At 62.3% G+C, this 57,671-nt stretch carries 50 protein-coding genes (1 of these 50 running past the window's edge); 13 read left to right on the top strand and 37 right to left on the bottom strand.

Annotated elements, in window-relative coordinates; all coding sequences use genetic code 11:
- The first annotated feature begins 113 nt into the window (after positions 1-113).
- On the top strand, positions 114-755 hold the full coding sequence (locus tag QRN52_RS00005) for a plasmid pRiA4b ORF-3 family protein (RefSeq protein WP_284750761.1): 642 nt from the start codon (positions 114-116) through the stop codon (positions 753-755).
- Between the two features lie 1,067 nt (positions 756-1,822).
- Here QRN52_RS00005 and QRN52_RS00010 read toward each other — a convergent pair.
- The 13 genes from QRN52_RS00010 to QRN52_RS00070 all read right to left on the bottom strand — a co-directional run bounded on the left by QRN52_RS00010 (position 1,823) and on the right by QRN52_RS00070 (position 14,291).
- Positions 1,823-2,029 carry a hypothetical protein gene (locus QRN52_RS00010; RefSeq protein ID WP_284750762.1) on the bottom strand — a complete coding sequence of 69 codons (207 nt, stop codon included), beginning with the start codon at positions 2,027-2,029 and terminating at the stop codon, positions 1,823-1,825.
- Between the two features lie 303 nt (positions 2,030-2,332).
- Positions 2,333-2,539: a hypothetical protein gene (locus QRN52_RS00015; RefSeq protein ID WP_284750763.1), complete on the bottom strand. Its 207-nt coding sequence runs from the start codon at positions 2,537-2,539 to the stop codon at positions 2,333-2,335.
- A gap of 324 nt (positions 2,540-2,863) precedes the next feature.
- Complete coding sequence (locus QRN52_RS00020; RefSeq protein WP_284750764.1) at positions 2,864-3,805, bottom strand: ribokinase; 942 nt, start codon at positions 3,803-3,805, stop codon at positions 2,864-2,866.
- Between the two features lie 32 nt (positions 3,806-3,837).
- The gene (locus tag QRN52_RS00025; protein WP_350225113.1) at positions 3,838-4,629 is read right to left on the bottom strand and encodes a GntR family transcriptional regulator; all 792 of its coding nucleotides are present in this window, start codon (positions 4,627-4,629) and stop codon (positions 3,838-3,840) included.
- Between the two features lie 85 nt (positions 4,630-4,714).
- Positions 4,715-5,674, bottom strand: a complete 960-nt coding sequence (locus tag QRN52_RS00030) for an SIS domain-containing protein (protein WP_284750765.1) — start codon at positions 5,672-5,674, stop codon at positions 4,715-4,717.
- The gene (locus tag QRN52_RS00035; RefSeq protein WP_284750766.1) at positions 5,671-6,573 is read right to left on the bottom strand and encodes a PfkB family carbohydrate kinase; all 903 of its coding nucleotides are present in this window, start codon (positions 6,571-6,573) and stop codon (positions 5,671-5,673) included. The genes QRN52_RS00030 and QRN52_RS00035 overlap by 4 nt, the downstream gene beginning before the upstream one ends.
- Positions 6,570-7,013: a secondary thiamine-phosphate synthase enzyme YjbQ gene (locus QRN52_RS00040; RefSeq protein WP_284750767.1), complete on the bottom strand. Its 444-nt coding sequence runs from the start codon at positions 7,011-7,013 to the stop codon at positions 6,570-6,572. Before QRN52_RS00040 ends, QRN52_RS00035 begins: the two co-directional genes overlap by 4 nt.
- Before the next feature lie 41 nt (positions 7,014-7,054).
- Complete coding sequence (locus tag QRN52_RS00045) at positions 7,055-9,151, bottom strand: ADP-ribosylglycohydrolase family protein (protein ID WP_284750768.1); 2,097 nt, start codon at positions 9,149-9,151, stop codon at positions 7,055-7,057.
- Positions 9,148-9,960 (bottom strand): carbohydrate ABC transporter permease, encoded by an 813-nt coding sequence (locus QRN52_RS00050; protein WP_284750769.1) that lies wholly within the window; start codon positions 9,958-9,960, stop codon positions 9,148-9,150. The genes QRN52_RS00045 and QRN52_RS00050 overlap by 4 nt, the downstream gene beginning before the upstream one ends.
- A gap of 11 nt (positions 9,961-9,971) precedes the next feature.
- A complete protein-coding gene (locus tag QRN52_RS00055) occupies positions 9,972-10,886 on the bottom strand; it encodes a carbohydrate ABC transporter permease (protein ID WP_284750770.1) in 915 nt (304 codons plus the stop codon).
- Positions 10,887-10,956: 70 nt separating this feature from the next.
- Positions 10,957-12,315, bottom strand: coding sequence for an ABC transporter substrate-binding protein (locus QRN52_RS00060; RefSeq protein WP_284750771.1), 1,359 nt, complete (start codon positions 12,313-12,315; stop codon positions 10,957-10,959).
- A gap of 119 nt (positions 12,316-12,434) precedes the next feature.
- Positions 12,435-13,304: a nucleoside phosphorylase gene (locus QRN52_RS00065; RefSeq protein WP_284750772.1), complete on the bottom strand. Its 870-nt coding sequence runs from the start codon at positions 13,302-13,304 to the stop codon at positions 12,435-12,437.
- Positions 13,305-13,322: 18 nt separating this feature from the next.
- Positions 13,323-14,291, bottom strand: a complete 969-nt coding sequence (locus tag QRN52_RS00070) for a PfkB family carbohydrate kinase (RefSeq protein WP_284750773.1) — start codon at positions 14,289-14,291, stop codon at positions 13,323-13,325.
- Positions 14,292-14,368: 77 nt separating this feature from the next.
- On the opposite strand from QRN52_RS00070, the gene QRN52_RS00075 reads away from it, so the two are divergent.
- Both QRN52_RS00075 and QRN52_RS00080 read left to right on the top strand, forming a co-directional pair.
- Entirely contained in the window at positions 14,369-15,316 is a 948-nt protein-coding gene (locus tag QRN52_RS00075) for a nucleoside hydrolase (protein ID WP_284750774.1), read from the top strand.
- Complete coding sequence (locus QRN52_RS00080; protein ID WP_284750775.1) at positions 15,313-16,326, top strand: adenosine deaminase; 1,014 nt, start codon at positions 15,313-15,315, stop codon at positions 16,324-16,326. The genes QRN52_RS00075 and QRN52_RS00080 overlap by 4 nt, the downstream gene beginning before the upstream one ends.
- Here QRN52_RS00080 and QRN52_RS00085 read toward each other — a convergent pair.
- The gene (locus QRN52_RS00085) at positions 16,323-16,505 is read right to left on the bottom strand and encodes a hypothetical protein (RefSeq protein ID WP_284750776.1); all 183 of its coding nucleotides are present in this window, start codon (positions 16,503-16,505) and stop codon (positions 16,323-16,325) included. The genes QRN52_RS00080 and QRN52_RS00085 overlap by 4 nt on opposite strands.
- 233 nt (positions 16,506-16,738) lie before the next feature.
- Here QRN52_RS00085 and QRN52_RS00090 point away from each other — a divergent pair, with 233 nt between their 5' ends.
- The gene (locus QRN52_RS00090; RefSeq protein ID WP_284750777.1) at positions 16,739-17,977 is read left to right on the top strand and encodes a multidrug effflux MFS transporter; all 1,239 of its coding nucleotides are present in this window, start codon (positions 16,739-16,741) and stop codon (positions 17,975-17,977) included.
- Between the two features lie 1,328 nt (positions 17,978-19,305).
- Here QRN52_RS00090 and QRN52_RS00095 read toward each other — a convergent pair.
- The 18 genes from QRN52_RS00095 to QRN52_RS00180 form a co-directional block, all read right to left on the bottom strand.
- Positions 19,306-19,899, bottom strand: coding sequence for a nucleoside deaminase (locus QRN52_RS00095; protein WP_284750778.1), 594 nt, complete (start codon positions 19,897-19,899; stop codon positions 19,306-19,308).
- A gap of 281 nt (positions 19,900-20,180) precedes the next feature.
- On the bottom strand, positions 20,181-21,041 hold the full coding sequence (gene xdhC / locus QRN52_RS00100; RefSeq protein ID WP_350225114.1) for a xanthine dehydrogenase accessory protein XdhC: 861 nt from the start codon (positions 21,039-21,041) through the stop codon (positions 20,181-20,183).
- Positions 20,995-23,391, bottom strand: coding sequence for a xanthine dehydrogenase molybdopterin binding subunit (gene xdhB, locus QRN52_RS00105; RefSeq protein ID WP_284750780.1), 2,397 nt, complete (start codon positions 23,389-23,391; stop codon positions 20,995-20,997). Before xdhB ends, xdhC begins: the two co-directional genes overlap by 47 nt.
- Positions 23,388-24,890, bottom strand: coding sequence for a xanthine dehydrogenase small subunit (locus QRN52_RS00110; RefSeq protein WP_284750781.1), 1,503 nt, complete (start codon positions 24,888-24,890; stop codon positions 23,388-23,390). The genes xdhB and QRN52_RS00110 overlap by 4 nt, the downstream gene beginning before the upstream one ends.
- 629 nt (positions 24,891-25,519) lie before the next feature.
- Positions 25,520-25,960 carry a hypothetical protein gene (locus QRN52_RS00115; RefSeq protein ID WP_284750782.1) on the bottom strand — a complete coding sequence of 147 codons (441 nt, stop codon included), beginning with the start codon at positions 25,958-25,960 and terminating at the stop codon, positions 25,520-25,522.
- Between the two features lie 178 nt (positions 25,961-26,138).
- Positions 26,139-27,185 (bottom strand): PDDEXK nuclease domain-containing protein, encoded by a 1,047-nt coding sequence (locus tag QRN52_RS00120; protein WP_284750783.1) that lies wholly within the window; start codon positions 27,183-27,185, stop codon positions 26,139-26,141.
- 462 nt (positions 27,186-27,647) lie between these two features.
- On the bottom strand, positions 27,648-28,772 hold the full coding sequence (locus tag QRN52_RS00125) for a M48 family metalloprotease (protein ID WP_284750784.1): 1,125 nt from the start codon (positions 28,770-28,772) through the stop codon (positions 27,648-27,650).
- Between the two features lie 10 nt (positions 28,773-28,782).
- On the bottom strand, positions 28,783-29,460 hold the full coding sequence (locus QRN52_RS00130; protein WP_284750785.1) for a hypothetical protein: 678 nt from the start codon (positions 29,458-29,460) through the stop codon (positions 28,783-28,785).
- A complete protein-coding gene (locus tag QRN52_RS00135; RefSeq protein WP_284750786.1) occupies positions 29,457-31,148 on the bottom strand; it encodes a type IV secretory system conjugative DNA transfer family protein in 1,692 nt (563 codons plus the stop codon). The genes QRN52_RS00130 and QRN52_RS00135 overlap by 4 nt, the downstream gene beginning before the upstream one ends.
- Positions 31,145-32,827, bottom strand: coding sequence for a putative type IV secretion/conjugal transfer ATPase (locus QRN52_RS00140; protein WP_284750787.1), 1,683 nt, complete (start codon positions 32,825-32,827; stop codon positions 31,145-31,147). The genes QRN52_RS00135 and QRN52_RS00140 overlap by 4 nt, the downstream gene beginning before the upstream one ends.
- Positions 32,824-34,389: a hypothetical protein gene (locus tag QRN52_RS00145; protein WP_284750788.1), complete on the bottom strand. Its 1,566-nt coding sequence runs from the start codon at positions 34,387-34,389 to the stop codon at positions 32,824-32,826. The genes QRN52_RS00140 and QRN52_RS00145 overlap by 4 nt, the downstream gene beginning before the upstream one ends.
- A gap of 45 nt (positions 34,390-34,434) precedes the next feature.
- A complete protein-coding gene (locus QRN52_RS00150) occupies positions 34,435-36,216 on the bottom strand; it encodes a hypothetical protein (RefSeq protein WP_284750789.1) in 1,782 nt (593 codons plus the stop codon).
- Entirely contained in the window at positions 36,203-36,985 is a 783-nt protein-coding gene (locus QRN52_RS00155; RefSeq protein WP_284750790.1) for a hypothetical protein, read from the bottom strand. Before QRN52_RS00155 ends, QRN52_RS00150 begins: the two co-directional genes overlap by 14 nt.
- A gap of 3 nt (positions 36,986-36,988) precedes the next feature.
- Positions 36,989-37,333: a hypothetical protein gene (locus tag QRN52_RS00160; RefSeq protein WP_284750791.1), complete on the bottom strand. Its 345-nt coding sequence runs from the start codon at positions 37,331-37,333 to the stop codon at positions 36,989-36,991.
- Between the two features lie 11 nt (positions 37,334-37,344).
- Positions 37,345-38,535 (bottom strand): MinD/ParA family ATP-binding protein, encoded by a 1,191-nt coding sequence (locus tag QRN52_RS00165; RefSeq protein ID WP_284750792.1) that lies wholly within the window; start codon positions 38,533-38,535, stop codon positions 37,345-37,347.
- 49 nt (positions 38,536-38,584) lie between these two features.
- Complete coding sequence (locus tag QRN52_RS00170) at positions 38,585-39,100, bottom strand: hypothetical protein (RefSeq protein ID WP_284750793.1); 516 nt, start codon at positions 39,098-39,100, stop codon at positions 38,585-38,587.
- A 5-nt stretch (positions 39,101-39,105) separates the two neighbouring features.
- Complete coding sequence (locus QRN52_RS00175) at positions 39,106-40,188, bottom strand: CHAP domain-containing protein (protein ID WP_284750794.1); 1,083 nt, start codon at positions 40,186-40,188, stop codon at positions 39,106-39,108.
- Positions 40,181-40,660 carry a hypothetical protein gene (locus tag QRN52_RS00180; protein WP_284750795.1) on the bottom strand — a complete coding sequence of 160 codons (480 nt, stop codon included), beginning with the start codon at positions 40,658-40,660 and terminating at the stop codon, positions 40,181-40,183. Before QRN52_RS00180 ends, QRN52_RS00175 begins: the two co-directional genes overlap by 8 nt.
- Before the next feature lie 256 nt (positions 40,661-40,916).
- On the opposite strand from QRN52_RS00180, the gene QRN52_RS00185 reads away from it, so the two are divergent.
- From QRN52_RS00185 to QRN52_RS00195, 3 genes are all read left to right on the top strand, one after another.
- Complete coding sequence (locus QRN52_RS00185) at positions 40,917-41,249, top strand: helix-turn-helix domain-containing protein (protein WP_284750796.1); 333 nt, start codon at positions 40,917-40,919, stop codon at positions 41,247-41,249.
- 434 nt (positions 41,250-41,683) lie between these two features.
- Complete coding sequence (locus QRN52_RS00190) at positions 41,684-41,914, top strand: hypothetical protein (protein WP_284750797.1); 231 nt, start codon at positions 41,684-41,686, stop codon at positions 41,912-41,914.
- A gap of 201 nt (positions 41,915-42,115) precedes the next feature.
- A complete protein-coding gene (locus QRN52_RS00195; RefSeq protein WP_502869669.1) occupies positions 42,116-43,957 on the top strand; it encodes a MarR family transcriptional regulator in 1,842 nt (613 codons plus the stop codon).
- Between the two features lie 88 nt (positions 43,958-44,045).
- Here QRN52_RS00195 and QRN52_RS00200 read toward each other — a convergent pair whose 3' ends face one another.
- The 5 genes from QRN52_RS00200 to QRN52_RS00220 all read right to left on the bottom strand — a co-directional run bounded on the left by QRN52_RS00200 (position 44,046) and on the right by QRN52_RS00220 (position 50,070).
- Complete coding sequence (locus tag QRN52_RS00200) at positions 44,046-44,525, bottom strand: hypothetical protein (protein ID WP_284750798.1); 480 nt, start codon at positions 44,523-44,525, stop codon at positions 44,046-44,048.
- The gene (locus tag QRN52_RS00205) at positions 44,522-45,292 is read right to left on the bottom strand and encodes a ParA family protein (RefSeq protein ID WP_284750799.1); all 771 of its coding nucleotides are present in this window, start codon (positions 45,290-45,292) and stop codon (positions 44,522-44,524) included. The genes QRN52_RS00200 and QRN52_RS00205 overlap by 4 nt, the downstream gene beginning before the upstream one ends.
- Positions 45,293-46,648: 1,356 nt before the next feature.
- Positions 46,649-47,866, bottom strand: a complete 1,218-nt coding sequence (locus tag QRN52_RS00210) for an IS1096 element passenger TnpR family protein (protein ID WP_284750800.1) — start codon at positions 47,864-47,866, stop codon at positions 46,649-46,651.
- A gap of 260 nt (positions 47,867-48,126) precedes the next feature.
- On the bottom strand, positions 48,127-49,206 hold the full coding sequence (locus tag QRN52_RS00215) for a YaaC family protein (protein ID WP_284750801.1): 1,080 nt from the start codon (positions 49,204-49,206) through the stop codon (positions 48,127-48,129).
- Positions 49,207-49,353: 147 nt separating this feature from the next.
- Positions 49,354-50,070, bottom strand: coding sequence for a hypothetical protein (locus tag QRN52_RS00220; RefSeq protein ID WP_284750802.1), 717 nt, complete (start codon positions 50,068-50,070; stop codon positions 49,354-49,356).
- Positions 50,071-50,789: 719 nt separating this feature from the next.
- Here QRN52_RS00220 and QRN52_RS00225 point away from each other — a divergent pair.
- The 6 genes from QRN52_RS00225 to cas3 all read left to right on the top strand — a co-directional run.
- On the top strand, positions 50,790-52,325 hold the full coding sequence (locus tag QRN52_RS00225; protein ID WP_284750803.1) for a type I-E CRISPR-associated protein Cse1/CasA: 1,536 nt from the start codon (positions 50,790-50,792) through the stop codon (positions 52,323-52,325).
- A gap of 4 nt (positions 52,326-52,329) precedes the next feature.
- Entirely contained in the window at positions 52,330-52,941 is a 612-nt protein-coding gene (casB, locus tag QRN52_RS00230) for a type I-E CRISPR-associated protein Cse2/CasB (RefSeq protein ID WP_284750804.1), read from the top strand.
- A 1-nt stretch (position 52,942) separates the two neighbouring features.
- Positions 52,943-54,076 (top strand): type I-E CRISPR-associated protein Cas7/Cse4/CasC, encoded by a 1,134-nt coding sequence (cas7e, locus tag QRN52_RS00235; RefSeq protein ID WP_284750805.1) that lies wholly within the window; start codon positions 52,943-52,945, stop codon positions 54,074-54,076.
- Positions 54,073-54,750 carry a type I-E CRISPR-associated protein Cas5/CasD gene (gene cas5e, locus QRN52_RS00240; protein WP_284750806.1) on the top strand — a complete coding sequence of 226 codons (678 nt, stop codon included), beginning with the start codon at positions 54,073-54,075 and terminating at the stop codon, positions 54,748-54,750. Before cas7e ends, cas5e begins: the two co-directional genes overlap by 4 nt.
- A gap of 77 nt (positions 54,751-54,827) precedes the next feature.
- Positions 54,828-55,451: a type I-E CRISPR-associated protein Cas6/Cse3/CasE gene (locus QRN52_RS00245; RefSeq protein ID WP_284750807.1), complete on the top strand. Its 624-nt coding sequence runs from the start codon at positions 54,828-54,830 to the stop codon at positions 55,449-55,451.
- 2 nt (positions 55,452-55,453) lie between these two features.
- Positions 55,454-57,671, top strand: partial view of a CRISPR-associated helicase Cas3' gene (cas3, locus tag QRN52_RS00250; protein WP_284750808.1) — the 5' portion only. Its footprint extends 338 nt past the window's final position; only the first 2,218 of its 2,556 coding nucleotides appear in the window; the start codon lies at positions 55,454-55,456; its stop codon lies off the right edge, out of view.

The following is a 57,671-nucleotide window of genomic DNA, read 5'->3' on the forward strand; positions in this document are numbered from 1 at the left end:
TGACCTGACCGCGTATTTCCGGGGCGACGTGGTTCAACTTATTTGAGACAGGACACCTGTCTCAGGGGTTGAACTTAGATGAGACGCGACAGCTGCTTGAGAGTATGGACTCCATGGATAAGTTTGCAGCCAGGAACATAGGTGGATCGGACGCTGTCCTGGAGGTTCGTGTGGAGCTCGTCGGCGGCGTGCCTACAATTTGGCGTCAGTTTGAGATCCTGGGCTCCATGGCTCTGAAACAGGTACACAAGGTCTTGCAGGCAGTCTTTGGCTGGGAGGACGCGCACCTGCACAGGTTCACAACACATGATCCCTTCGCCCCGCTGCGGCCGGTAAACGGCGAGATTCCGGAAGTCCTGCAGTGGCTACCAAGGCAGGAATGCGAAGAACCGGGAGATATGCCTGAAGAGGAGTGCACCCTGGACCAGCTACTCGACCTGAGTTCAGGCGCAGCCTTCTACGAATACGACTTCGGCGACAGCTGGCTGCACCGGATCGAACTGAAGTCCCGTTGGCCAGCAAATGACGACACTCCACCGGCTCTGCTGATTGACGGCGGCCGGCGCGGCCCGCTGGAAGACTCCGGAGGATTTCCCGGCTACGAGGAGATCATGGACGCCCTCGCCGACCCGTCCCATCCTGGCCACGCCGAACGTTCCGCCTGGGTGGCCGGCATGACCGGTTCCGATAAGCCTTTCGACCCTGCATTCCTGGACATCGCGGCAGTGAACCTGGCGCTGGCCGAGGAGTTCTAACCCCCGGATTTTGGGGTGAAAAGGCCCAATCCTTAACGCCAGGCACAGCGCCTTCCATGCACGCCCCCACCCGGTCCTAGCCGCCGCATAATGGACGTTATGTACAGTAATTTAGTTGAAGCTTCAACTAAATTACTGTGATCTGTGTCCTGTCTCAATTTGATTGGCCAGTTTCACAACTTACTTGGCCGCCTAGGGGTTTCTGGGGTTTGTCTCAGTTGACGGGGCCGCGATGGGTGCTGCCCGCGCGATGAGGTCGGCGCCGTAGGCATGAAGGGGACCCGCGCGCTGGCGCGCCTGGACGGGTGAACGCGAATTTCGGCTCTTGAATCGCTCGCCCTTGGTTAGGGGCTTCAGCGCAGGACTTCTCCTCGCGGCAAGCCGCATCGTACGGAATGGCCACTTAAATTGAGACGGTTCCTGCCCGTCCTGTCTCATCCGTGCGCTCTTCAGCTTGCGGAAGGCCCAAGGCCGCCAGAATCCGCTGAACCCGACAACTCGGCTCAGCAGATCCAAGCCACCTCGGGTCCGCGAAAGATTAGAAGTGGTCCCAATGATCCCCACCATGCGAGTCGGGGGGGCGACGGCGAAGGGTGGTGCGCAGTCGGCACACCGCCCTCCGGCCGTCCGAGATCCGTCTGCTCCCGCAATCGGTCCGGCGGGTGCGTTGCAGGCCATGGGACGTCGGGTCGGCGCGGTATTTCGCGGACTGCGCGTCAGCGTTCGCAGCGGCACCCCGACTCGGCCGCGATGCGCGTCCAGGGGTGTCGCCATGCTTTTGGTCAAGCGGCTTGGGAGGGTTTTTCATCGTAGCCTCCGAAATGCTCCGCTGGGTCATCAGGATCACCGCCTTTGGGCAGACCTGGCGTCTTTGCCCGGGCGTCCTTCGCGATCGCGACTCGGAACTGGCCTCCTCGCTTTTGGAGCTCTTCGGAAGCTGGGTTCAGGAGGACATATTTGTCGTTACATACTGTAAAAATTACATAATTTGCAGGAGAGGAGTTGCATTGGATGCAAAAACTCCCACCTGTGTGGCTGAATTGACCGCAGGGCTGCTCGCCGCTTCGTCAAGCGTTGTTAAGTTGCTCAAGCACTGAGCCAAGCACGAGCGCGTCGTTATCTGAAAGTGCGTGCTGGCCATGGAGAACGGCATCCAGATCTGCTCTACCGGCACCGCCGCCCTTTGCTCGAAACATGACCCACAGATATGGCAGGGCGAAATCGCCGTTATCCAAGCCGTCTCGGACCTTCCGTAATACGTCCTCAATATCCACCAGAGCTCCAATCCTCGATTTTGTTTATGCATCGCGCTCAGCCATCGGAGTAATGAGTACGTTCCGGCTACGCGGTGCCTGCACAGCGGCCGGCATTCATCGACCCGAAAATACGGCCGGCAAGCGGTGGCCAGCCCTGTCCCGCGAGGACACTCAGGGTCTGCTACGCCAATGGGCTTCGCAGGGTGACATGACCGCTGGATCGGGAGGACTTCGTCCGAAATCCCCATGTGAGTGAGTACGGACGGTTCGGCGCCGTCCTGGTCCATTGGGCGAAGAGCGCGGGTCAGACCTGCTACAGGGTCAATCGATTATCTGATAGGTGAGTCCCCTGGGAACGGATGTACTGACCTCGATGGTGTAGCGGCCGGCTCCTTTTCTGGTGATCAAGATCCCGTTGCCGGACCCTTGTGCCAGCGGAATAAGCTTGGCTTCAGCGCGGCTGAGGCTCGTGTCCAGCATCCCGGGATCATCGATGGTGATGTGGAGGTTTGAGGATGGCTGCTGCATGATACTCCCTCTTTCGGTGGTGGGGGATCCGCGTGTGCTCTCGGCTGTCGTAAACGGATGAGTTGAGGACTTGTCCGGGCTCCGTGGGAAACGTCCGTGGATAGGAGGATCGAAATTCGAACGCCGATTCGACTCCCGGATGCAGGGGCTCTAGTCATCGCCCACGGAGGACGCAATCGGGAATCGGTCCCGTTCGATCAATGAGTCCGGAGTCTTGTCGATCATGTCAACGACGGAGGAGCCAGGGCGGACCACCCGAGACTGGCGTGGCAGACGGGCGGCCGCGCTCCCCCTTACCAGGCTTGGCTGGCGATCAGCGTTGTCTTAGCCAGCTACTCCATCCATCCAATGCGAGAGTTCGGCTTTATCCGCATATGAGGACTGCGCGCCGCGATGTTCGGCGGCAAATCCTCCCGCCGCGTTGGCCAGGCGCACCGCCAGATTCAGATCGTCACCCAGGGCAAGCCCGTAGGCCAAGGCCCCCGTGAACGCATCTCCACAGCCAGTGGTGTCTACAGCATTGGCTGGGAGGGCGGGAATTTGTTCAACCTTGAACTCCGGGGTACCCGCCTGGACCCGCTGGACGGTCGTGGCTCCGGACGCGCCCAGAGTGACGACCGCGTTGGCCACTCCGCAAGCAATCAGACGATCAGTCAGGGCTGAGAAATCACCGTTACTGAATGGATTCGGTTGGTTGACGAAAAGAGCGGCCTCGCGCTCGTTCATGACCACCACATCGACGAGGCTCAATAGCTCGTCCGGCAAGTCTTTGAACGGGGACAGGTTCAAGATGACCCGAGCTCCAATTCGTCTGGCGGTGAGCGCAGCCTCAAATACGGTTTCCACCGGAGTCTCCAGCGCAAGACAGATCAAATGGCTGCCGGAGATGCCTGCTTCGCCGACGTCGGCTGGCCGCAGCTCGTCGTTGGCCCCGGCGATCACGGTGATCATGTTCTCCCCGTCCGCATCCACGTGGATGATCGCCCGGCCTGTTGGGAAACCGGCAAGCCGTTTGGTAAATCGTGTATCTATCCCGAGGTCCCGGGCGTGCCCCAGGAGGTACTCGGCCCCCGGATCGTCCCCGACAGCCCCAATGAGCCGGACAGCGCCGCCGAGGCGGGCTGCCGCGGCTGCCTGATTGAAGCTCTTCCCACCCGCTGTTTCATCCAGGCCGTAGCCCATCAGCGTCTCGCCTGGTTGCGTAAAACGCTCCACGCGGACATTGGTGTCCAAGTTCAAAGATCCCACCATCGTGATGAGTGTCATTTTGACCTTCCGGGATTTACATATTCGATAACTTACGGATGCGGCGCATCGAGGTCGGACGTGTAGTGGAACCGGACCCGGGTTCCGAGCCAGATGGTCCTCGACGTTTCCACCAACGAGCCGTCCTCCCGCCGGTTGGTGGACCAGTCGATGAAAAGGGGTGCGTCGACGTCGGTCTCCAGCAATTCCGCCTGGACAACACTGGCAAGACCAACTTCAAGAAAGTGGTCCATCCGGAATGAAGCTACGCCCAGGCGCTCCAGAGTCCTCGACAGGGACCCGTCAATCAGGTCGTCACCTTGTTTCAGGGCCGAGATTCCCTCAACGAGCCAAGAGTCCGTCAGGCCAATGGGCCTGTCGTCCACCCGGTGTAGTCTCTTGAAATGCAACCGGTTGGCTGCTTGTTCTTCCTCGGTAAGTCCGCGGGTCAGTTCGTATGGCTCCATTTCGACGGAAGTCTCTTTGACCTGGATCGATTCCGCCCGATGCCCGGCGGCTTGAAAGCGATCACGCCACGGCGCCGTGAGCCCGAGATCGTGCTGCACTAGCTGCGGCCGGTCAGCAACAAACGTGCCTGTCCCCTGCCGTCGTTCCACAAATCCGTGATCCGACAGGCTGGAAAGGGCCTGCCGAACCGTGATCCTACTGACGCCGTATATAGCAGCCAATTCATTCTCCGGCGGGATTTGGGAACCCACTTGTAGGCCCTGGTCGATCAGGGACCTGATGTCTCTTTCAACCTGGGCCCATGCTGGCAACGGAGCCTTTCGGTCGACCATTTTCGCAGCTCGTGCCAGTTGGCTTGTTCCGCTCTCGTTTGCCATTCGTTGCCCCTACTCATCCGGTATCAATGATTTATACATCATAACAATATGACAATCGATATTGGGGCAGGGGGCAACGAGACTTTTAGCCGATCGGCTGCTCATCCAATTTGATGTGACGGGCATCCATGTTCACAGCACCCCCGCGGAATGGCGGGCGGCCCCAGCGGGCTGCGGCACCTTCTGCCGTGAATGTTCCGATGGCTGCGGCGGCAAGATCTGCCAGGACTTCTGAACGGATGTCACCGGATGGGGACAGCACCGCCACCTGTTGCGTTCTCTGGCCAGTGGACGCCAACGCCTCGGCAAGCCGGGAATGCCTGGCCATGCCCTGCCGGCCAACCAGGCTCAGGGCGAGGTATGGCTGCGGTCCAATGAAATAGTCCACGTGACCGCTTTCTTCCAGGGCTACGCTGCGCACCGGCAACCCGCACGCTTCTATCAGCTTGAGCATCCAGAAATCACCGGCGGATCGCATGTCCGGCAGGGTCAGCACGGAGATGCCGCTTGGCGCTTCGGACGGCAGCGCCTCAACAGCGCCAGCAATGATCTGCATGCTCATTTCGAGTATCCGGGCGAGGTCTCTGGTGGCACCTTCTGTGTGGACGCCTGACAACGAGGCCACTCCGAGACCCAGCATCAAGTGCCCTGCACACGGGATGACCTCCGCCAGCTGCAGGCTGGGCACCGGCTGAACTTCATCCGCTGCTTCTGCAAGAGGCGAATCCGGGTTGGAGGTGATGGCTATGGTGCGCATGCCGCTTCGTTGTGCCAAGTGCAGGGCCCGGACAGTTGCGCCCGACGTGCCGGAGTGCGAGATGCCGACCAGGGTATCGCAGGAAGCCGGCAGCGCGTCCGCCCAAGTGATGTCTCCGGATGACATGGCGCGGTGTCCGAAACGGGTCGCGATCATGGCCGATGACAGAGAATCTCCGGATCCGACAAAAACGGCGTTTCCCAAAGGTTTGGTGCCCGGGACGAGCACGACGTCAGCGGCTGCGTTCAGGGCGTCAACGAGAGTGAGAAGGGATTGGTGTTCTGTCATGCCGAATGCTCCTTGATTGCTGTGATTTGGTTGAATGGTGAAGTGATGGGATCCGCCCGGGCAAGTGTTGTCGATCCCCAGCCGGCCACAGCGATGCGTGCCACGCTGACTCCTAACATGGCAGCGGTTACTGCGTCGGCGCCTTTGGCCAAGGCCGCCACGATGGCAGCCGCCGAGGCATCCCCGGCCCCGGTGGTTTCGTGCACCATGGGCGCGGAATCCGACACGCTCCACCGTCCGGAATCGGTGACGACGTACATTCCTTCACGGTCCAGGCGGGCAATGACCGGCGCCGCGAGTGCCTCGGCGATTTTCCGTGCTGCGGTGCGGGGATCCCTGTCAATCAGTGAAAGCTGCACGCGGCTGGGCAGTAAGGCGCAGTTAGGAGGACTGACATCGCGCAAATAGTCCAGGCCCTGCTGCTGGACCAAGACCTGGTCCGGGTCTATTCCGACGATTGTGCCCGAGTTTGCGGGAGGGCGGCTGTGCGGTGCCGAATCCAGGAGTCCTGCCAGGCCCGAGTAGAAGCCCGCTGGGGCGTCACCGTCGCCCGGCGGCAGATCGCCCACGGGGGCGGCAGTTTCCAGCTCGACCGTCCCTTGGGGCGAGGTCGATACGATCCGCCGGCCCTGGCCGGAGTTGAGGATCCAGACACGGGGTATCGACGCGATCCGGCTGCAAAAATCCAAATTAACATCTACCTGGGCAAAAAGAGCCTCGAATCGGTCGTCATCGGCGGGAAGGCCCGCGCAAAGCCGAACGGATGTCCCTTCAATCAGCCTCGCACCGAGAGCCGCATAAAGCCCTGGCCCCCCAAGCTGGTCGAATTGGCCGCCCTGCGGCGCCGTGACCAGATGATCAGTCGAAAGCCCGCCGCGTATGCCTACGTTCACCGTCATGAGAATGACTGGACAGCGTACTGAACCGTGCGGTCCCGCGCACCGTCCAGTTCCAGCAAGTAGATGCCCTGGCTGTGGCCGATGGCGAGCTTGCCTTGAGAAACCGGAAGCTGCAGGGACTGGACTCCGAAAACACATCGGACGTGAGCTGCAGCATCCTGCGGCCCGTCATGCAAGTGAACGAACGGGCGGGTGACCGGGATCTGTTCTTCGATGAAGAGCCTGATGTCCTGGAGCGTCGTCCCGTCGACGCCGGAGTTGAAGATCAGCGTGCAGGTGGTATGCGGAAGAAAGACGTGCAGGAGGCCTTCGCCACTGTCTGTCGGCACGGCGGCCCGGAGCTGTTCCGTCACATCGACGTACGTCACGGGGTTGGCAAAGCCTTGGTCGGGTTTCGTGTTGACCGCAAAGCTATTCCATTTTGCGCTGGTGGTTGACATGGGTTTCCCTTTCGAGAGTTGGTTGGTTTCTTGCGCCATTTCTATAGCGCGCGCACGCTGAAGCCGTCGGCCGTGAGAGTTCCTCTTTCAACGAGGAAACCCGCCCCTCCCCCGTGGCGGCAATCGGTTCTGGCTTCAAGTTCCGTTGCTCCGTTAACGGTGACGCTGAGCTGGTCGCCGACACAGCGGAAGGCCACGTCGTATGTTTCATCCAGGACGTAGCCGAAATCCGTTTCGGCAAGGACTTGCCGCGTTTCATCGAGCTGCCTGATGATCTGCAGTCGCCGGGATCCGGTGAACAAAGCTGCAATGAATCTTCGGTGCCCACGTGCCCGCAAGACCAGCCCGCCGCTGTGGTGAAGGGAGTATTTCAGGTTCGACCGAACTTCATAGTCAATCCATTCCCTCGTTCCGGTGGTGACAACGCCCAGCGTCTCCGGGTGGGACACGGAATAGGTGCTGGCGAAGTCGGCCTCGAAGTTTTTGGCCGAACTCACCCAGGGCGCCAAGCCGCTGGGTTTCGTGTCCCAGATTGAATTGAGGAGGACCCCTCGCTGCTCAAATTGGCGGGGCGCCCCGCGCCAGTCGATCTCGTGGATTCGGATATCGGCCGGTTCCCCGCCGGCCGGCGAGACCTCGATGCCCAAACGGAATGGAACAAGGTTGCCGCACGCGGGTATCTCCCACTCGACCACAGAACCGGCGGTGCCGACTTCGAAGAAGCCACTGTGCTGCGTCTGCAGCCCCTCGTGGTCCGAATACAGCGCGAACAGCCGCACGCTCGCGGACGTGGATGCACTGATTCTGGCGGTCACTTGATCTGTCGGATAGAGACTGGGGCTGGCCACCGTCGAGAAGTTTGTCATCTCATCCAGAGGGTCCAGGAAGGTCGGAGTGGAAAAGCTGGCTACCCCGTTGCCCGTTGCAGGTACGTGAAGTGTCAGTGCATTGACCTGGTCTTCGCTGTTCAGGTTGCGCGCCCACGCGCCGGACCCGCCTTCGAGGTGGGGGCAGACGGTAAATCCGTGCACTGCCCCGGGCATGCGGAAATCAAACCGTGGAATTCTGGGCCCCGTTCCCACCCCCTGCAGTCGACGGGCTGACCGAACAATCCGGTAGGCCTCCAGGGCCGCGTCGGTAATGCTCTCGCCACCGTCCGCGCTGACAACAATCGCCCGGTCGGCGACCGGCTCCCGCAAGTCAGGCACATCCCTGATGGCCTCGATGCCGAGACGGACAGCATTGAGACATCCGATGGTCCCTGCGTTGCTGTCGGTGTCGAATCCCACCGAGGCTGCGATCATGACTGCCTTACGAAAGCTGTCACCCCCCACTCGCAGCGCGGCCAGCGACATTGCCGTGTTCGAGAGTGAGTGGCATGGCCCCGGGTACCGCGCATATCCGTACTTCCGGTCAACCCACTCTCTGACTTCCCGCCAATCGCTTGCTGGCCCCGTGTTCGTATTCACATCGTCAATGAGGATGGAAAGCCTTGAGTCACGTACGAACGGGGCTGCACCGTCGATGAGTGTGTCAAGATCACTCTCGCCAAAGGCGCTGGCGCGCATTGCCGCGAAAAACGCTGCGCAATCGAGGGCAACGCCGTCGTGGCTGACGCTCGAAGCGGCCTTGGTCAGGGCGACCGCACGTTCGGGATCGCCAGGACACATCAGGGCATAGGCATCGGAGAATATTTGTGCCCCGATTTGTTCGGCGAGTGTCTTTCCGTTTCTGCGGACCGACCCGCTTTGCGGGGCACCGACACCGTTTTTCAAGTTGAGAAAGGCTGTATGCTCCGTCGATCGACCGTAGCCTCCCCACCACAAAATGGTGCGGTCCTCAATAATGTAATTCAGCCACGTGTCTCCCACGTCGGCCGGCCGAATGCCCGTGGGTACTTTCGCGTCCTCGACAACGCGGGCAAACGTGAGGGTGCCGGAAATGTCATCGTCGGCAACGATCAGGGGGATTCCGATCAACTTGTTCACGTAGGTGTCCAGTTGACCGAATTGCGCCCGGATGGACGCATAAGGCCATCCTTCAACCGGCCTGCCCAGGTACACACCGATGAGCTTGCCGAGTATGCCGGCGTACACCTTGGATTCATAGGTCGGTGAATGAATGTCGAAGTGTTTCATCCCTTCACCGCCCCGCTGGCCATGCCATCCACAACGTAGCGCTGCAGGGCAATAAATACCGCCAGGATCGGCACGATCAGGATGAGCGCACCGGCCATCATGGTGCCAAGTTGCGTGCTGAACGTTCCATTCATCGTGAGGAAGCCCAGAGTCAAGGTCTGGTGTGCAGGGTTCTGCAGGAACGTCGAGGAGATGAGGAATTCATTCCACGCGTTCAGGCCGACTATCACCCCAACAGTGATGAGTCCGGGACGGACAATTGGCAATAGAACACGTGTCACTAGTTGGAAGGTGTCGACACCGTCCATCAGGGCGGCTTCTTCGAGATCAGCTGGCACGTTGAGGAAAAAAGTTCGCATCAAGAATGTTGCGAACGGAATGTTGATGGCGGCAAGAATGACTCCAACAACAAATACGTTGTCGGTGAGGTTCAGCCAGGCCACTGCAGAGTACAGGGGGAAGATGAACAACTGAATCGGAACAGTCATGGCCATGGTCAGGTACACCATAATAATTGGCCAGGTTCGGACCTTCTTCCCTGCTAGGACGTACCCGGCCAGCGAGGAACATACGAGAACGACAACAATAGTCGTGCCGCTCAGAAGGATGCTGTTGATGAACCCCCTGCCGAATTGGCCGTAGGTCCACGCGGTGACGAAGTTCTCAGAACTGAAGGTACCGGGCAGCGAGAATGGGCTCTTCAGGATTTCATCATTGGTTTTGAAGCTGTTGACCAGCACCAGCAAGAGCGGAATCAGAGCGACCGCCGCGAAGAACGCCAGCACTATGTGCCCGAGTGCTCCCCTCATGAAACGCGTTATCATTTCAGGTCCCTTCGGCTGATCCAGGTGTAAAGACAGGAGGCAAGAAGCCCGAAGAAGCTCATGATGAGACCCACCGCGGCGGCCTTGCCAAATTCAAAGGAGGAAAATGCGAATGCGTAGGCGTAGGTGCCCATGACCTCACTGGAGTGCGCCGGCCCGCCCTGAGTCAGCAGGAAAACGTAGTCAAAGGCCAGGAATGAGAAGATCACGGTCATGACACCCATCAACAGAAGCGTTGGACGGATGCTGGGCAGATAAACATGGCGGAACACTTTCCAGCCGTTGGCGCCGTCCACGATTGCCGCTTCGACCTGGTCGATTGGCGTCTGCCGCATGGCGCCCAGGTATACGACGGTCAGGAATCCCCAAAAGTGCCACATGTCCACACCGGCTGCCGCGTACAAAGACCCGCTCGTGCTGGCCGTAGGCGCTGGCAGTCCCAAGGCACCCACGACTCCGCCGTTCGGATTGTAGATAATGCTCATCCAGATCAGGGCGTTCACTACGGGTGCGAGAACGTATGGCATCAGGTAGATCACCTGATATAAAGTCCGCATCCTCTTCCTCTTGAGCAGAAGAGTGGCCGTTATCAGGCCGATGATTGCCGGGATGGTCAGGAACAGGACGAGCCATTTGAGGTTGTTCATCAGCGAAGTGGCGAACACCGGGTCGGCCAGGATGTCCTGGAAATTCTGCAAACCGACCAGCTTGATGTTCAGGCCGATGCCACTCCAATTAGTGAACGCCAGCAGGAGCGTCAGAATGCCCGGGATGACGACAATCACTATTGAGAGCACTAGCGCAGGCGCGATCAGCAGGTAGCTGATGGCGTTGCGTCGGCGAAACAGGCTCCCCCGAGGGGGCGCGACACTATCGGTCCTCACTCTCTGGCCCTCAGCGATGGTCAGCATTTTTTCTCCTCATTGTGTTGGGTGTGGTGCTGGCCGTTGGCGGCCCGCACCACACCCGTCGGTTTAGCTGCTAGTGCTTCGGTTCCGGAACCGGCGGAACCAGCCCCTGCGCCTTCTCGGTCTTGAAAGTAGAGTCAATGGTGCTGAGGAACTGCGTTGCGCTCGTTTGCCCCAGCCACACCGAGTCGACGTCGCTGAATGCTGTCGCAGTTGCCGGCGGGAAGAATGTGCCGGCGAAGAACCCGTAGTTCCCGTCGTTGACGCCCTGGATCGTATTCTTCATCGCGGTCACAAAAGGCTTGGACAATCCCGTGTAATCATCGGCGTTCAAATCAAAGTTCTTCAACGGCACCGCCCAGTAGCCGGGCCAGGACTTGTTCATGTCCTTGGCAAATGAATCACTCATCATGTAGTCGATGACCTCCGCGGCACCGTCCTTGTTCTTGGAGGCGGCATTGATGGACAGTGAAGCCGTCGTGCCGAGGGTGAAATAGGGTGATGGGAGATCCGGGTTGACCGTCGGAAACGGCATGTACCCAAGATCGTCGGTGTTGCCTTTAGCATCGTTGAAGTAATTGGAGGCGAACTGGAAGGCCAGAGTCGGGCCGATGAAGAACGGTGACTTCTCCTGGCTCAAAAGCTGTACGGACTGGTCGAAGTTCAAGGTCGCATAGTCCTTGCCGCCCAGGTAGCCCTTTTGGTAGAAAGCCGCCGAGTCTTCAACGGACTTCACGATGCTCGGGTCGGTCCACGGAATTTTCCCCTGGAGAGCGTTGTACATCGTCTTTCCGCCGGCAATCTGGGACATGAAGAGGGAAACGTAGTTCTGGTTGACTGGTTTCCAACCCTGATCGCCGGTCACGGAGGAGTACATGCCGGCCGCAGCGGCTTTGTCCATGGCACCAACAAAGTCGGCATAGGTTTTCGGTACCGCCAAGCCCAGCTTGGCCAGAACCTTCTTGTTGTAGAAAACCCCTATGTCTTCAATTGAGTTCGGCAACGAGTAAAGCTTGCCGTTGACAGTCCCCGACTCGTACATCGGGGCCAGGATCCGGTCGGCCCAGCCATATTTTTTCGCATACGGAGTCATGTCTTCAAGCTTGCCCTGGGCCGCGTACGCCGAAGCGAACGCCGGACCCGAACCGTACACGACGTCCGGCCCCTTATCGGCGCTCAGCGCAACCTGAATGTTCTTGTCGACGGCGTTGTTATACGTAACCTCGAGCGTGTACTTGCTCTGCGAATTGTTGAAACCGTCGACCAATACTTTCTGCATGGTCTGCTGCTGCTGCGGCGGAGCGCCCCAGAACCACAGCTGCAGCGTTTGCCGGTCGGCGCCTGCGCTCGGGCTGGCGCCACAGCCGCTCATCGCCAAGGCAGCTGACGCACAAACTGCTGCAACAACCAGCCGCATCCTTCTTCGATTCATGACTAATTTCCTTGTCTTTTGTCTATCGGTCGACTAGCAATCCCCCGGAAATGGTTTGGTTGTATTGACACTATAACCTTAGGACTTATGTGTCAACGGTCACTCCAATGCGGTGCGCGTCACTCCGCCGTCTTGATCTCATCCATGCGTGCGAGCTCGTAAAGTCCCTCGAGCGCGATCTCAATCCCAAATCCATGCCCGGCGCCGGCCGCAAAAGTCCGGTCGGCGATAACATTGTCGGCAACTGAACAGACCGAGCCGCCCCGCTTTCCGAACAGCTGTGCAAGGGTGACAATCGCGGCCGATTCGCGGTCGCCATTGAGAACCCCGGCTCGGGCCCAGGTTTCCAGAATGTCCATGTGCCACGGCTGGAAATACCCGCCCACTGACGGGCGCCCAACACCACAGAAATCGCTGTCACTCGAACGCGTGATTCCCAGATGGTGGGGATGCCCAAGCCGCTTCGCGGATTTGGCCATTGCGGCAACAACGTCATAGGAAGCAACAGCAGGATAGGAAGCGGGGATGTAGGCGCGGGTCATGCCCTCATCCCTGACGACGCCGGTCGAAATGACGACATCGCCCGGTTCAACCCGGGGGTGGATTCCCCCGGAACCGCCAACGCGCACAAAAGTGTCAGCAGGGGTGAATTCCAGGAGTTCATGCATGATCAACTCCGCTTCGGGCGATCCGCTCCCCCCGGAGACGACGGTCACCCCGACGCCCTTGTAGAAGCCGGTCCATGTACTGAACATCCCGGATGTCCCGACCGGTTCAGCGTCATCGAGCTGGCGTGCAATTTGCGCGGCAGGGTCGTCGTCGTATGCGCACAGCGGATCACGGACGGTAAGCAACACATACCGGGCAACTTTTCCCACGTCGATCTGGGAAAGAGCGGGCCTGCCATTGACCAGCAGACCGCGTCGGGGAACGTTGGCGGAATACTTGTATGTGTCATACAGGGCGGACGATTCCCAGTCTTTTGTCATTGCAACTACCTCTTCACTTCATTGATTGATAACTGATACTTGCTTTGCAACCGCAGCAACCCGCTGTCGCAGAACTGCGTCGACCCGGGGCGCCCCGTATTGCGAGACAACCGCGCTGGCAGCGGCAGTTGCGACGCGGGCTGCCGCGACACCGTCCCCCGACCGCGCATAGGCTGCCAGGTATGCGCCTGAATAGCTGTTTCCACCTCCGGTTGGGTCTACTGCGACCGTTGGTGCGACACCAATGTTCCGTGCGCTGGAGCCTTCGATCAGGATCGAACCTTTCGCTCCGCACCGAAGAACAACCGGAACCCCGGCTCCCCCGAGTGCGCGGACTGCCGTTTGCAGGTCAGAGGCACCCAGGAGTTCGGCGGCCTCCATCCGGTTGATTGAGAACACGTCAACAAGCCCCAGGCGCTCCCTGACCACCGGCCACAACCTGGGGAGGCAGGCATCCCGGGAAATCTCCCACATGATGGGCCCACTGAATGTGCCGCGGAATGATTCCACGGCGCGCCAATAGCTGCCCTCGAGATCGTGGAATAGGTAGACGCCAGCCAGCTCGGATGCCGGGTATGGAATATTGGCCGGCAGCGGAGTGTGTGCGTTGAAGTGTTCCAGGCCAAACAGGGAGGTCTCGATTCGGTCCCCGTTGGCCAAGTACTCGATGCGGGTGTGCGGCCCGTATTCGCCGACGGAGAAGAGTCCCGCGGTATCGATCTCACGGTTGGCAAACCAATCCGACAGAACCGGCCGGTCGACGGCACCGCTTCCGGAGACGATCAAAGAAGAGCCAGCGACCCCGGCGATGCTCGCACCCACGGCCGCGAACGCACCCGCGCCACCGATCTCGACCACAATATCGGAGGAATCGGGGTCGACAATCTCGTCCATGACGACGTGTGAAAGAACTGCAATCTTGCCACCCACTTGGACTCCCAAAGCCAGCGTGGTTGCCTTCGGGGTGAAGGCTTCCCACCTAGTCATCTTGTTGTTATGCTCACCATACAGCTTCGATGATCGCTAGTCACTCATCGCTTGAAAGCTAGGAAAGGAATTACTTCATGACCAACATCCTCATTGACACCGACCCAGGCATGGACGACGCCTTGGCCCTAGCCTTGGCTCTTAAATCGGATGCGTTGGAGGTGCGGGCCATCACGGCCGTCACCGGCAACCTCCCTTCCGACCGCTCCTTGGCGAACGTGCTGAAGGTCCTTGATCTCCTAGGCAGCGGTCCGATTCCGGTGGCTCAGGGCCCACTGGTCCCTCGTGGCGGGAACTACCCGTCCGATCCCTTCTCGCACGGCTCCGACGGCCTGGCGGAGTCCCACTTCCCGGATTCAGGGCGGGCCGTGGATCCACGATCCGCTGCACAGCTAATCGTCGACACCGTCAACGCCCACGCCGGCGACATCTCCCTTTGCTGCCTCGGACCGCTGACCAACATTGCGGCTGCTTTGGAGATTGACTCCGAACTACCCAAAAAGGTCAGCAAGATTGTGGTGACCGGCGGTTCTTTCGGCGTCACCCCATACGCCTGGTCCCAAGCCACCGGGGACAACCCGGTCAGTGAATGGAACATCTTCGTCGACCCGGAATCAGCCCAGTTGGTATTCCGTGCCGGGTTCGACTTGTTGGCTGTAGGACTTGATGTGTCCACACATCCCGCAATCAACTTCCGCCCCCACGACATGGCCGTGTTGAGGGCTTCACCCCGCTCGGAGGCCCAGCTCGCAGCCCGCATCGTCGATTTCGTTGAATCACGCGGTTACCAGTCGTATTGCTCTTTGATTGACAGCGCCGTCGTGGCCACGCTTATCGATCCCACGCTAGTCGAACCCGAAACGGTGAAATGCGATGTGGAAACTCTTGGGGAACTGACCCGCGGGATGACCGTCGTTGATCGGCGCATGCACCACCAGTTGACGTCGCTGCCGACCATCGACATCGCCGCTTCCTTTGACTACGAGCGCTTTTTGGACATCGTCACGAAGGGACTGTGCAAGTGACGTCCTCGGCAACCCGGGTCGGGGGCGCCTCTCTCAGCTTCGGCTTGCCGTTTTGTGAACTTCACGTCCATCTCGAGGGGACGCTCGAACCGGAGATGATCTTCAGTCTCGCGACTCGGAACGAATTTGAGATGCCCTACTCCGGAATTTCGGATCTGCGGCGCCGCTACGAATTCGCAGACCTGCAGTCTTTTTTGGACCTGTATTACGACAACATGACGGTTCTGCAAACCGAACGGGACTTTTTTGACCTGGCGCTCGGCTTCCTGGCCCGCGCGCACGAAGGCGGGGTGCGCCACGTAGAAATGTTCTTGGATCCGCAGGCGCACTCTGCCAGGGGAATTCCCGTGGAAAGGGTTCTAGCCGGGGCACACAAGGCCAAGCTAGAGGCTCAACGCGAATTTGGGATTACGGCGGAAATCATCGTGTGCGTCCTGCGGGACCAACCGGTCCGTTCCGCTCACGAGATGCTCGAGTCGGTGTTGCTGAGCGGCGTTCCTGTTGCTGGAATAGGCCTGGACTCGGCCGAAATCGGCTATCCTCCCCGGCTGTTTAGGGACGTGTTCAGCGCGGCCCGGGATGCCGGACTGCGCTGCGTGGCCCACGCCGGTGAAGAAGGTCCGCCCGATTACATCTGGCAGGCGCTTGATGTTCTAGGGGCGGAGAGAATTGATCACGGTGTCCGATGCCTGGAGGACGTCTCTCTTGTGGCAAGGCTGGCTGCCGACCAGATTCCGTTGACCGTCTGCCCGATGTCCAACGAACGTCTCCGGGTGGTGGACTCGGTGGCTGACATTCCGTTGCGCCAAATGCTTGAGCACGGCCTGCTGGTGACGCTGAACTCCGATGACCCTGCCTACTTTGGCGGCTACCTCGAGGATAACCTTCAGGCATGCATTGCTGCCTTTGGATTCAACCGTAGGGATCTGAACGTTTTTGCCGGTAATTCGATCAAAGCTTCTTTTGCATCGAATGAGCGCAAAGCACAGCTGCTAGAAGAACTGGACTAGCGGGGGTCGCACGGCAGGTCTTCGCTGGGCGGGGTGCGCTGCGCTGATAATTTCCCTGCGCAACCGAGCATGACCCGCCTTCGTGTATCGAACTTGGTTGCCTCTCCTGGGTTGACCGCGTACATCGCGGCAATCCAAGCCTGGCCGATGGTGGACATGAACGCAGTCGTCTCACTCATTGATACCTCGTTCATTGTCAAAATCGCGAGAACTCGCCCGCAGCGCCACGCCGCCACGGTCGAGCAGGCCCCGCCCACACTGCCGGGCCTCCGGTGAAGGATCTGACGGGCTGACCAGCCGATGTCCTATCTTGGCGATCACTTCTCCAGCAACGAAAGCCGCCCGGTGAACTTTTGGACGCATGGCGGAACTGATTGATCAACCCAACTCGAATTGCGCCTTGAGGAGATTGATGGCAACGGCTATTCATCCAGGAGATGCACTCTCCCGCCGTCAACGGATGGTCTATGTCTTGGTCCTGGGGGCCTTGACCGCGCTTGGCCCCTTTACGATCGACCTGTACCTGCCAGCCTTCCCAGCCCTTGCGCGGGACTTTGAAGTCTCAGTGTCGGCCATTCAGCTCACGTTGACCGGAACGACAGTGGGCTTTGCTGCCGGGCAACTCCTTGTGGGGCCGTGGAGCGACCACGTCGGTCGCCGTCTACCGCTGGCAGGTGCAACGCTCCTGCACATCCTCGCAAGCGTGGGCGCAGCGATATCGCCAACCATTTTCTGGCTGGCTACGGCCCGGGTCGTGCAAGGTGTGGGAGCAGCAGCAGGTGTTGTGGTGGCGCTAGCCATGGTCCGTGACCTGTTCGGCGGGCAGCCTATGGTGCGGATGCTCTCCCGCCTCGCTCTGGTCAGCGGCCTGGCACCCATTGCTGCTCCCGTTCTCGGATCACAACTACTGCGGTTCGTCGATTGGCGCGGAATCTTCTGGTTCCTTGCCGCGTATGGAGTCGCCGTACTCATCGCGGTTTCCCTATGGATTGTTGAAACTCTGCCACCACAGCGCCGCCACCTCGCCGGCTGGGACGCAGCCTGGAATCGATGCCGCTTGGTCCTTGGGGATCGCGCATTTCTTGGGCTCGCCGTCATTGGTGGAATGAACTTCACGGCACTGTTCGCGTATCTGGCCTCCAGCCCGTTCCTCTTTCAGAACGTATACGGATTCACCGCGCAACAGTACGGTTTTTTATTCGCCGTCAATTCAGTGGGGGTCGTGATTGGAATACAGTCGGCAGCGTTTCTAATCAGGAGCATCGGTCCCCAATGGATTCTGGCGTTCGCCATCCCGGCAATGATCACTTCTGCCGTTCTAATAACCTTACTGTCCGGCCTCGGAACAGGCCCGTGGGGCACACTCGTACCGCTGTTCGCGTTTATCGTCTCCGGAGGCTTCTGCGTCCCTTGTATCCAAGTGCTCGCCCTCACAAACCACGCGGGACAAAGCGGCACGGCCGCATCTGTGCTCGGCGTAATTAATTTCGGACTCGCCGGCGTGATCTCCCCCGTGGTCGGAGCCTTCGGGACCAGCAACGCCATTGCCATGGGCGTTGTCATGGCAATGGCGGCAATGGTGGCGTTAGCGACACTTTGGGCCGTGGTACGGCCCGGCAAAATATTGTCGCTGAGCGTCCAAAGCCCGTGATTTGGCCCTGAGTCTTCATGGGACCGTCGTCCTCGGGGTCTGTTTAGGAGCTGGAGGGGGCTCTGAGCTTTAAGAGACGGTTCTTCCGCCGAGCTAAGGAGCAGCATCAGCCCCTCAGCGCTTCCGACCGGAACCCGGTTGGTGCGGTTAACGCGGAGCGTTCGATCTCGAAGAAAGCAGGTCGACGTTGTAGCGTCGGCGCCGACGTCGAAGTGCACCTGGGGGCTGACGATGACGAAGGAAGAGCTGGGCCCGAGTTCGGGGCGGGTTTCGGTGACGCGGCTGGCCAGAGCGTTTCCAGTTCCTGTTCGGCGACACCGGAGAAGCTGAGGAACTCGAAGTTGTATGGGTCCTTTGCGATCTGGCTTGGCGAGCTCCGAGTCCTGCGCAACAAGCTGTTGCGCAAAGCTCGACGGGGCTGCGCCGGTCGCCTCCAGGGTCTTTCATGATTATGTTCATACGCACACTCCGCGACCATCCGCACTTCACGGTTGCGGCAGCGTACCTATCACGTTTTTCCTGGCTGGAAAGTTTGTCCAGTAAGGCTGTGACGTGGCCCCACGACAATTGCTCAACGGCTTGCTCAATTGGAGCGGCGACCTAGGCACAGCAAATGTGGTCATGTACTGAAGGCGCCGCGCGGAAAATCCCTTCATGTCCGAAATTCGGCACGCAGGTCCCCGCCAGTCGCCGCACGACACTGCTCCCCCACACGTTCTGATCTTGCCGGGTGAGGAGGTCGCGGTCGATGGACCGGTAAAGTTCTTAAGCGCCTTCACTTTGTCAATAAGCGACCGATAGGTGTGACAGATTCCTGGTTGGCCGGAAAGGCGGCCTAGGCACTGCGGGGCGGCCAGCTCGTGGACGGCTCCGTCTCGAAGAGCCTCGAGGCGGCAGGTATCGTTCCAGATCAGGTCGATCATTTCCGGGAAGTACGGTCCGTGAATAGCAGCGAAATCGTCCTTCTGGACACGGGCATCGCTTCGCAGGTGTTTGTCGTTTGGTCTATCAGCCGGACGGCAGCCCAGTGAGCATCATCGTTGTCGTCGGGCCGCCGGGTTAGCGCCCGCCGGTCATTTCAGGCCAACCACAGGTCTGTAACGCTTCTCAGAACCGGTCGTTGTCGGTACCTGGTCAAAGTATTGAAGTATTCAGCTCTGTCGCGTTGCTGCCGACGTAAGGAATGCTTGCTGCTGGCGGCTTCGCAGGCCCGGCTACCGGGGCAGCTTCCTGTTCGCGTTAGTTCTAGTGGAATGCGAATTCGCCGGTCCCCTCATCCCCAGCCTCCCTGCCGTTCTGGCCGGTTGCCAGGGCTTAGTGTCAGCTCCCTACCTCCAGAACCCCTCATGAGCCGCGGCGGCCTCGTCTTCGAGGAGCGGTCCAACGACGGCGATCATTCGCTGGCCACGGGAGACAACATCGCGGCAGGGCAAGCTCAAGGTGGGGTTGTCAGGATCGTTACCGGTCAGCGACAGCAGCCGACGCTCCGAAAGGGCATAGACGATGCGTCCCACTCCGGTCCAGTAGGCCGCTCCGCTGCACATAGCGCACGGTTCCGCGCTTGTGTATAGGGTTGCCGCCGCCATGCCTTCCACGCCGAGGACACCGAAGGCGGCAGCTGCGGCGCGCAGCTCGGCATGCTGAGTAGGGTCCCCCGCCGGTGGCATCGAGTTGTTGCCCGCGCGTGCGACCACGTTTCCGGAGGCATCGACCACAATGGAACCAAACGGGTGGCGGCCTCGCTCCTTTGCCTTCCCGGCCTCTGCGATGGCCGCGCGAAGGAAGGACAGCTCATCCTCCGTCAATGTTTCGTGCCCGAGTCCCGTCAGTTCGTCGGCTTCAAGGCTCGGGGCTGCGGAATGCGGGCCTTCCCATTCGGTGTCGGGTCCTTCGCGGGGGCTTCTCGGGAGGGGAGGGCACATGTTTCCTGATCCTTTGCTACTAGCGTTGAATGGTTGCACCTTTGGCGTCCGGTTACTTCCATCATGGAAGGAATTTCTTAACCCCAGGATCTCGAAGCGATCGTCGTGGACAAGGGGTTCGCTCCCTGCTGTTGGTACCCTTCACTGACCATCCGCGGATTGACCATAGCGACCATAGCTGGGGCGCGGATCTGGTTGACGGACCCGGCTGCGGGGCCGCACGTTGTGAAGTCATGCCGTGCTTGCGTCTTTCCTCGGACTGGGGCCGATAGAAACCTGCTCTAATAGGAGCAGGACATGTCTGTTGCTATTCGCTGGAGTAGGCTGGCCGCGGCGCTGATAGCGATGATGGCAGGGCTTTTACCCCCGATATCAGGAAGGCCAATCGGGCAAGTGATTGCGTCGATTTGGGCGTCATCATGGCCCTCGGCCTTTAGCTTGTGACGAAACCTGGTCCATTTGGCTCGTGAGCCGATCAAGCCGACCGATCCGAGGTCGCCCCGGCGCAAGGCTGCGTCGCATAGGAGGAAGTCCTCGGCGTGATCATGAGTCATGATGAACACGTGTGATCCCTGAGGTAACTGTGCAAGGGCGGAGTCCGGAACTGCACTGTGTAAAGGTTGGACGTCCGCCGTTTCGTCCGTCACGTCGGCGAGGTGCGCGGGGTCAAGTTGGGCTGCCCTGCTGTCTACGAGGACCAGGCGGACGGGTAGCCGGGAGAGGATCCTCGCCAGCTCATGTCCGACGTGACCGACGCCGAAAATGGCAACCGTGGGACGGGAGCGAACCGGCTCCATTAGGACGCTGGCAGTGCCTCCGCAGCACTGACGCCCGTGCTGGGTGGCTGCACGTTCATTGAGGTTGAAGGTCACGCTTTCAGGGACGGCTGATCCGGCTAGAAGCATCTCCCGTGCCCGGTCGATCACAGTCGCCTCCAGGTTGCCGCCGCCGATACTACCCCAGGACGATTCCGCGTTGACGACCATCTTCGCTCCCGGACCTCGTGGAGCATGGCCTAGCACCTCCGTCACGGTAGCCATGACACCCGGTGAGCCTTCCGAACTTAGTCTTTCAAGCGCCTGTAGCCAATCCATATCAGTGGGCGCGGGTAGAGACCGGCACGGATTTGGCCTCGGTACCATGCAGGATAGGCGCAGATGTAGTGGTCGCACTGGCCGCTGCAATGGCCCAGAAGACCGCTTCTGGGGTGGCAGGGCTGTCGAGCTCGACAGAATGACCCCGGGAGCCGAAGGTGGCTACCGCTTGGCGCAGGGCTTCCCTGACGCTGAAGGCCAGCATGAAGGGCGGTTCGCCTACCGCCTTGGATCCGTAGACCACGCCGTCCTCAGTGGCCCGCTCGAAGAGATGGACATTGAACTCCTCAGGCATTTCAGAGAAGCTAGGCAACTTGTAAGTGCTGGCTGACTGGGTGGCCAAACGCCCCCTGTTTGCTCCATCTGATTCATCCCAGCGGAGTTGCTCGAGAGTCAGCCAACCGGCACCCTGAACAAATCCGCCCTCGATCTGCCCTACGTCAATGAGCGGGGACAGGCTGTCGCCGACGTCATGGATGATGTCGGTCCTCAGCAGACGGTATGCCCCGGTGAATGCATCCACCTCGACCTCTGATACAGAGGCCCCATAGGAGAAGTACTTGAATGGCTCGCCTTGCATGCCAACACCGTCCCAATAAAGTCCCTCCGTTCGGTAATAACCGGCAGCCCACAGCTGGATGCGCTGAAAATAGGCGTCCCGGACCAGGTCAACGAAGGCAATGTCCGGTCCGTGGACGCCGAGCCCTGTCACGTTGCCGTCTGCGAAACGGACATCATCCGGATGGATGTTCATCTTGCGTGCAGCAACATGTGCCAGCCGTTCGCTGATCTGATCACAGGCGTTCTTGACCGCGCCCCCGTTCAGGTCGGAACTGGAGCTCGCCGCCGTAGCCGAAGTATTGGGAACCTTGTCGGTTCGGGTCGGGGCCAAACGAACATATCCCAGCGGCACGCCCAGGGCGGTGGCAGCCACTTGGCGCATCTTTGTGTGCAGGCCCTGGCCCATCTCGGTCCCGCCGTGGTTGATCAGGACGGAGCCGTCTTTGTACACGTGCACCAGGGCACCGGCCTGATTAAAGGCAGTGAAGTTGAATGAGATCCCGAACTTTACGGGGGTGATGGCGAGCCCGCGACGCCTGTAGGGCTGTGAGGCGTTGAATGCCCCAATCTCTTCTTTCCGGCGGATAACGTCTGCACGTTCCAGAAGAGTGTCCCAGATGCCATGCAGGCGCTCGGCGTGGCGGACCGGCTGCCCGTAGGGTGTGCTCTGCCCTGAAATGTAGAAGTTACGACGCCGCAGCTCGGCGGGATCCAGCCCCAAAAGCGGTGCGCATCGTCCCATCAAATCCTCGATGACCAGCATGCCCTGCGGCCCGCCGAAACCCCGGAATGCGGTCTGGGAGGTTTTGTTCGTTTTCGCGATCCGACCGTTTACGAGGACATTCGGGATCCAGTAACTGTTGTCGATGTGGCACATGGCCCGGGCCAGCACTGGTTCGGAAAGATCCAGACTCCAGCCGCCGTCGCTGGTCAGCGTGGCTTTGAGGGCTTGGATGCGACCCAGCTCATCAAAGCCGGCTTCCCAGCGGGCATGGAAGGGGTGACGTTTGCCGGACAGGGTGATGTCCTGCGTGCGATTGAGGCGGAGGCGCACGGGTCGTCCTGTGAGTACTGAACCCAAGGCGGCAATGGCGGCAAATCCATGGGGCTGCATCTCTTTTCCGCCGAAACCTCCGCCCATCCGAATGCATTGGACGGTCACGTCGTGGCTGTTGAGGCCCAGGACGTGTGCGACGATTTCCTGTGTTTCGGACGGGTGTTGGGTGCTGCACTGAACGAACACCTGACCGCCCTCGTCGACATGCACGAATGAGGCGTGGGTTTCCAGGTAGAAGTGCTCCTGACCACCGAACTCAAGCTCGCCACTGAATCGGTGGGCTGCGGTCTGCAGGGCGGCATCCGCATCTCCCCGGTTCACCTTGGGCTGATGGCCTTGGAAGCTCTCCGCTTCGATAGCCTCCGTGAGGGTCACGAGCGACGGAAGCGGTTCATAATCGACTTCAACAGCTTCCGCTCCCAGCCGGGCGGATTCGAGGGTTTCCCCGAGCACCCAGCAGACGGCATGCCCGTAGAACATGACCTCGGAGGGAAACAGCGGTTCGTCATGCTTGATCCCGGCATCATTGGTGCCGGGAACATCCTCGGCGGTCAGGACCTTGACCACGCCTGGAATGGCCAGGGCCGGTCCGGTCCGGAGGGATGTCACGAGGGCGTGCGCGTGGGGGGCCTGTACCGGCCATGCGTGCAGCACGTTCTGGCTTCGAACGATGAGGTCGTCGGTGTACACCGCCGCCCCTGTCACATGAAGATCGGCGCTTTCATGCGTCACAGGCAGTCCCACGACGGGATTGACGGGACGATCAGACAAGGATTTCATCGGTTGTCCTCCACGGTCGTTGTCTTTGCATAGAACTTCAGCAACGCCTTGCCTAGCATTGCTGAGCGGTAGGCCGCGCTTGACCTCAAGTCATCGATGGGGGTACCTTCACCGGACATTATTGACGCAGCGGCTTGCGCGACCTCTAAGGTCCATCGCCGGCCAACCAGCGCCGCTTCTGTCCGGGAAGCACGTATCGGAGTGGCAGCCACCCCGCCAAGCCCAATCCTTATGGACGAGATGACCTCTCCGTCGAGCTGCATGGCGAAAGCGACGGAGACGCTCGAGATGTCATCGAATCTGCGTTTTGCGATTTTGTAGAACGCGGTGTGATCCGCCAGCGGCAGGGGGATGCGCACTGCACGGAGCAGTTCCCCGGGTTGACGTACGCTCCTGCGATACCCGGTGAAGTACTCCGCGAGGGCGACGTCCCGTTCACCGCCCGCAGACGCCAAAAGAACCGAGGCATCCAAGGCAAGCAACGCCGGCACCAAATCGCCTATCGGTGATCCGGTAGCGAGATTGCCGCCAATGCTTGCTGCATTGCGGATCAAACGCGAGGCAAACTGGGGGAATACCTGAGCCAGCAAGGGAACCTGGCCAGCCAACCCGCGTTCCACCTCGGTCAACGTCAGTGCAGCTCCGATCTCGATCCTTTCCGGTTCAATTTCCAGGACCCGCAGCTGTTCCAAACGGTCAATGGCAACCGTCAGCGAAGGCCGGGAATGCCGAAGGTTCACCTCAACGCCGACATCCGTGGATCCTGCGACCAGGGTGGACTCCGGGTTCTCCGCCATCAGGACCAGGAGGCCCTCCAGCGTCATGGGGCGGACGAATCCGCCGTCACCCACCACGACACGGGTCCGTCGTGGTGCAGGCGCCGCCTGGGCTTGCCGAGCAAGCAAGGGGTCAGCCTCATCCGGACGGGTCAGGGCATATGCTGCGTCCCGGATTGGCCGGTAGCCCGTGCACCGACAAAGGTTGCCGCTGAGCGCATGCAGGTCAAAGCCGTTGGGGCCGCATTCATGACCGGTCGGGTGTTCCTCGACGACTGCGAACCTCCCGGTCCGCACCGTCGCCTCGAGGCTGGATGCGGCCCTATCGGGACGGTAATACTCTGCCGCCATGGAACAAACGAAGCCCGGTGTGCAGTACCCGCATTGTGATCCTCCACGAGCCGACATTTCCTTCTGGACCGGGTGCAGATCGCCCTCAGCAAATGGTCCGCGTTCGGTGCTGAGACCTTCTGCCGTGACGATTTCCTGACCGTCGAACGCCAGGGCAGGAGGCAGACAGGCATTCACTGACGTCCACCGGCTTTGGGAGGGTCCGTCCGGACGGACCACCATCACGGCGCAGGCACCGCATTCGCCCTCCGCGCAGCCTTCCTTAGCCCCGGTAAGTCCCTCGGTCCTGAGCCAGTCAAGCAGCCGGATGTGCGGGCCGACCTGATCACCGTCGCGGATCTGGCCGTTGACTGTTATCTGAATACCACCCATGTTCATCTCCTAAATGTCCTCGGAGTACGTTCGATCAGGAATCGGCGGACACCATGCCCTTGGATTTGATACCGCATTTTCATCCGCCCATCCGACGTAAATGTCCCCGGCGGCGATCGACGTGATGCCGGCAGGCCCCTGCAGCACAATCGAGATTTGTCATCCATGTAAGGCGAGGGTGTTGGCCGAAGCCCTGGTTCCCCCCGTTGCGGAAGCGGCAGATCCAGCGAGGTCATCCTATGGTTATGATAACAGTACATTCGTGGATTTAGAACGGCTTTCTCCCACCACCCAAAGCTGACCTGCTCTCAGGTGCCCAGCACGCGAGTCTGGATGAGGGAGCGGCGATGGAGCGGCAGCTCGTCACAGCAAATGGGGGGGGGGAGGTGTACCGTCGTGAGCCAAATGACCAAAAGGTCGCGTTCTGCAACCTCCCGGAGAAGCCGAGGAACTCGAAATTGTTGGGTTCTTAGGCGACCTGCCGGGCAAGCGCCGAGTCCTGTGCACCAAGCTGTTGCGCAAAGTTCGACGGTGCTCTGTGGGCAAAAGTCCCCACCTATGAGACTTTGAGTGCAGAACAGGCCAGGATCCTGGGCCCAATACTCACTGAACAGTTCCTATCTTTTTCGTTATTTATTGCCCGGGAGTGGCGGGATGATCGAGTTCGCCAACCAGAAAGCGGTCTGTGTTGCCCGGAGCATCGTTACCTTGTACACGCCGTCGTCGGTGGGCACATCGACGATGACCTGGAAGGGGTTCGCCGGGTCGTTTGTCGCGGTGGCGGGACCGGTCATCTTCGATACCGTCAGATAGGCCGGGTCGAACTTTCCCAGCCCGATCGCGTACTGGTCGGTGAACCGGGGACGGATGCCAGCGAACCACGTCCCGTGACTGGTTCCGGGCTTGATGTAGGCGCCCATGACAGCGGTTGAGGCTTCCGGTGCTGCTTCCTTGTCTCCGGGGGCCCATGAGGGGGCCGGGAGGTCCTTCGGGCCCTTGTACTGGGGGTTGTCGCCGCAGGAAACCTGGCACGTTTCGCTGCCTGCCGGCGATGTAGCAGGCTTGGACACGCCAGGCATTCGTGTGGTCGTCGTCGCCGGAGTGGCCGGCGTTGACGTCGAAGCTGTCGGACCGGTGGCCGACGGGGTTGCCGTTGGCTGGGCGGAGCACCCGGCCAGTCCCAGTGTTACCTGGGCAACGACCGCGCCGCGTGCTCGTCGTTCCACCGGCAGCCCGCAGGTGTAGTAATCAGGCTTCGACCGCGTCGGCGGGGTCGTGTTCGAGCGCGGCGGTGATTGCAGCTGGCGAGGGCAGGGTTGCCTTTTCCTCGGCCGGGAGCGCTTCGTACGTGTACGACGTGACTGTCAGGGGCTGTGCGGATCCGTCGAGCGCGTACCGCACGGTGCGTTCGTTCCGAGACCCGCAGACAATGATGCCAACAGTGGGCGCCTGCCGAGGAAGGCGCAGCATGTCGTTGACCGCTGCGACGTAGAAGTTCAGCTGCCCTAGGTGTTCAGGCTTGAACTTTCCTGCCTTAAGTTCGACTACAACGTAACGGTCTGAAGGTACGTGATAGAGCAGAAGGTCGATGAAGAAGTCGTCTCCATCAACGTCTAGGTGATACTGCCGGCCGACGAAAGCGAAGCCGGGGCCGAACTCGGCCAGGGTCTGAGCCATCCGCAGAGTCATGGCTTCTTCGATGGCGTGTTCTTGGGCTTCCTCGGTAAGGCCCAAGAAGTCCAATACGAGGGGATCCTTGGCGACAGCCAGTGCCAGGTCGGTTCCTTCGCCCGGGAGGCGCGCTTCCAAGTTGTTCGGTGCTGCCCCGGTGCGGGTGTGGAGGCCGGTGAGGATCTGGTGTTCAAGAGCGGCGACCGACCAGCCGTTCTGTACCGCTCTGGAGGCGTACCAGCGGCGCAGTTCATGGTCGCTGAGCTTGTTCAAGAGCGTGACGTTATGGCTCCAGCTCAATTGTCCAGATGGTGTCTGGACAATTGGTTCCGGACCGCTCCACGCGGCCGCGAACGCGCGCATGTTGTAGACATTCGTCCGGGAAAATCCCCTCATGTGCGGAAACTCCGCGCGCAAGTCACGTGCAAGCCTGTCCAGGACCTTACTGCCCCAGGATTCGTTTGCTTGCCGTTCCAGGATCGTCCGTCCGATATTCCAATACAACTCGATCATCGCGCTGTTGACCACCCGCTGGGCCCTGAGTTGAGCCTCCCGCACCAGATCCTTGAGGGTCGTGAGTGCGACTGCATAATCTTCGGGTAGATCCAGCTCGATTTGAGTCATGTATCCACCCTAACGGCCACCACTGACGCTCAAGATTCAATTGTCCAGACAGTGTCTGGACAATTGCCTTCCGGTCGCGGGACGGTGCGGCTCCCGAGACTCTCTTGGTGGGTGGACGGCAGAGCAACTCCGTTTATAGGCCGATCGCGGGACCGACAAATGTGCCACAAGCTGTAGCGCAATTGAGAGTTGATTCTCAATTGCCAGCTGACCCCAATGTCGCCCATCCCGAGGCGGCAGCGCCAGGCTCAACAGCGCAGGCCTTGCAGCATCTTCATGCATCCTCGTCGGCAGATCCACTACCGTCCAAGCGGCCTGAACCACATCCAAACGGCTGATTTGGAGATTACATCAACCTAAAGGCTCATGTTCGTGCTCGGAAGTGGCTACGGTTGTTCTCCTTCAGTGTTGGTTTGGGTTGTCTATCTGGCCGGCGGTGAGAGTTTCGGTGGTCATGGCGGGTCAGCCACGGCGGGTGCCCTGGCAGTGCTGCAGGGTGAGGGCGACTTGCTTTTCGATCTTCCGGATCCGGGCATGCAGTGGAGGGTGCGAGGCCAGGTACAGGGCACGCAGGCCGCCGGGGCGGTGGTCGTCGAAGCCCAGATACTGCCAGTCCCGGAAGACGTCGACCAACGCCGGACCATAGCCCAGCTGGACAGCGGTCCGGTCGGCCCGGTACTCGGCCTGGCGGTTCATCGCCGGGGCCAGAATCCAGGCCAGGGCCAGGAGCACGACGGCGGGCCAGGACGTCTCCCACGCCCAGAAGATGCCGCGTCCGATGCTGATCAACACGAACAGATACACGCTGCCGATGAAGAGGTACCCGACGAGGGCAACCAGGGCGTTGAGGTAGGAAATGAACCGCAGAATGGCCAGTGCGATGCGCAGCACCAGCCGGGCCAGGCGCCGGAACCAGTACAGGGGCCGGCTGAACCACCAGGCCAACAGGCCCGGGTACGTGTGCCCGTTCAGGTGGTGACCGAGCTCATGGGCGAGGACAGCGCCCAGATGATCCCCGCTGTATCGCAACGCGCCCCGGGTGACCGAGACGATGCTTCCGCCCGCTGCGCTGGCGTTCAGATCGTCCGTGTCCTGGATCCAAAGCCGGAACTTTGCCCGGTCGCCGATACCGGCCCGCCTCAGGACCTCATGCCAGGAGTACTCCATGTGGCGCAGCTCGGCGAGGACCGGCGGCCTGAACAGGAAGAAGGACCGGGCAAGAAAGGACTGCAGGAACGGCGCGAACCACACGAACCCTAGGAGGAACCACAGCGCAGCGGCCCCGAACGGCGCCCACTGGGTCCACGCCGGCTTGCTGGGGACATATCCCAGGACCAGGGAGATCACCAGGACGACGATTCCCAGACCCGCCAGCAGGGAGGGCACCATGGCCACCAGCTGCACCAGTACCGTCCAGTCGACGCCGCGGCGCCGGCGTTTCACCGCCGCCGATGTTTCGGAGCTGTTGTCCATGTTCATCCGGGCCCCCGATAAGCCGCGTGGTTTCGTAATCCCGTCGTGACCGGCACCCTGGTGCCCGGTACCGACATTGCTTCTTCCGTGGTCAGCCACCGAGGTGGTGTTCATGTGGGTTCCTTTACTCTTCCTGTCCGAGGGTGTTGAGGAATTCGTCGAATCCGTTGTCGGTGGAGGGTGTCTGCTGGGGGCGGGGGTCTTTGTGGCCGTTGATGCAGTTCACCATCCCCCATTGCCTTTTGGTGATCCGGTCGAAGGTGGGCCAGAGGATCCGCTCGTGCCAGTACGCCGGGGCATCCAACGGAGTCGTGTGGCCGTAGTAGGCGGCACGCCAGGCGACCCAGACGCCGGTGAGTTCTTCCACGACGGGCGCGTGCCGGTACCAGCAGCCGGGGATCCTTGAATCGGCTGCGACGCCGTACCGGTCGTTGTACCAGTCCACCCATTCGCGCAGCTCGGTCAGGAGTTTCGCCGCGGCGGAACCGTTGAGGTGCTTCCAGTTCCACGGGGCCGGCTTGCCCTTGGGCGGGTTCGCCAGCAGGTCCGCCACAACCCCGGCGAGTTCGTTGACGTCCGTGCGGAGCACGCCGATCCGCCCGTCGTGCTCCAGGAGCAGTTCTTCCGGGGACGGGAGCACCCCGTCAGCGTCGACGCCCGCCGGACCATCCTCCACAGGACGCCGGTCCGGCGGTATTCCCCGCCCTGGGCCCGGGCCTTCGTCGTCAAACGGCGGTGTCGTCTCTTCCGGTGCCGGTTCGTCATCAGGGAGGGGACCGCCGTCGTACGGGTCCTGGATCACGCGCTGATCCTTCCGGTCATCCGCTCGACGGCTTTGCGGTCCTGGGCGATCTGCTCACCGTCGGGCCGGTCCCAGTACGGGATCAGGTCAACGACGGCGGGCCGGAGGTTGGAGTAATGCATGAACCCCTGGCCCCTGTCGAGCTGCTGGATCTGGTGGGCCAGGATCACCGGACGCTCTTCCTCGCTGATGGTGGTGGAGGTGCCCGTGCGGCCCCTGGACGTGGACGTACGGGTCTTTGTGGTGGGGCCGGCTGCTTTGGCAATGGATTCGAGTTCGTCGATTTCTTCCAGCCCGGGAAGGAACATCCGGATCGAGGAGGTGCCGCGGATGGCTTTGGCGCCTTCGACGCCCCAGCGCGCCCGGTTCTGTGCGAAGGACTGGCTGAAGCCGACGATCCGGATCCCGCGGCCGCCGGAGTCCGAAAGCGCCGCCGCCATCTTCGGGAACGCGGCCACGTTCGGCGCTTCGTCCAGGACCATGGTGAACACCGGCCAGAGCCGGCCACCGGCACGGCCTTGGGAGATCTTCTGGGCCTTGCGGAAGATGTGGTCGGCGAACATGGTCACGAGCGGGGCGACCGGGGAGTCTTCCCCGTCGGTGACCAGGTGCAGGGTGTTCGCGCCGGCAAGGAATGTTTCCACGTCGAACCCTTCACCCTGTTCGGGTGTGAGGAAGCGCAGCGCCTTGGGCGAGGACAACGGCTCCAGCAGCCCGGCCAGGGTTTCCTGGATCGAGTCCACGGTTTCTCCGGCCCGGGAAGAGGTCAGCGCTTGCAAACGGGCGGCGAACGCGGCCGGTGCTCCGTGCTCGCGCAGGATCTCCATCGGCTCAGGGTCGGAGAAGTTGTTGGACCAGCGCACGACGTCTTCGATGTCTCCGCCGTCCAGTGCCGCAGCGTGCAGGAAGCGGCCGAGCACGGCCGCGGCCTTGCTGTTGAACCAGTCGCCGTTCTTCACATCCCCCATGGGCTGTGCCCCGGCCCAGGCCTTGCCGCGGGCCAGGGCTTCATCAGGGTCCTCGCAGCCGGCCACCGGATCCCAGCTGATCGACTGGGGCCACCCGGAAGTGTCCTGCAGGTCGAACACTTCGACGGTGCCCTGTTGCCGGCGGCGCAGGGCCGTGAGCTGCAGCAGGTCGATCTTCGTCGAGGTGGTCAGCACCGGGCCGGGGGCATCGACGACGATGCCGACTGCCAGCCACAGGGTCTTGCCTGATCGCTGGGGCGCGTAGACCCACATCGAGTCTTCGTGCTGGACGTACAGGACGTCCCCGTCCAGCTTGCACAGGGCCACGATGATGTCTTCCTCGGAGGCGTCCTCGGGCAAGGTGAGTGCCTGCCGGGCCTGCTTCAGGGCTGCTTTGCGGCCCATCCGGTGTTCCAGGTCCTTGTACCGGGGAAGGCCGTTGTCTTCAGGCTTCGCGCCGAAGACTGTCATGGACAACCAGAGAGCCCCAAGGAACGCGGCCAGGAGCAGGACAACCAGGATCCAGGTGGATGCCGCCGGGTATTGGAAGCGGCCGGCCCTGACGGTTGTGCCCAAATCCGCCGGGTTCCAGGAGATCGTGCCGGTGGGTGTGAAGACCTCCCCGAGCTGTAAGGCCAGAAAGGCGCAGAGCAGCAGGACGGCCGCACTGCCGGCCAGGATCCGGATCAGAATCGTTTCGGACGAAACCGGTTTGCTCATGCGACGTTCTCCTCTTCCCGTTCGGTGAGTGCCTGGACGAGGTCCAGGGTCGCTGCGGACTTCATGGCCTTGTCCGTGTCGGTCAGGGCCACCTCGAGCGGACTGCGCAGGTGAATGGCCACAAACGGATCCAAGGAGCCGACCTTCATCAGGCACGTGGCCTTCTGCAGCTTGCCGATGTCGTCCGCGGACCCGGGCGGGAGGTTGAACAGCCTGGCACAGGCCACGGCGTCTTCGCGCTTGCCCTGCTTGTAGAGGAACACCGTTCCGCATTCCTTGAGCATCGCGATCGCCGGACTGTCCTGGGGAATGTCGGAGATGTGGTGGAACGCGAACTGGCAGGAGAGCGACAAGGCGCGGGAGAGCTTGGTGTTGCGGCGGGTGACCTTCGCGACCGAGCCCTGCACGGTGTGCCAGGCTTCCTCGATCAGCAGAGTGGTGGGTACTGGTGTCTTTTGCCGGTACAGGGTGTTCGCCAGCCAGGTGTTGATGATCGTCATGACCAAGGGCAGGGCCGGGCCGTCTTCGGGGAGCAGGGACACGTCAAAGACCGTGAGCCCGCCACTGAGTTCGATGTCCGGGCTGGTCGGCCCGTCGATCAGCCCGGCCAGGTCATCTTCGATCATGCGTTCGAGCTCGAACGCCGGATCCAGTCCCCACTCCTTCAGCTGCTCCACCGTCAGGTTCGCGTCCGCAGCCGCCGACGCATCCGGGGCGTAGAGGGCCGCCAGCACATCCCGGATGTCCGCGTCCCGTCCCGTTCCGCGGACGGAGGCCAGCGCCTGCCGGTGCGCCATGCGCACAGCCTTGCCCTCCTTGGGCGTCAAGCGGCGTTCCAGGGCTTCCTCGGTGACGGCGCGCAGCAGCATCGACTGCCCGGCCGGGGTCTCGGCCGCCGTCCCGCTGTCGTGGTCCTCTTCATCCAGGCGGGCCGCGATCCGTGGATCCAGGATGTTGATCCGGGATCCGCCGCCGCCGATCCGGAACTTCACCGGCGTCACGCCCAGGGCCCTGGCCAGCGGAGTGTATTCACCGGCTCTGATGTCCAGCTGGTACTTCTTGTCGATGACCACGATGCGCCGGCCCAGGATCAGCTGGCGCAGCACGCCCCAGGTCTTCATCGCCGAGGACTTTCCCTGCCCCAGATCGCCGATGTAGCAGACGTTCGGGGACTCCAGGGTTTCGCCGTAGGAGCTGAAGACATCGTGGACGATCATCCATCCGGACCCGGCGTCCACCCCGAACAGCAGCCCCCGGTGCGATGTCGGGGGCGACGCGATGGCCATGTGCGCGAATTCCATCTGCCGGGTCGAGGACAGGATCCCCGGGGCGGCCGGATCGTAGTACCCGAGCGTGGAAGCGAACTTCCATGCCCGCTCATGGTGCCAGCGGAGAGGAGTGTTGGACGCGTCCAGCTCGGCCCGCTCCCTGGCGGCGGCCTCCTTCCGGGCGCGCTTCTTCGCCGCCTTGCCGTTCTGTGTCGTTTTGGCGTTCCTGGCCCGTTCCAGGCCCTCGGCGGTCAGGTGCGCGGCATGGTTTTGTCCGGCCTGGGTTTCTGCCCGGGCGGCCGCGCGGATGCTGCGCCGGGACTTCCTGGCAACAGCCCACGGCAGCGAGAACCGTTTGAGCGCGGCGGTGGTTCCCGCGTCCGGCCGGGGTGTGGTGTCGGTGATGTTCATCGGATCCCCCTGGTGAAAGGCATGGTGGTGATCAGGGCCAGATCATTGCGTTGATCCAGCCAGTCGATTTGTTCGATCCCGGCATCGGCGGCCGCGGCCTCGATGATGTCGGCGGTGCCCAGGATCTCGTCCTCGTGCTCGACCGAGTAGGAGATGTACAGGCCGTAGGCGGCGCCGTGGTGCCCGGAGCCGGGTTTCAGGTCCAGGAGACGCTGGTGGGAAGCGTTGAGCAGGACCTCCTCGCTGCCGTCGGTCACGACACCGGATTTGGCGACCTGTTTGCCCCGGGCCCGGTCCATGGCCGCGTGTGAGCGGGCCTTTCCGCGGGCCGCCCGCGCGTCCTGGAGTTCGATGACCACGGACACGCTGTGGACCACGGCCGGCTGGATTCCGCTGATCACGGCCTTCAAGGCCTGGACGGGGATTGCCTCGGGGCTGAACGCAGTGGCCGGGACATACCCGGTGCGGGTGTGCCAGGAACCGTTCACGATGACCGAATGGGGCGAGGATGCGCCGTCCAGGTGCTGCCAGCAGTCCATCAGGTCCGCGCCGGTGGTGTCGTCAATGTCGAAGCCCGGGTCCTGCAGGTGACGCAGCAACGCCGCCATGTTTTCAGCCCCCAAGGGCCGGAAGGCCTGAACGGAGCCCATCATCTCGGCCTGGGACATCGCCGAGCGGACTTCCTGGTAAATGGCCTTGCCGTATCCGAGATCTCCCGGGCCAACGGCGCGGGCCTTGCGGGAGAGTTTCTCCGAGACCGGGATCCGGAACGTCTCGTAGCTGCGGTGCTGCTCAGCCCTGGACTGTACAAGATCGCACAACTCTCCATAGGACTTCAACAACACCTTCGGGACCCCGGCAGGGATGCGCCGGTGGATCCACAACAGGTGATCCGCGGAGTCCACCGGCACCGCCCGGGCAAGGGACTGGACATGGCTGACCAGGTGCTGCCGGCGTGCCAGCCGGGAGAGCATCAGCCCGTGCGCGATGTGCCCGGCATCTTCGCGGTGTTCTTCGCGGATCCCCGAGCTCGTGCCCAGCGTCTCCAAGGTCACCGTGTAGTAGGGCTTCTTGATCTTGCCCTGGTGACGGAAAATCACCATCGGCCCCTCCGGGGAGGCGTACACGAAATGCCGCACGTTACCGACCATCAACGGTGCGTTGTTCCGGTGCCGGAGAGGAATATCGATCATGCCGTGCTCGTCGGCCTCTTCCCGCCGGGACTTCGGGGCCTTCACGCGCCGGGTCTGCGGGCGGTCCTTCACCGGGGTGAAGTTCACGGTGCCCTTGCGCCGGCGATGCTTCCGGTGCCGGGCCTCCACGAACAACGCCCCCAGGGACCGGTCCCCGGAGAACTTGTTCGGCGTCGTCAACACAACACCGGCCAGCAGCACCGCCGCCGCGCCCAGCAGCGAAAGCACCGAGATCGGCCCGGCCGAGAGCAACACCATGACCGTGACGAGGACAGCGACGCCCAGGCCCGCCCATTCCGGAGGCGTCCGCTTGCCGCCGAACAACCCGCGGCCGCCGACCTCACCGCCGATAACCACCATCCGTGCCATGACCTACCCGCTTCCCGCTCGAAAAAGAATCATTTTTGGCCGCCGTCAGCGGCCGCTGATGTGGTCGGTATCCGGGACCATCGAGCCCGTCGACCGCTTCCCGCGCAGCCCCGCCTGACGGGCCGTTTCCCGGCCTGCCAGCAGGAACGCCGCCGCCCCTCCCGCCGCGATCTTCCCGGACCCCCGGACCACAGCCCCGGCACCGGACCCCCGCCCCTGCCCGGCACCGTCCTGTCCGGAGCCGCTCCTGCCGGTCCTGGCATCGCGCTGCAGCTGGCCGAGGTTCCGACCGTCCCCGCCAGACTCCGTTCCCTGCCCAGATCCGGCCGAGTTCCCGGAAGGGGTGGACGGCGTCGAAGACCCCCTGTTGGTCCCAGGATCAGCGGAACGGTTGTGGGCGATCCGGCGGTTCCGGATCAGCGCATCAACCCCGGCACCTGCCCCGGCAACCATCGCCGCGCCGGCCACAGACTCACGACCAGCACCCAGACCCGTCGCAGACGAAGGCAGCAGCGGAACGAACTTGAACAGCAGCGCCGGCGAGAAAGCCAGAAGCAGCATCGCGGACCCGGCCATGAACACACTGGCCGCGTTGACCATCGCATCGTCAGTACCACCGCCCTGAAAGGCCGGGCGGGTGGAAATGAAAGTGAAGACCGCACCCATCAGCAACACCAGGACCGGTTTGGACAAGCCGATGGCAATCCACAAGGTGCCGGTCTTGGCCACCCGCTGCCGGTACTCGGGATGGATCATGAAGCCGATCATCACCGCGATACCCACCCCCATCAGGTACAGCGCAAAGGGCTGCAGGAAGAACATCGCCAGCAGCCCCCACGCGCCCAGGAACAACAGTCCATAGACGACGACCGCGACCAAGGGCCCGAACACGCCGTTGGACTGGTACGAAGCGAAGCGGGCAATGACCTCCATGAACGTGGCAATATGCCCTGCGGTCCAGCCGGTGAAAGCCTCGGTCAACCCGCTGATCCAGGAATTGAGCTGGTACCCGATCGCCGGCCCGAACAGCACCAGGATGATCGACAAGGGCCCGTACCAGAACAACGATTTCCGGGCTTCCTCAAGGTCCACGTCCTCGTTGGAGACGTCTTTCCAGAGCTTGAAGTACATCAGTGCCAGAACGACGATGCCGACGGCCGCGAACGCTGCCCAGGTATTGCGGAACTCGTCATCCATCGACAGGGCAGAGGTCTTCAGGAGGTTGTTCATCACCTCGTTCGTGGACTTCACCGCCTCGGCCTTGACCGTGTTCGCGAACTTCTCAAACCCGTCCTTCGCGTTCGCAATGAACGCCACCGTATCCACCGTGCCCAACACGAACTGCCCGCCCGGAGACAATTGCAACGCCACCCGCGTCGCAGCACCCAACACCGGCAGAAAGTTATTAAGGGCTTCCGAAGTTGTGCACGATCCGATGGCCGACACGGGAGCTTTGACCTGTGCCAGAGCGGCGCAAAAAGTCTTTCCGTCGTCTTTGGGGTTGAAGGCCATGGCCTTCTCCGGGGTCGTCAAGAACGTCTCGTACGCGGCGGCCGCGACCTGCTCACAGTCCGCACCGGTCATGGCAAGGGGCAGCCAGAAATTTCCGCAGGACATTTTGGCGAGCTGCCTGTTCATGTCGTCGCGGATGGCATTGCGCTGGTCGGCCGGCAGGCTGGCCAGGCGCTTGGCTTGGTCCGCGTTCAGGGTCTGGCCTACGGCCGGCTGGCCGTCGTCGGCGTGGGCCGCCTGGGCGCCCACCACCCCGAAACACAAAAACACCACCAGGAAGGATGCGACGGCCCTGATGCGGCTAGCGCGTAGCATTCGCATACTCAACCCACCCCTCACGGCTCTTACCCTGGAACAGCACATCGACATCCTTGGCGGTCAGAACCTGCAACGTCTGCGTGAAATCCTCGGGCTGCAGCGAGGGACCGGTGTCTTTCAGCCGGCGGCCAATCGTTGGATCGTCAGAAGGCTGGAAGGCATTGGAGTATTTCCAGTCCCCGTCCCAGGCCAGCTCAATCTCCTGAGTCGCAAATGCCGGCCTGGGCGCGGTTGTCATCTGCGCCCAAAGAGACCCCGTGAAGACCTGCACGAGCGCTGACTTATTCGCCTCGCAGGAGACGATCCGGTAGAGGCCGCCGGCCTTCACGTCGAAGCGCTGCAGCCAGCCGCCGTCGAAGCCGGCGTCTTGGTACGCCTTGTTCGCCGCATTCCCATCGTTCACCTGCATGACAAGGTCCTTCTGCGGGCCGGGGAGGCTGACCTGAACGAGGGCTTTCTTCTGGGTTTCCCAGGTCTTCGCATTGAAATCAGCCCGTAGGGGCAGGTAGTTGGCGGCTGCCTGGGCTGCGGAGTCGCAGGATCCGTCGTAGCCGATGGGGGTTTTCCCGTCGGCTGCGGTCTTCGTCCCTCCCTGGCCGACTGCGAGCTGGGAGACCGGGAAGCCAAGCTTCCCGGACGGCCCAAGACCGGACTGTGGGCTTCCCGGGGCCGGGGAGCCGGGGCGCAGGCTCATGACCAGCGCCGAGGCGACAGCGGCGACGATGACAATGGCCACGGCGATCAGGAGTTTCCAACGTCCGCGCACCGACTATCCCCCGATCGCGCCAACGAGCGCCAGGATGAAGCCTAGGATCACGCCTGCCCCGGCCGTGCAACCAAACGCGATCGCGGTCTTCTTGGCCCCGTCGGCACCATCGGCAATGTCATCGGTGTGCCCGCGCTTGCGGGCGATGCCCCACTTGGCCAGGTTCCACAGGAACGCCCCGGCGACCAGGACCAAGGCAAGGCCCCAGATGCCGCCGATGATGAGGGAAGCGGCGTTTTTGAACTTCACGCCGAACACGTCGAAGTTCGGCTTCGTCCAATCCAGGGGGTTGTCTACGAAGGGCACCGCGGAGCGGATGATGATCTCGGATTTCAAGGCAGTGAACATGGGCTTCTTTCCTAGCGGGCGGTGGGGGCGGCAGCGGCATCGACGGCAAGGAGGCCGTTGGCGATCTCGGCGGAGGCCCGCTCGAACGCGCGCCTGGCCGGGTCGCCGACCAGTTGCCAGTCGATGATGGACCCTGTATCCAGGGCCGTGTCGTAGGGGATGTCAACAACGGTCCGGACCGCAGCGCTGAGTGCTTCGCGCAGCTTCTTCTGTTCCGCGGTGGCTTCCTTCCAGCCCGCGCCCTGGGTGACCAGAACGACGGCATTGGCCACGAGGTCCTTGTAACGGGGATGGCCGGTGTGTTCGGACATCGATTCCAGCTGCTCGATCATCCTCAGGGCCGAGACGACGGCGTTGCGTTTGAGCGTGGTCGGAATGACCAGCTGGTCCGTCACCTCGACGGCTGCCAGCCAGTTCGCCGAACGGGTGTTGTTGCCCGTGTCCACGATGATGGTGTCGTAGAACCTCGCCACCACCGTGTGGAGGCGGTTGAACTCTTCCACGCCGATGGACTTCATGCGGTCCGGGTCTTCGTCCGAGACCAGAACGTGGAAGCCGTTGTTGCCCTGGTGCCGGGTGTAGTAGCTCAGTTCGCCCTTGCGGGCCTGTACGGTTTCGAAGGACTCCAACACCCGCAGCAAATCCCAGACCGTGCGGGTCGAGTCGTTGGAATTCGTCCTGACACCGGCTGTTCCCATGGTCTCGTTGTTGTCCCACACCAGAGTCTGCAGCGCGGAGTGGATCCCGAAGGTCGAGCCCAGGCCGATGCTGCAGGTGGTCTTCCCGACACCGCCCAAAGGTTGGGCGACCATGATATTCATGGGGCGCGAGTAAATCCGCTGGATCGCGGCGATATCAGAACGGCGGGCCAGTTCCGCGGCTCCGACCCTCGGGCTGATCAATCCGAAGCTCACCGTCCGCAGGAATGCCTGCCAGCCGGTGGTGGGAGGCAGCTGGTCATCGACGTTCTCTTTGCGCAGGATCGCCGCACTGCGCCGGCCGCGCACCAGCGGTTCGGTCTCGGACCGGTCAACAACAGTTGACGGGATTTCCTCAGCAGTGGGGGCTTGATCGGCTGAAGGCGCAACAACCTTCAGTGCCGGCTCCGGAACAGCAGCAGCGGCCTCGGCCTCGGTGTAGGGCTCGGTCAGGTTAATGGGAGAACGGCTGGACCGCTCACTTCCCTGCCAGTTCGTGCTCATCGAATGGTTCCTTTCATGGATGCGTGATGGTGGGTTGTCGGTGCCGTGCTCATTTGGCACCTTCCGGGACGACGAAACGGACGACCTCGAACGGGGCATCCCTGCCGGTGCGGTGCAGCTGCACACCGAAGGTCCCGGCTGGGGATCCGAACTGTGCCAGGACGGCGTACCCGTTGTTTTCGTCGATCGAGAGATCCCCGGCGCCGAAGGTGCTGATCGGGATCAGTGAGGGGTCAACATAGGCGTAGTCCTCCGCCGCGGCCGGGGTGAACAGCGGCTTCAAATCGGCCAACCACTTCTCCTCCCCCACCGACGGGCGGGCGTACAGGGTCATGGCCTTGGTGGCCACGTCCAAAGCGGCGGCCTTGGACGACTGGTCCCAGGCAAGCGAAGACGCAGCGGGGGCATCCGGGGCGACCTGCCGGTGTTCGCCCACCGTCGGAGCGGATGAAGCCTGGGCCTGTCGGGCAGGCGTCGGGTCGCTGGCCGGTGCCGTGGAAGCGCACCCGGCCAAAACGACGGCCACGGCGACCGCGGCAGCGACCCTATAGGTGGTGTGCAGCATGGTAGTTACCTCTGATCTGCTTTGCTCGGGATGTACAGGTAGGCGCTGGCGAAGCCAGCCGGAACCTCGATCGTGGAATACCGGTGGTCATTGGGCGGGGCCATGCCGTTGTACTGCTCGATGATGATCCGGTCCCCCATGACTGCTTTCACCACACCCACGTGCCCCATGGGCCCGGTGTAAAGATTCGGAGACCGGAAACCCGCATCGAACCAGGCAATCGCCCCGACGACGGGCGACTTGCTCGTGGGCCAGCCCTGCCGGTCCCAGGCGGCCTTCCACGTCACCGCGTTCCCTGCCCCGATGGATCCCGGCGTGAACTTCGCCCCCGGGCCCACCTGCTGCATCAGCCGATACCAGGCAAAGTCCACGCACTCCCGGAAATAGAACGAGGTCGCAGGGTTCAAACTGCCGTCAGGGCAGGTGTAACCGGCTTCGATGATGCAATGAGGTTTACCCGCGTCCGGGTAATCATCGCCCTCCCCCACCGCGCCGGCATTGCCCATGCAGCCGGATGCCGGGACAGTGCCACCGGCCCTCGCCGAATACACTTCAGTTGCCGGCCCCCAGAACCGGGCGTAGTGATAAGGGTCCGCGTTGCGCTGGGTACGGTTCGCCGCGATTGTCGGAGGCAGCGACTCCCACCCAGAAACCCGTTGGAGTGCTTTGAAGAAATTCGTTGCACTGATCCTCGGATCCATGCGGTCCGCATACGAACCCCACGAGCCGTTGGCCCGCTGCTGGAACAAACCCTGCGAATCAGGACCCGGGCCATCCCCGTAGTCCAGGACCTTCAAGGAGGACTCGCCCATCGCGGTCATCACCCCAATGGTCTGGCCCGTCGCGGACAGGCCCAGCGCTTTGCCGGCGGCGATGATTTTGTCCGCGTTCTCCAGCTGCACCCCGGAATAGCCGGCGATGTTCCCACCCGGCGCCGGGGATCCCGACGCCCGTCCGGCTGCATCAACGAGCGGAGAGCAGGCGCCGGCAGCAACAGGGGTGTCGCTGTTGTTGTCATCGAGCACGACAACAACACCAACGACAAGAACCAGAATCGCTCCGAGCGCAGCACCAACGACCTTAAGCATTGCCGCCCCGTTCTCTTGCAAGCGCTCGTGTCAGCGGGATGGCGGCAACACTCCTCCGGGGCCAAGCGTCAGCAATCCACAGCTGACCAGCCGACTCGACCGTCAGGACCACATCAGGGCGGCGGAGCCGGAAAACGACACCAGGGCGCTTGTCTCCGAAGACCTCCGCCGCAGGATGCAGGGGCAGATTCCCGGTACTGACCAACTCCCCAAGAACCGCCTCAACATCACCCAGGGCACCGGCACGTCGCGCGACCTCGGCCGCGGACGTCACACCGGCGCAGCGGCCATCCACCAGCTCGTTGTCATCGATCATCCCCAACATGACAGTCAGGACCTTCCGATGGTCTTCCGGGACGTCAAGGATGTTGATCCATCCGGCGAACCCTTCACGTTCGGCGGCAGCACGGTCTGACAGGAACGGTGTTGCCGGCCACATCACCCCGAAAGGCAACAAACTTGCCATCTCCATCACTCCCCCTTGCTCCGGACGATCACTCCCTACCAGTCGGTCCCGACAAAATCCATCGATTGGAGCCGGGCAAAGTCTCTCCCATACCGCCGGTATGTTCTTGTCACATCCCCCAAACGAGACCCATCCCACCGGCTGTGCGAAACAAACCCGTCATAAAACAGGTCGATCGGTATGACAAGCTTAGCGCATAGTTTAACTATGCGCTAAGCTCTGCGTATGACCAAGTTCAAATGGTTGGGGCAAGATATAACTCATGCCTCGATATGTCCGACCGAAAGCGCCAGCCTCCCTGGAGGCGGCAATTGACGCGTTCGGCGGCAATCACGCGAAGGTTGCCGTCCTTGGCTTCCTCACAGAAAAGGGCCCCGCCACGGCGGCCGAGGTTGCCGACGGAACGGGGCTGGGTCGTCCGACAGTCAAAGCCCACCTGTATCAGCTCGCGGACGCCGGGGTGGTCGTTGCCGACCCGGCGCGAGTGCTTCCCGTGGAAGACCGCACCGGGCGGCGGGTCAAATATTCGGTGGTCACGGATGAGCTCCGCCGCCACTACGAGGCCCTGGGCAGGTCCTTCGGGCTTGTCGATTAGCTGGGATTCACCGCATGATTTGAGTCGCGTAATTGAGCGCTCAGGCAAGATGGAGTACCGAAACCAGATGGGCTTCACCGAGACGTCCAGCCAACTTCAGCTTCCCCTACGGCCGGTACACGACCACGCCATCATTGTCCGTCGGCGCGCTCAGGCGGGGACGGAGTCGGAGTGACCGAACGGGGCTAACTCTCCACTGGAGGAGGCACGAGGACTTAGTGCGGCTGATGTTGATTTCGGCACGTGTTTCTGTTTCAACACGCCGAAAGCTGTTTCAGTTTCAATGCCGGGATAGATCACTCCTCGGTGATAGTTTCGGTTTCAGAGATGCCGAATTACCCAGCAATTCGACTCTCAGGGTCCACTAAGACATTCGGCCCGACCAATCTATTGAAGCAACGGCGGCTTTCAACTGCCGAGTTCAAAGGACAGGGATGATGGCACCAGTAACCCGCACAGGCAGGCGCTCCAAAGGCGACCGCAAATTCGTCGGATTCCGCATCGCTACACCGAAGGCAGACGCAATGGACCTCATTGCCAAAGCTGAGGGGTACCAGTACGTAAGCGACTGGCTGTCCGACTTGGTCGACCAACGCTTGGCCAACACCAACCTTCACGCAATAGTTCAGCAGGAGGAGTTGCCCCTTAGGCGCTTAGCCTCATAAAAGAAGAAGGCCCGCATTAAGCGGGCCTTCGACGAAGATTGAGACTTACTTTCTGGATTGCTGGCCGGCGAGACAGTAAGTAAGTCGAGTGGTTGACCCTCACAGGCCCACCTTTTTGCTGCTATAAAACCAGTCTGGCAGGACTGGCCCTTTGTCATTCCATTCGACAGGAACAAGGTTATCGTACCCCAGCACGCGATCGTGCTGCCAGCTGCCTTCGGCGTTGGCGTGTCGCGCGATTCAAATGACCCCGCACAACTGTGGGCTGCACTTGCACCCATGCTCGCCGGACAGCCGCGCGTCCGGCTCTCCAAGGACGCCGGAAAGACCTACCCGCAGAAGCACGAACGTGCCCTGACTGAGGCGCTCCCCGCCCTCCCTGCCGCGGTCCGGATCTTCGGCAAAGACGGTACTTGTGCCGCGATCTTCCTTGACTTCGACTCCGCTGTCGCAGGCACTGACTGGGTTCAGGCCGACGTTCGGGCTGTCCAGGCCTGGCTGCACCGCTGCGGAGCCCGCTGGATTGAGGACTACTCGCCCAACGGCGGACGCCACGTCTACATCCCGCTGGCTGAACGTGTGACTTTCTCTGAAGCACGCGATCTTGTCGAAGCTCTGGGCACCCGGTACCGGACTCTGGACAAGACCCCGCACCAGAACATCCTTCACGGCTGCATGCGCACGCCCGGTTCGCCGCACAAGCACGGCGGCCACCAGCAGCTCGCCATGTCACTTTCCATGGCTTACGACGTTGCCCGCCGCCCCAATTCGATCTCCATCTGGTCTGCCATGAACGATGATCTGGCCAGTGAGATAGCCGCGGTACGTGCACTGCGCCTTGAGCAGACGTACATGCCGACGGCCGTCGATGCACCAGGAGTCCAATACTTTGCAGGCCGAATGTCCCGGGCCATGCAGCAAATGGCACGTACCGGGCTCTACGACGCCAACCGGTACGCCTCCGACTCGGAAGCCCGCCAGGCCATTGTTGCCGGCGCTGCAGCAGCCGGCATGGAGCTGGTCGAGGTCGAGCGCCGGATTCTGCAGGGGAGCTGGCCCGGGCTGGCCTCTTTCTATGCCCGGTATACATCCCGCCACCGCATCCCCGCATTGCGACGGGACTGGATGAACGCTATCAGCTACCTCAGCAGAAACAAGGAATCGAGGAACGGAAAGAACAATGCCCGTATATCCCCCACAAGCCAGCCAAATACACAGCCCCAAGGGATTGAAGGAAATCCGATTTCATCGAATCCCGATGCCGAACATCGGTTCATCAGAACCTGGCGCAATGCACTCCACCTAAAGGAACACGCTTACGCCGACTCCAGAACCGGACTTGCCCGCCGGATGGTACTGCGTTCTTTGGGGGAAGCTGCTCACAAGACAGCGTCAAGGTTTGTGGAATTCGGCGCTCGGTCCATCGCGGTGGCCACCGGTCTGGACCACACAACGGTCGGATCCCATTTGAGAGCCTTGCGCAGCGAGAAAGATCCCTTGGTAACACTGGTAGAAGAAGGCCGTGGTACCAAAGGGGATCTCTACATGCTGACGGTGCCGGAGGAGGTGAAGACAGCAGCCGAAGACCTGACCTGGCCGAAGGGGAAAATCCATGCCCTCCGTCCTGTCTTCAGGGAGTTGGGCTTGCCGGCGGCGTTCGTGTACGAAACACTCGAGCACTCCCCCGGCCTGGCAACGGCGGACGTCGTCCGGATCACCCGTCTCTCACGTACCGCTGTCAGTGAAGCGCTCGACGTGATGGCTGCTTGGAACATGATCGTTCGAAACAAGCAAAGGGCATGGTCAGTGGTGCCCACGACGTCGCTGAAGGAGCTTGCCGAACACTTCGGCGTCCTGGAGGCCGTCGCTGAGCAGCTTCAGAAATACAAGAACGACCGAATCCTCTGGAGGGAGTGGTTATCCAAGAACGTCAATACCGTCGCTGAGCTGCTCTCCCCTGGCGAAGACTATCCCTGGGAGACGTTTGAAGGCCCACCCGATGAGTGGGCCCTCACGGACCTTGCTTTCACAAGAGCCTCTTAGAGTTGGCAGCGCGAGGTCGATCTTCCTTCATGCATGAAAGATTTCATTCATTCATGTCCGTTAGAACCTCATCAGCGCTTTTCCTTCATCAGCCCCAGCGGCTAAGAATCGCCTGTTCGGTTGCCTCGCGGACCGAGATGCCTTCTTCGTCAGCTGCAGCGTAAAGCACATCCACAACGTTCTGGGCCAGCCGCGTGCTGAACGGGTATGTCACTTCCCGGCGGCTAGTCTTTGTATTGACTGCTTTCTTGGTGCTCGTCGAAGCCCTGGCCTGTTGGCGGACGGGAGCCGCCTGTTTAACAGCCTGTGTCGCGGCCGGTGGGGCCACCGGCGTTTCGACCGTCACCGGTTGGGTCTCTGGAGCCGTGGTGTCTGGCTCCGACTTAACCACCGGCGCTACCCTACTGGCGTCAGGCTCGGCAGCCTGTGCGACGACGGGTGCCAAAGTGGCGTCGGATGCCTGGGCGGGGGCCGCCGGCGAGTAGTCCACCGGATCGACCTTCTCATCGGCCGCCGGCCGGGGCCTGCGCTTGAGGACGGGCGGGCGTTCTTTCAAGTCATCGCTCACTTGACGATCTCTTTCATCAACTCGGTGTAGGCTTCCACGACGGGCAGGCCCTTTCGGTACTCGCCATACCATTCCTGTGTTACACGCATCTCCTGGACAATGGTCCGGTGTGGGACGAGTGGGGTGAGCAGCATCCCGGTTTGCCGAAGCTCATCGATGCTGGACACCGCGATGCGTGACATGACCGTAGAAGCGACGGCGCCGACGACGATGCCAGCCTCCTGCAGATTGTCCGGGGCGCCGATCCGCTTACGGGACATCCGGAACTGTTCGACGCTCTTGCGGGCGCCTGCAACACCATCCACTCCATCGACGGTGGCTCCTGCTGCGTACACAATTGTGTCGGCGGCGTTTAAGGCAGACAGCGTCAACGGGCCACCCTGGCGGTTCGGGCAATCGATGATGACGACGTCTGCGTTTATCCCGATGAGTGACGTGCGTAAGCGCAACTCCGCATGGTCAGCGCGGTCAGCCTCACGATTTGAGACGCTGCGGGCCGAGGGGACGACACGAAAGTTCGGAAACCACGAGCTCTCCACAGCGAGATCTTCAGCCCAGCCTTCCGGATCGGCGTCCCCCAGGATGGCGCCGACGTGCAGACCTTCCTCTTTGGGTTCAACGCCGATCCACTTGCTGGCCGCGGCCCGCGGGTCGAGGTCGACAAGTACAACTTTGCGCCCTGAAGCGGCGGTGACGGCCGCGAGTGATACAGCAGTCGTCGTCTTGGTGGCACCACCCGACTCGCTGTAAACCATGATTGTTTGCATGCTTGAAAGCATTCCTGACGCACGTATGCGTTACAAGCAGCCACGCCGCCTGCCCCCTACTGTGACAAAGATGTCATGCAAGCAATCTTTCCTTCCAGCATGATTTCTTTCTTTCATGCATGTTTACATTCCTCCAGAAATCCGCTGATTTTCGGTCATTTCAAGACGCAGACGACCTCGGCGCCCCCCACCCCGGTGGGGCGCGACTTCTCCCGCCGAGCATTCGAGTCATCGAGCATGCTTCATGCATGAATGACTGCAATCCTTAACACGCCCGGGTTAATTCCGCGCAGCCACCACCGGTTGGTCGCTGACCGGGAGAATTTCATGCATGCTTGCAAGAATGCATGAACGAAATCATGCATGATAGCATGACCGATTTCTTGAATGAATGCAGGAAGGAAGGACTGAATGAATGAATGAATGAATGAATGAAACAATGCATTCATTCATACATCTCGAACCTGCGACCCCTGCGATCATTCGACCAGCAAGCAAGCTTTCATGCATGCATGAATGGAAGCGTGAATGGATGCAAGTCCATTGGGTCACGGTACTTTCCTGGCTGAGCTCGACCGAGGCGGCCCTACTCGACGTTGCCGACGTTCCTGTACGGGGACCCGCGGTGGTGGAGAGGCGATGGGGAGCTCGACGGGGGTCCGCAGGATGCACAACGAGCTCTAGGTGGTCACCTCGCTTTGCAGGCGCTAGAGGAGAAATGGCCAAGGTTCGGCGCCGGGCGTGGTTCCCGGGCTTACTGCCGCCAAGGCGGACCGAGAACAGGCTCAGGCCGAAGCCGGGGTCCTGGCCGCCGCGCGGATGTCCGTGCGTCTGTGAAGGACCGGGTGCGCCGGCGCAGAGCGGTGAATACTGCCATGCTGGAACTGTACTGGGGGGATCGGGCGAACCATTCTGGACCGGCGGACCGCCCGGCCGTGGGGGAGCAAGGTATTGGATCGGCTGGCCACGCCACGGGGGAGATGTCCCCGGCAGCGGGGAGGTGTCGCTAGTGCAACGGCTACTCAGTGTGTGTCCGATTGAGGTATACCCCAAACTGACGTCAGGACAGCGATCTGGAATCATGTCAGGCTAGGGTGGTCTAAATAGTTTATTGACACTCGGTGTCGGGGGTCTTAGGGCTCAAACTGACAGTTTTGTGTCTTTTTCCCGAGTCGTCTGCACGACCACTTCACGTCCCTTTTGTGGAACCTGCACTGGGACGCTCCTGTGACCCCGGGTTGGAACCTCACGATCGGTCTAGTCAGCTGCTCCACGGTTGAGGGTATGCGGCGGGGGCCACGGTCTTGGCGCCGGCGCTGACCGAGCCCGGGTCGTCAGCCCACGCGGATGCCATTGTCAGCGAGGAACTCGCGGGAACGGCCCCATCTGGCGGTCGGTGGAGAAGGCGTACCACTGTTCGCTAAGGTTCTCGCCGTGGACGATGTCGCGGAACCGGAAGAAGGCACCTTTGCCCTCGATCGCCCGCTCCAGCCGCTCCCGGAGGGCGTCATTGTGCTGCCGCTCGGCGAAGGCCGCCATGTCCCTCCCGCCGTTCCGCGGACCGGTGCGGTGGAGTCGAAGCCAACGCTCCGGCTCCTCCTCCACGTCGATGGCGGCGTCCTCCCCGACGATCATCGGGTCAGTGGCGCCGTCGTCGTAGACTTGCCCGGTGTGTAGGTCGAGGTAGCCACCGGTCGACAGCTCGGGATCCCCTTCCAACACGGTGCTGAGCATGTCCAGGTCTACTGGCACCACTTTGCCTGTCAGCGGCTCGCGGCGCAGAGCGGCTAGAAGGTCCTCAGCCAGGATCCGGTCCCCGGCGCCGTCGCGCCACGTCAGCCGGTTGATAACCGAGAGTGCCACCGGCTCGGCTTCCTGTCGTCTTTGCTCCAGCGCCATCGAGATGCCGGCCCCCACCTGTTGCAGAGCGTCATCGATGTCGGGCCCGGTCACCGCCGCGAGGAAGCGGGCCGCATCTGGCGCCGCGATGGCTTCACGCAGCTCGGACAGGTCGAGGGGCATCTGCACTTGTGCGGGCCAGGCGTGCAGCAGCATCGGGTGCGGCCGGCTCGGTTTCCCCGGGGCCGGGCTCTCGCCGTCGTCGGCGGCCCACCGGCGCCCGTACTGGTCCGGGATGCTGCCCCAGCCCCAGTACGGCAGGGGGGCATCAGGGCGGATACCCAATACCTCAAGCGGGTCGACCTTTACCTCCCCGACCACGCATCGGTGTGTCCAGGCGTCACCGAGGTCGTACGTGAACTGAAACTCAGCCCCCGGCTCCAGCGTCCGGGTGACCTTGGCAGTAGCGATGTCGATTGGCGCCATGATCGGGCCGTGGATCGATCCGGCGATCTCGGTTCCGGTCTCTTCGTCGGTGATCATCCGGCCGTCAGCCAGAGTGAACATTGACAGGTGTGAGCGGTCCCATCGGGCGAAGGCATCGTTGATGGCGTTGGCGAGATCCATGAAGGTGTGCGAGGGGCCGACCGCGAACATGCGCCCGGGCCAGGGCCACAGCTCCTCGCCACGACCGCCGAGCAGTTCCACCGTCAGCGACAACCAAGTTCGTGCCATACCCCAAGGATGGCACGCCGCGGCGGTGCCGTAGTCGCGTGACTGCAGGGCCCGGGCGCCGGCATCCCACAAGAGGGCCCTGTTCCGCGACAAGGATGAGCGAAAACCTATGCACGGGCTTGAATGCGATGATGTGCCTGCGATCCGGCTCTATCGTGGCTCTCTGCTGTCCCGTTTTGCCAAGCGTCCCTCAGCGGGCGACCCGCGCCGCAACAAGATGCTCACTGAAGGCTGTCGAGCGGCACGGAGCGGCTCTATCATTAGCTGACGTTCATGGCGGAGACGCTGAGTATTGCGCTCAGCGCCAGCTCCGGTACAGCTTTGATTGCTTCATTGAGAATGTATTCGATTGGGACTGCACTTGGATCTTCTGAGACCGATGTCAGTTTCAACCAGACATTTGGCTCGTACCTGGCAAGACGAGAGAGCGTAAACAGCACGGCCCACCACAACAAAAATGGGTGGGCAGGTAGGTTCGAGTCGTCCAACTTCGGGTACACGGAGAGGATGCCGCGGTATTCGGTCGCGCGTCCGGCCAATGCCGCCTTCTCCGATTCCGGGGCAGATTTCGGGAAAGCGGTCGGAACGTGGAGCCAGGTCTCAGAGCCGTAGGAGCCGCGCTGGTATGGGATCCTGCCCGCTGGATCCGGAAGGCGCCATCCCGCCAGAGAAGGATAGGGCTCAAGGTGCTTCCGGAGTAGCTGGTGCTCTTCTTCGATCTCCTCCCCGGGGATCACATCGCGGCCTACGGAAGGATCCTTGACGCTCACTTGCAGGCCGACAGGCAGCGGGTAGAGGCGTCCCCTTGCGCACTCCGAACCCCGCATAATGTGCGGCGCCTCCGGCTCAAGTATGAGCCGTTGCAGGCCGGCGTCTCCGGGTAGCGCGAATCGCTCTGCATCGGGCAGTAGACCCCAGATATCGCCCAGGGGGAGTTCCTGGCTCATGGGCGAGGCCTTCAGTGCCTTGGCTACCACCGGGAACGCACCTTTGCCCCCGCCGCGGACGGGTACTTGGGCGAGACCTTGGGAGGCAGCCCCGTTGAGCTGATCGCTAATGCCGTGCCCGCTAAGTCGGTACTCACTGTTGTCGAGTTCCGTTGAGGCGGCAGCGATGGCCCGGCCAAGCTGTGACAAACCGTAAAAGAGCAATATGGGCTGGGTTGCCGTGCCGACGGTCGAACCGGCGGTGAACAGCTGTTCCGCCTGTTCCAGGGCAGCATTGAACGTATTCTGACGGTCGCCTTTCGCAGCTCGGCCTATCTTCTGAGAACGGAGCGCCCGTAGTTGCTGCCAGATCTGCTTGATCGGAACGGCCTGAAGATCCGCGTATGTCGTCATTCAGGAAGACTATGCGCCAGATGCTGCGCGCCGCGAGACTCTTCCTTGCCCGGCGGGTAATCCGTTGCCCTCGGGCGAACCGTCATCCCGAGGGGATTACTTGGCTCACGGGTCCTCCGTCAGGTTCGGGTACACCCCTGGCTGACATCAGTTGGCTACCGGTACTTGCGGCAGATTAGGTACCGGGCTCTCAGGGTCGCCAGGACGGCGTAGGAATTTGTTGTAGTACTCGGCATGAGACTTAGTCCCGACGTCAACCAGGCGCGCGAGGGTTCTGGCCTCGCGCAAGAAGCTGGCGGCATTCTTCCGCGCAGCGTCATCAGAGCGGGCATACGCGACAATCTGGGAGGACATGATCTGGACGCTGCTTAGGACTTTGACCATCTGATCCCGGATGTCTACGAAGGTTCCCGGGGGTCGCGTTTCTGGCGGATTTTCCGCGTAGCTGACGGTTAACTCGAGGTAGAACCGCGCCCTGTTTTCTAGGTCGCGGACCCAGCGCAGAAATTCCTCAATGACTGCATCATCGTCCTCATTGAGGTCAAGCCGGAGCCGTTCGAATCCGACCCGCAGGTCGGCGCACAACGTCTGGAGGGCATCACGGGTTGACTCAACGTTACTTACCACGACTCCGGAATCTGTCTTGCTCATCCGGACTCTTCCCACTGCATCCTGAATGCCCTGGAGCGTGCGCAGCACTTCGGCGGCCGCGGCATGCTCGCGGGCCCGCGCATTCTCCCGCCGCTGCGTCCGAAGCTGTTCATGGATGCTGGCATTTTGTGCCTTCACGGTGAAGTAGACGACCAAGAGGGCGACCAGCGCCCCAATGATGGCGCTTACCAGCCCGTCTAGCAAAGTGTGCATCCACGAGCTGTTTCCGGCCGCGTTCAGGGAACCGCTTATATCTCCGAACCATCGGCCCAGGACGCTGAAGGCTTGCCCCGCCCAAGATGTAGCGGCATCGGTCGAAGGCTCCGCGGGAGCGCTGGGTGAGGAGGACGGTGAAAGTAACACACTGAGGATCTTATCGGGCCCTCGTGCTGATGGTTGTTGCACGCGACATCGAACAAAACGACGACAGGTGCGGACGACTTCGAGCGCTTCCGTGTCAGGAGTCGCCTGCACCAGCCCAGTACTTCCGCAGGATCCAGTGCAGAGGACTTCTGAAACTGACAATCCGGATCCCGCGAGGGAGTGTCCCAACTATGGTGACTTGGTTCCAAGGAAGTGGAACGCCACAAGTCGACCGTGCGCCGGCCGCGTGCCCGCCGGCTCCCGAAGCGTGTCGCGTTCTGCCGGAGCGCACCGGGCATAGTCTCGCTCTACAACTCCGCCGTGAGATCTCCCGGCCATCACGGTCATTTTGTCGGCGCCCACATCTAGCATCGGTTGGGTAAGCGGAAGCAGCCCAGGAGGGGAAGGGAGACGGCAGGCGGCTGCTCTCCGGCAGGCTGCCAACCCTTTCGACACGTGGCCGCTGATGATCGTCCATCGAATGTCTAGACAGGTTTGAAGTTTAGAGTCTCCACAGCAGTACCGTCCGATGCTCGCCGCACTGCCCAGTCCAACGTTTGGGGAACCGCATGACAGAAACCGACACCCACGGCTGCACGCTCACGAGGATTCCATGGATCAAGACTTCGGCCGGGTCGATGACAGTCCGCGATGCCCTCCTGACGGCCCACGAAACGGGCGGGCTCGACGCCAGTCTCAACGGCATCCAGGCCGGCGCCCATATCCGCTATCTGACCGCGGTGGCAGCCCTGGTAATCCGGTACCAGGGCAAACCTGGCGCACATTTCCATGCCGACGCTGTTGATCAGGCACTTGCCCTGCTCGCCCCTGCCAGCAACATAGCGGACCCTGTCCGGCCGTTCCTCCAGATCCCCGCCGGCCCGGAAGCACCCAAGGCCGGCAAGGACGCCCCGGTGAAGAAACTGCTGCCGTGGATGCCGGCTGACCGGGCCGAGAACTTCTGGTCAGACAGCGCCCTGCCCGAAGCGCTCTCTCCCGCCGATGCCGTCCTGGCCCTCGTGGTGCACCACCACTACTCATTCGGCGGGAACAACAAGCTCGAGGGCCGCGCCTGCGCGAACGGATCCCCCGGCATCCGGTACCCGGGCGTTGGCTACACTGCCACCGAAGTGCTCTGGAACGGGAAAAGCCTTTTCGAAACCATCCTGCTGAACACTCCCAAGTCCTGGGCCGACGGGGCAGGACTGCCGGCGTGGGCGGATCCGGCATGCAAGGTCTCCGGCAGTGGCGCCGGCAAACCGGAACACCCGCTATGGCGGGCCACCTGGGGCTCCAACACAGCCTTGTGCCGCTGGGAAGAGACCGGCATGACCGCCGTGTCCACCGGCGGGTCACCGCACATGCCTCCGAGCATGGGCGCAGGCAAGGTGGCCGCGAAGACCTGGTGGGATACCAGGAACACGGAAGACACCTTCTATCTCTACGTGGACACCGAAAAGAAGAACGCCAAGGGCATCGTCCTGTCATCAGAACGCAAGGCCCAGCGGCTCGACTTCGGTCACAGCACCACCGACCTTGCCGTGGAGTGGAACTCCAAGAACCTCTCCTCCGCTGTCCGCAGCCGCTCCAAAGGCACGGTGATCACGGCGGAGGATGAGAACCAGATCATGTTCCTGCGGCATCTGGTCGAAGGCAGCGCCTCGTCACCCGTCGTCCGAAGGACCGAGGTGCTCGTGGCCTCGCCGAAAAAGTGGATCATCGACGAAGACCGGGCCGACGCCGTCGCCGACGCTTCACGGCTGGTCAAGGCCGCCTGCGCAGAGGTCTGCAAACCGTTCACGGAAAAAGGGCGCCTCACCGCCATCCGCGACCGCCGCACGGATGTTGAAACAGCCTTCTGGCAGAAGGTCGCCAAGCCGTTCGAGCAATTCATCATCAACGGCTCCGGTGACTTCGTCGATCCGGCCGTGTGGCCGAATGTGCGGGCAGCCGCCCTCGCGGCCTTCGACGAAGTCACGGCATCGGCCCCCGTCGCCAAGCTAGCACCGTTCATCATGACCGCTCGCAACAGGGTGGCCTGGAACATTACACAGGCTCTGGGCCTGGCCCCGCCGAAGACGAGCACCACAAGGAACGAAAGGTGAGCCGTTGAAACATCCCGCAGCCACCACCGATCAAGGAGGCACCGGCATGGCCGAAGCGCAGGATCCACTGAATGCCCTGATGGGCCAGACACTCGCCAGACGAAAGTCAGACCCCCGGTTCCGCTCCAGTGTCGCGCGCGGACTCGACCAGGCGACGGAGCACTACGCCTACCCGTGGGTGCTCGGGTTCGTCGAAGAGCCCCGCGACAAGACCGCATATCTGCGGGCTGCAGGGCTGGCGGCTGCCTACCCTGATGTCAAGCACGGGCAACGGGTGCCGCTGGGCGCCTCGCTCAAGAAGCTGAGCATCAGCCGTTCCAAGGACGCGACGCTGGACCCGGCCAAGCCGGACCTCATCGCTGCACGGCTCGCCACCTTCCACGAGCAGGACCTCGAGGCCGCGGTGTCCACGATCCGGCGCTTCCTGGATCTGGCGCGCGGCACGGAAATCGTCTTCGACTTCTACGCCATCGCCGGTCTCATCACCCGCTGGGGCAACGGATTCACCGACGCCTCACAGTCCGTACGCGCCCGAACGATCGGCGACTACTACGGCGCCTGGACCAACGACAACATCATGCCCGCGGACACCACCGACACGAACCAGGAGCTCTAACTTGAAAAACCTCACCCTGCACATCGTCAACACCATCCCGTGGAGCAACCTGAACCGTGACGACTCCGGCACCCCGAAGCGGGCCGTCATCGGCGGGGTACTCCGCGGCATGCTCTCCAGCCAGTCCATCAAGCGCGCCGCGCGCACCGACTACGAGGTCCGCTCCCTGGACCGGTCGGTCCGCTCAACCAACCTTGCCGCCCTGGTGTCGGACCGCGCCCAGGTGATCAACCCGGACCTCGATCCCAAGACCGCCCTCCGGGACGCCAAGAAGCTCGTGTCCGGCCTGGTCAAGTCCTCGGCCGCAGACGAAGGGGCAGCCGAATCCTCAGAAGCCGTGAAGGAATCCGGCATCAGCTCCTGGCTGAGCATGGAAGAGATCGAAACCGCCGCGGCCGCCGTCGCGACCGGCGCCGTGACAGTCCGGAAGGAACCGACCGCCGCGCAGAAGAAGAAGAACGAGGAAGGCGCGGAGGTTGCGATTGACTTCGTGGAGCCTGGCCTCACGGGATCCTTGTCCATCGCCGCGTTCGGCCGCATGTTCGCCTCCGCCCCGCAAGCCAGCACCGCGGCGGCCATCGCGGTCAGCCCGGCGATGTCCGTGCACAAGGTCGTCATCGAAACCGACTACTTCTCCACCGTCGATGACAGCCCGAGCGAGGCCCAGGGCAAGGGAGCTTCCTTCCTCGGCGTCGCGTCCCACACCTCCGGGGTGTTCTACCGCACCGTCACCATCGACCGCGAACAGCTCAAGACCAACTGGACCGGCCTGGACTCGTCGACAGCACGGGAGCAGCTGGAGCTCATGGTTCACGCCCTCATCTACAAGCTGCCCGCCGGCAAGAAGAACGCCACCGCACCGTACGTCGCCCCGCTGGCTGTCCTGGCCGAGGAGCAGTCCTACCGGCTCGCCTACGACTTCGAGACCCCCGTCCTGCCCGGTGACGACGGCGGCTACGCTGCCGCCGCGGTGCGGCGCCTCGCCGAAGCACGCGAGGCGGCCCTGGCCTTCGACGGCGGAAACTTCGGTTCCGCACGCGTTGCGGGCACCGTCGAAGGGCTGGAGGCCTTCAAGGCCGACAAGACGGACGTCGAGGGTCTCGTGGGCAGCATCGTGGACTGGATCCTTGAATGAGCAGCCTGTACCTGCGGTTCGCCGGTCCCTACCAGTCCTGGGCCGGCGCCCGGGCCAGCGGCAACCACGTCAACACCGCGGACATCCCGACCCGCAGCGGTATCACCGGCCTGATCGCGGCCGCGCTCGGGGCCCGGCGCGGGGAATGGCCCGGGTGGCTGGAGGAGCTCGAGATCGAGGTGCGGGTGGATAACCCGGGCCGGATCGAAAAAGACTTCCAGACCATCAATCCGCGCCCCGAAGCGCAGGTCTTCATCGAACGCATCTGGGCTGCCTCCGCGCAGAAAGGCAACGCCCCGGCGTCCTTCACCCCCGATGCGCAAAAGGGCACCTCGATCGTCCGGCGGACCTACCTGGCCGGGGCCGAGTTTATCGTCAGGGTCGGCCATCCGGAGCGGATCGGTGAACTGGCAGCCGCGTTCGCCGGGCCGGGCTTCAGCCCGTATCTGGGACGGAAGGCATTCGCCCCGGCGTTCCCGCTCCTGCTGGGAATCGGCGAGGACGGACTGCTGACGGAAGCTCCGTGCGGATCGGTCAGCCCCGGTTTGCACATTCTCGACGGCCGGGACAACAGCTACCCGGACGGCACGCCGACGGTGACGTGCGAGGCTCCCGATGTCCGTCTCGAATGGTGGTCGTCCCGGACGTCCATTCCAGCCCGCACCGCCCCGTAGAAGAACACCGTCCCCGGCCCCCGGGGGAATTCAAACGACCCCCCACCATCTCCGCACCAGACAGAGGATCGAACACCATGAGCACCTTTCTTACCATGGCCCCGCTCCACACGGTCTTCAGCGGCCGGCACGGACGCCCCGGACCGCGCGCGCTGAATGATCCACAGGAGCTCCACCGTACCGTCATGCACATGTTCGGCCACGTCGGCGGCGAGAGCCCCCGCGCCGCCGCGGGCATCATTTTCCGTGTCGAACCCGCCGCGCCGGGCTTCCCTGGAGCACTGCTGATCCGCTCCGCACAGAAACCCCTGGGGACACTTGAAGGCATGATCGTTCGTGAAGAAGGGGAAGCCCCGGCTTTAGGGACCCCGGTGGCCTTCCGGCTCGCCGTCAACGCCGTCCGCCGGCAAAAAGGCGGGGGAGTGGTGCCCGTCCCCCGCGATGACGCACCCGTGGAGGGCTACGACACGATGACCGACTGGGTCAGCGGCAAGCTCGCGGGTGTGCTTCGCGACGTTGACCTGATCAACCATGACCGGAACGTGCTCGGCGACCGCACCGGAAGGCCCGTCCAGACGGACCTCGTCGACGGGTTCGGCATCGTCGAAGACCCCGCACAACTGGCCACACTGATGGTCGGCGGCGTCGGCCGGGCCAAGAACTACGGCTGCGGACTCCTCACCGTCAAAGCCATCGGCTGACCGTGCCGCTCTGGAGCAAGCACCACGGCCTGGAAGAGCCCTACCCGCTGATCAGCCACCTGCTCGACACCGCCGCGTCGGCCACGGTCCTGTGGGACCTCTGGCTCCGGGACGGGCTCCGGGAGCTCATCGAAGACGCCCTCGGCCCTGACGCGCGGGCCTGGGTCGCCGCCGCCGCCGGGCTGCACGACCTCGGGAAAGCCAACCCAGTCTTCGCGGCCCAGCTGTTTGCCCCCGCGGAACCCTGGCACGATGCAACACGCTCGGCTCTGGAAAGAGCCGGCTATAACCTGGACGTCCCGCCGGAACGCCTCGGGCACCTGCGCCGCCACGAGAGTGTGTCGGCCATGGCGCTCTCCGGCGGGGGCATGAAGTCCGGTGATGACGTTGCCGGGAACTGGCTGGCGGCCACGGCTCTCGGCCACCACGGCAAATTCCAGGTGCCCGGTTCGTCGGCGTCGAGAGCCTTCAGGAACTCCGCCAACGGTGCCTGGGCAACGTCCCGCACCGAACTGCGCGCGGCAGTCCTGACGGCCGTCGGGCTCGACCCCGACCGGGAACCGCCCCGCGGATCCACGACGGCCGCAGTCTTGATCTCCGGGCTTGTTGTCCTGGCCGACCGCACCGCCTCCGAATGGCACGCGGTCCGGAAAGCCCAGGAGGAAATCCGTGCCGGAGTCCTCGACCCTGACGACCACGCCGGCTGGATGGAGCACCGCACCAGGTTCTTCGCCCGCCGCCTGCCCCGCACCCTCGGCGTCTACCGCGGTTTCGCCGACGCCCACACGTCCATCACCGGGGACTTCGAGCTCCGCCCGCTGCAGGAGTCAGCACTGCAGTCCGGCGACGGACTCTGGATGGCCATGGCCCCGACCGGCAACGGCAAGACCGAGGCCGCGCTGCTGCGCCATTCGCTACGCAACGAGCGGCTGATCTTCGCCCTGCCCACCCAGGCCACGACCAACGCCATGATGAAGCGGGTCCAGAAGACCTACCAAGGCACCGGCAACGTCGCCGAACTGGCCCACCGGCTCGCCAGCGTGGAGGACTTCTACGCCCTGTCCTCCGACATCAAGTCCTTGGACTGCCATGACGAGGCCGACGGTCACGGCACCGCCGACAACGGGCTCATCCCGTCGGAGTTCCTCCGCAACGGCACCGCACGTCTGCTGGCCCCCGTCTCCGTTTCCACGATTGACCAGGTCCTCGCCGGATCGCTGCGGACCAAATGGGCGCACCTTCGCCTGCTGACCATCGCCAACGCCCACATCGTCATTGACGAAGCGCACCTGATGGATCAGTACCAGTCGGCCCTCGCCGAACAGCTGATGAGCTGGTGGGGCGTCACCGGAACCCGCGTCACGATCCTCTCCGCCACGCTTCCGCGCTGGCAGCGTGACGCCTTCGCAACCGCCTACGACAAAGACTGGGGGCCATTGGAAATCACTTTCCCGTCCCAGGAGAACGTCCCCGGCGTCGCCGGAAAACTGGAGCAGGCCAGCTACGGCATCGCCATCACCAAGACGAAATCCGCCGACCCGGTCCAGGCCCATATTGACTGGGCCACCACCCTGCGGGCAACAGCACCGGACGCCCGGATCGGCATCGTCCTGAACACCGTGGGCCGTGCCCAGGAGACAGCCCGGAAGCTCGCCCTCACCGGGATCACGCCCATCGTCCTGCACTCCAGGATGACCGCAGGGCATCGCCGGGACGCCGCCGACCGGCTCCTGCAGGAGATCGGCAAGGGCGGCACCGGCACCGGCACCGTCCTCGTCGGCACCCAGGCCGTGGAAGCATCCCTGGACATCGACCTGGACGCCATGAGCACAGACCTTGCACCTTCACCCTCGCTCATCCAGCGGGCCGGCAGAGTCTGGCGCCACGAGGACCCGCGGCGGGCCTCCAGGCTGCCCGGCGTTCATGAGCTTCCACTGAACATTGTCCGCGGCGACGGAAAGCGCGGCGCGCTCCCGTACTTCGCCTCCGAGCTGGACCGCGTCTGGGTCCACCTCCAGACACGCAGCCGTCTGCTCATGCCCGAGGACAGCCAGGACTTCGTCGAAGCATCCTCACTCCGGCTCGACGAGGTGGACTGGACCGAGCAGGAAGAACTGGCAGAGTTAGCACGCCGGTACGCCAAAGCCGGCGGCATCGTCATCGACACCCTCGAGCTCACCGATCCGCACGCGGACCTGGAATCGCTGATGCGGCTCACCG

Source organism: Arthrobacter sp. efr-133-R2A-120, from assembly GCF_030209835.1.
Lineage (GTDB): Bacteria > Actinomycetota > Actinomycetes > Actinomycetales > Micrococcaceae > Arthrobacter.

Bases quoted from the DNA above. Each gene is read 5' to 3' on its own strand.
- xdhC (WP_350225114.1), bottom strand. From the start codon at position 21,041: ATGGTACCGAGGCCAAATCCGTGCCGGTCTCTACCCGCGCCCACTGAT.
- QRN52_RS00085 (WP_284750776.1), bottom strand. From the start codon at position 16,505: ATGAGTGAGACGACTGCGTTCATGTCCACCATCGGCCAGGCTTGGATT.
- cas5e (WP_284750806.1), top strand. From the start codon at position 54,073: ATGAGCAGCCTGTACCTGCGGTTCGCCGGTCCCTACCAGTCCTGGGCC.
- QRN52_RS00210 (WP_284750800.1), bottom strand. From the start codon at position 47,866: ATGGCACGAACTTGGTTGTCGCTGACGGTGGAACTGCTCGGCGGTCGT.
- QRN52_RS00005 (WP_284750761.1), top strand. From the start codon at position 114: ATGGATAAGTTTGCAGCCAGGAACATAGGTGGATCGGACGCTGTCCTG.
- QRN52_RS00220 (WP_284750802.1), bottom strand. From the start codon at position 50,070: ATGCACACTTTGCTAGACGGGCTGGTAAGCGCCATCATTGGGGCGCTG.
- QRN52_RS00215 (WP_284750801.1), bottom strand. From the start codon at position 49,206: ATGACGACATACGCGGATCTTCAGGCCGTTCCGATCAAGCAGATCTGG.
- QRN52_RS00180 (WP_284750795.1), bottom strand. From the start codon at position 40,660: ATGGAGATGGCAAGTTTGTTGCCTTTCGGGGTGATGTGGCCGGCAACA.
- QRN52_RS00140 (WP_284750787.1), bottom strand. From the start codon at position 32,827: ATGAACATCACCGACACCACACCCCGGCCGGACGCGGGAACCACCGCC.
- QRN52_RS00245 (WP_284750807.1), top strand. From the start codon at position 54,828: ATGAGCACCTTTCTTACCATGGCCCCGCTCCACACGGTCTTCAGCGGC.
- xdhB (WP_284750780.1), bottom strand. From the start codon at position 23,391: ATGAAATCCTTGTCTGATCGTCCCGTCAATCCCGTCGTGGGACTGCCT.
- QRN52_RS00040 (WP_284750767.1), bottom strand. From the start codon at position 7,013: ATGTCAACCACCAGCGCAAAATGGAATAGCTTTGCGGTCAACACGAAA.
- QRN52_RS00045 (WP_284750768.1), bottom strand. From the start codon at position 9,151: ATGAAACACTTCGACATTCATTCACCGACCTATGAATCCAAGGTGTAC.
- QRN52_RS00015 (WP_284750763.1), bottom strand. From the start codon at position 2,539: ATGCAGCAGCCATCCTCAAACCTCCACATCACCATCGATGATCCCGGG.
- QRN52_RS00190 (WP_284750797.1), top strand. From the start codon at position 41,684: ATGATGGCACCAGTAACCCGCACAGGCAGGCGCTCCAAAGGCGACCGC.
- QRN52_RS00175 (WP_284750794.1), bottom strand. From the start codon at position 40,188: ATGCTTAAGGTCGTTGGTGCTGCGCTCGGAGCGATTCTGGTTCTTGTC.
- QRN52_RS00150 (WP_284750789.1), bottom strand. From the start codon at position 36,216: ATGCTACGCGCTAGCCGCATCAGGGCCGTCGCATCCTTCCTGGTGGTG.
- QRN52_RS00075 (WP_284750774.1), top strand. From the start codon at position 14,369: ATGACCAACATCCTCATTGACACCGACCCAGGCATGGACGACGCCTTG.
- QRN52_RS00225 (WP_284750803.1), top strand. From the start codon at position 50,790: ATGACAGAAACCGACACCCACGGCTGCACGCTCACGAGGATTCCATGG.
- QRN52_RS00135 (WP_284750786.1), bottom strand. From the start codon at position 31,148: ATGAGCAAACCGGTTTCGTCCGAAACGATTCTGATCCGGATCCTGGCC.
- QRN52_RS00050 (WP_284750769.1), bottom strand. From the start codon at position 9,960: ATGAGGGGAGCACTCGGGCACATAGTGCTGGCGTTCTTCGCGGCGGTC.
- QRN52_RS00070 (WP_284750773.1), bottom strand. From the start codon at position 14,291: ATGACTAGGTGGGAAGCCTTCACCCCGAAGGCAACCACGCTGGCTTTG.
- QRN52_RS00125 (WP_284750784.1), bottom strand. From the start codon at position 28,772: ATGAACACCACCTCGGTGGCTGACCACGGAAGAAGCAATGTCGGTACC.
- QRN52_RS00165 (WP_284750792.1), bottom strand. From the start codon at position 38,535: ATGAGCACGAACTGGCAGGGAAGTGAGCGGTCCAGCCGTTCTCCCATT.
- QRN52_RS00145 (WP_284750788.1), bottom strand. From the start codon at position 34,389: ATGGCACGGATGGTGGTTATCGGCGGTGAGGTCGGCGGCCGCGGGTTG.
- QRN52_RS00090 (WP_284750777.1), top strand. From the start codon at position 16,739: ATGGCAACGGCTATTCATCCAGGAGATGCACTCTCCCGCCGTCAACGG.
- QRN52_RS00030 (WP_284750765.1), bottom strand. From the start codon at position 5,674: ATGACAGAACACCAATCCCTTCTCACTCTCGTTGACGCCCTGAACGCA.
- QRN52_RS00170 (WP_284750793.1), bottom strand. From the start codon at position 39,100: ATGCTGCACACCACCTATAGGGTCGCTGCCGCGGTCGCCGTGGCCGTC.
- QRN52_RS00205 (WP_284750799.1), bottom strand. From the start codon at position 45,292: ATGCAAACAATCATGGTTTACAGCGAGTCGGGTGGTGCCACCAAGACG.
- QRN52_RS00065 (WP_284750772.1), bottom strand. From the start codon at position 13,304: ATGACAAAAGACTGGGAATCGTCCGCCCTGTATGACACATACAAGTAT.
- QRN52_RS00035 (WP_284750766.1), bottom strand. From the start codon at position 6,573: ATGACGGTGAACGTAGGCATACGCGGCGGGCTTTCGACTGATCATCTG.
- QRN52_RS00060 (WP_284750771.1), bottom strand. From the start codon at position 12,315: ATGAATCGAAGAAGGATGCGGCTGGTTGTTGCAGCAGTTTGTGCGTCA.
- QRN52_RS00020 (WP_284750764.1), bottom strand. From the start codon at position 3,805: ATGACACTCATCACGATGGTGGGATCTTTGAACTTGGACACCAATGTC.
- QRN52_RS00055 (WP_284750770.1), bottom strand. From the start codon at position 10,886: ATGCTGACCATCGCTGAGGGCCAGAGAGTGAGGACCGATAGTGTCGCG.
- QRN52_RS00110 (WP_284750781.1), bottom strand. From the start codon at position 24,890: ATGGGTGGTATTCAGATAACAGTCAACGGCCAGATCCGCGACGGTGAT.
- QRN52_RS00160 (WP_284750791.1), bottom strand. From the start codon at position 37,333: ATGTTCACTGCCTTGAAATCCGAGATCATCATCCGCTCCGCGGTGCCC.
- QRN52_RS00185 (WP_284750796.1), top strand. From the start codon at position 40,917: ATGCCTCGATATGTCCGACCGAAAGCGCCAGCCTCCCTGGAGGCGGCA.
- QRN52_RS00095 (WP_284750778.1), bottom strand. From the start codon at position 19,899: ATGTGCCCTCCCCTCCCGAGAAGCCCCCGCGAAGGACCCGACACCGAA.
- QRN52_RS00120 (WP_284750783.1), bottom strand. From the start codon at position 27,185: ATGACTCAAATCGAGCTGGATCTACCCGAAGATTATGCAGTCGCACTC.
- QRN52_RS00025 (WP_350225113.1), bottom strand. From the start codon at position 4,629: ATGGCAAACGAGAGCGGAACAAGCCAACTGGCACGAGCTGCGAAAATG.